We start from the raw sequence: 56,955 nt of genomic DNA, 5'->3' as shown, positions 1-56,955 counted from the left end.
GCCTGCCATGAAACTATAGGAATACCGATCAATATCGACCGGGCCGCCAGCAACGACCCGGCGAGGTTTTATTCTTCAGTAGAACCGCTGGCGGCGTTGCTGGCAACCTCACCCGCTTTCTGTTTTTTGTAGGCCAGCGCAGCAGCCGGAACCGGGGCAGCTTTGCCCGTTTCCAGCCAGTCACGCAGACGATTAGCATCGGCAAAATGAGTATATTTACCAAATGCGTCCAGTACCACCAGCGCGACCGGCCGGTTTTTAATCATGGTGCGCATGACCAGACAGTGTCCCGCTTCATCGGTATAGCCCGTTTTGGTCAGCTGAATGTGCCAGCCATTTTTATAAACTAAATGGTTGGTGTTACGGAACGGCAACGCATAGCTGGGGTGCGTAAAGACGGCGGTTTCTTCTTTGGTGGTACTCAGTTCGCCCATCAGAGGATACTCGCGCGTGGCTTTTAACAGCTTCACCAAATCCTCTGCGCTGGAAACGTTTTGGATCGACAGCCCCGTGGGTTCCACGTAGTGCGTATGGTTCATCCCGAGCGCGCGCGCCTTGGCATTCATCGCCTTAATAAAGGCATTGTATCCGCCGGGATAAGCATGGGCCAGGCTGGCCGCCGCACGGTTTTCTGATGACATCAGCGCCAGCATAAGCATGCTCCGGCGGCTGATCTGGCTGTTCAGCTTCACGCGTGAAAACACCCCGCGCATCTCCGGCGTCTGACTGATATCAACCGTGACCATCTCGTTCATTGGCTGATGCGCATCCAGCACCACCATCGCCGTCATCAGTTTCGTGATCGAGGCAATAGGCCGCACCCGGTCGGGGTGACTGGAGAATAAGGTTTTGCCACTCGTCAGATCGACGATCAGGGCACTGCCTGAGGCGATTTGCGGCTGAGCAATGGGGGCCATTTGCGACAGCGTGGTGGTCGCCTGTGCTGGAAGTGAGAAAACCTGCCCGGAAACGAGCAGCGCCAGCGTTAACAGTGAAAAGCGAATTTTTGCAGGCATCGTGGAAAAAAGACCCGGTTAAGATTGTGCGCTGTGAAAACACAGGCCGCCGACGACTGAGCAGGCAGAGCGCGGGCTGGCCGCAGCATCATACGCTGAAGCCGTGAACTTTTCCTGGTGAGATTGTTTCTGAGCGTTAAAAAGATGTTGCCGCTGGTGAAGCGGCAACAGGGTGCTAAAACAGGTTCGGGCCGTAGCCCCACAGAATCACCGTCAAAGCCAGTAAAACTTCAAACACCAGTACGCCGATGGCCAGCGTGGAACTGGAAAACCGCAGGCTCTCATCCCGGTCGATATTCAGAAACAGCGGAATGCCCACGTACAAGAGATAACCGGTATACAGCAACGCCAGCGCGCCCGCAAATACGCACAGCCATACCAGTGGATAGAGCGCCACCAGGCCGCTTAAAAACAGCGGTGTCGCCACGTAGCCCGCAAACACGGTACAGCGCTGGACGCCGGGACGCTGAGGATAGTCACGCGCCATCCAGTGGATAACCCGCCCCATCACCGCCACTCCGCCCAAAATCAACAGATAAAACAGAATACCTAAGCCCAATGCTGTCAGCATATTCAGCTGTACATACTGCCCCTCACCCAGGTTCCAGCCTGACTGCGTGGTTCCGATCATGGCGCAGATGACCGGAATGGCCGCCATCAACAGAACGTGATGAGTGTAATGGTGCGAAACCGTTTCGTTCTCTTGCTTGATAGTGCGCATTTCCTGATTAGGATGCGCTAACAAACCCCAGACATGGTTCATACGCTTACTCCTCTGATGCAGTTGGGCTACCCCGTTCTGATGCAGGAACCACGTAAGGGCAGCATTGCTTACAGTATAAACGGCAAGGCAATATCTGTGGACTTTGTGCAAAAAAACGGCAAAAAAGATCGCTTATTAACGCGTAAACGGATGACGTAACAAATCAGGTATAAACTGAAAGAAAATGTCTTCACACAGGGAGTGCATCTTGCATTTGGATATCAACGGATTAATTACGCAGTATGGCTATCTGGCACTGTTTATCGGCTGTATTGCCGAAGGAGAAACATTCTTATTGCTGGGCGGCGTGGCCGCTCATGAGGGGTTACTGCATTATTCCGGCGTGGTGCTGGCGGCAATGGCGGGCGGCATTATGGGCGATCAGCTGCTGTACTGGGTTGGCAGACGCTTTGGTACCCGTATTTTACGGCGCTTTAAAAAGCATCAGGACAAAATTGTTAAAGCCAACCGGTTGATCAAGCGCCGCCCCAGCCTGTTCGTGATTGGCGCGCGCTTTATGTACGGCTTTCGCCTGATTGGCCCGATTATTATTGGTGCAAGCCGCCTTAATCCGCTGAAGTTTCTGGTGCTCAACATCATCGGGGCAGCTATCTGGTCACTGCTGTTTGTCACGCTCGGCTATTTTGCAGGCGGCATTATCGCCCCCTGGCTGCACAAGCTCGATCAGCACTTTAAACACCTTTTATGGCTGGCTGCCGCCGTGGTGTTTGCCTTCGTACTGCGCTGGGCGATTCGCCACTGGAATAACCGTCGAGCTGACGATCAGTAACCCTTGAACTGCGGGTTCGCCAGCATAAAGCCACCGTCAATAATAAAGGACTGACCGGTGGTATAGGTGGCCCATTCGGAGCTAAGCCAGGCCACCATACTGGCAATTTCATGGGTATCACCCGGGCGGCCCGCAGGAATCTCAGGCATTTTGACGTTATGAGCATCGGCATCGGTCATTTTATTCATCGGCGTGGCAATCGCGCCCGGTGCCACCGCATTCACCAGAATATTGTGCGGCAGCAAACTCAACGCCATCGACTTGGTTAATCCGCCTGCCGCATGTTTTGCTGCGGTGTAAGCGACGGAACCCGGCAGCGGCGTATGTTCGTGCACGGAGGTGATATTAATGATGCGTCCGCCCTGCCCCTGCTTAATCATGTTGCGTGCCGCCACCTGCCCGCAGATAAAAACGCCATCCACATCCACGCTAAAGGTCTTACGCCAGTCTTCCCAGGTCACGTCCATAAAGTCGGCTTTGAAATTTGCTCCGGCATTGTTGACCAGAACGTCGATGCGGCCCAGCTTATCGATCAACTGCTGCAGCACCTTGCCTCCGGCGGGTGGATCGGCCAGGTCGAGCTGGATCATCTCGGCGCGTTGCCCACTATCTTCCACCCGTTTTGCCGTTCGCAGTGCGCCTTCTTCGTCCGACCGCCAGGTGATGCCAATATCGAATCCCTGCTCTGCTAACATTTCAGCACAACGACTGCCAATGCCTGAATCCGACGCGGTAACGATTGCCACTTTTCGTTGTGGTGTAGTCATGACGGTCTCCTCTGGAAGTGTATGAATAGTATATACCGCAATGAAAATTGTGCCCTTAGCGGGCGGAGCAGCGGGCAGGTTAACGATCTGTGCCAGAACGAAGCGGTATGCAGGCACCCGGCTATAGTTAAGGCTGACACTGACAGGGAGAAACCGATGAGTAAGGTTAAACGTAAGATTGACGATCATGGCGTAATAGGCGATTTACGCACCTGCGCGCTGGTCGCAAACGATGGCACTATTGACTACCTCTGCTGGCCGGAACTGGACAGCCCGTCAGTGTTTTCAGCCTTACTGGACAGCGATGAGGCAGGCCTGTTTTCCCTGGCACCCGACTGGCAAAACGCCCGTCGTCAGCAAATTTATCTTCCTGATACCAACATTTTACAGACCCGCTGGCTGTCTGAAGAAGGCGTGGCTGAAATCACCGATTACATGCCGATCTGCGATCGCGAGGATAAGCTGCCGCGTATCATCCGTCGGGTAAAAATGGTACGCGGCCGGGCGCGCTTTAACATGGTCTGTTCCCCGCGTCATGATTACGCCCGTGCAGACACGCGCGCTGAGGTACAACGTGGCTGTATTGATTTTCACGCCACCGATCAGCCGTCGCTGCGCCTGGCGGCGACGGTGGTGATGACGCTGGAAGGCAATCACGCCACCGCCAGCTTTGAGCTTAAAGCCGGTGAACATGCCGAATTCGAATTTGGCAGCGTACACGATGCCCACATCGAAAAGCTGGCCACCGCTAACTGCTTTGAAGAAACGCTGAGCTACTGGCGTGAATGGAGCAGCCGCAGCACCTATCACGGTCGCTGGCAGGAGATGGTACAACGCTCTGCACTGGTACTTAAACTGTTGACCTCCTGGCAACACGGCTCCATCGCGGCGGCTGCCACCTTTGGTCTGCCCGAGGAACTGGGCGGCGAACGCAACTGGGATTACCGCGCCTCCTGGATACGCGATGCCTCATTCAGCATGTACGCCTTGATGCGGCTGGGTTACGTGGACGAAGCCAGGCACTTTACGGAATGGGTCGGTCGCTGTGTAGAGAACAGCCACCATGATGAAATGCGGCTGCAGGTGATGTACCGCCTGGACAGCAGTACAGATCTTCAGGAGATGTCGCTGCTTAACCTGTCCGGCTATGCCAACTCCAGTCCGGTGCGCATTGGTAACGGTGCCTGGCGGCAAAAACAGTTAGATATTTATGGCGAACTGATGGATGCCATCTATCTTTCAAATAAATACGGCGAAGCCATTTCTCAACGTGGCTGGAACCATGTGTCAGAGATGCTGGACTGGCTGTGCGATAACTGGCATCAGCCGGATGCGGGGATCTGGGAAATGCGCGGTGAGCCCGAGCACTTCCTTCATTCCCGCTTGATGTGCTGGGTTGCCCTGGATCGTGGCCTGCGCCTTGCGATGAAACGTTCACTGCCGATGCCCTATGAGCGCTGGGACAAAACCCGTCGCGAGATTCGTGATGATATCTGGAAAAACTTCTGGAACAGCGAACGCGGGCATTTTGTTTCTACCCGTCACGGTGAACACCTTGATGCCTCAATGCTGTTGATGCCATTAGTCCGCTTTGTCGGTGCGACCGATCCCGACTGGATCGCAACGCTGGATGCCATCCAGGTGAACCTGGTGAGCGATGGCATGGTACGCCGTTATAACATCCATGAAACGCCGGCAGATGGGCTGACGGGCGCAGAGGGCTCTTTCGGTGCCTGCTCGTTCTGGTATGTGGAATGTCTGGCGCGTGCCGGACGCATTCGCGAGGCACATTTTGAGTTCGAGAAATTACTGAGCTACGCTAATCCGCTGGGTTTATATGCTGAAGAGTTTGACAGTCATGGCCAGGCATTAGGCAATACGCCCCAGGCGCTGACGCATCTCGCGTTGATCAGTGCCGCGTTTTTTCTCAACCGTAAGCTGAACGGGGACATTACCTTATGGCAACCATAAGGGCCTGTTTCCGCCCAAAATGGTAAAGAACAAAGGCGGATAACGCAGGTGAGTCAGGTAAAGTATTTCAAAGTGGTTAAAATCCTGATTCACAACATCAGTTTAATGAACATATAATGCGCAGCAGGTCATAGTGACCAGCATGGGTTCGATACATTGACAAGCCTGAAACATGGCGATAAAGACTTGTAAAATATGAAAAAAAGCATTCGCGCGTTCGCTTCACTTGCATTGGCTTTGGCGGCATTCAGTCAGTCAGCCCTTGCTGTTGTTTACCCTTTACCGCCGGCTAACAGCCGTCTGACCGGGCAAAACGTTGAAATTACCATTCCTGAGGACAGTAAATTGCCTCTGGAAGCTTTTGCAGCACAGTTTCAAATGGGCCTCAGCAATATGCTGGAAGCCAATCCGGGCGTTGACGTTTATCTGCCTAAACCTGGCAGCAAACTGATCATCCCACAGCAGTTACTGTTACCTGACGCACCGCGTGAAGGCATTGTGATTAACAGTGCTGAAATGCGGCTTTACTACTATCCGAAAGGCAGCAAAACGGTTGTGGTGTTGCCTATCGGTATCGGTGAACTGGGTAAAGATACGCCGCTGAACTGGACAACGACCGTTCAGCGTAAAAAAGATGGTCCAACCTGGACGCCAACGAAAGCGATGCATGCTGAGTACGCGTCTCGGGGTGAGAACCTGCCTGCTGTCTTCCCGGCTGGCCCGGATAACCCAATGGGGCTGTATGCGCTCTATATTGGTCGTCTTTACGCCATTCACGGCACCAACGCCAACTTCGGTATTGGCCTGCGTGTGAGCCACGGCTGCGTGCGTTTACGTGCCGACGATATCAAGTGGTTGTTTGACCACGTGCCGGTTGGCACGCGCGTGCAGTTTATCAACCAGCCGGTAAAAGCCTCGGTTGAGCCAGACGGTTCACGTTGGATGGAAGTCCATAATCCGCTGTCTACCACGGAAGAGCAGTTTAACTCTCGTGAGCTGGTGCCGATTACGCTGACCCAGGCCGTTGGCAAAGTGCTGGTTGATGGCAGCATCAACCAGTCTCAGGTGGATAAGGCCATTCAGAACCGCTCTGGTATGCCCGTTCAGGTTAACGCACCCGAAAACAACGTCGTGCCCGCGCCCGTTCAGATGACCGAAGGTGAAGATGCCGAGCCGAAGGAAGGGCCAATGACGCCGCTGACGTCACAGCCTGCTAACCCGGCCGCTGTACAGCAGGAACCTGCACCTCAACAGTCGCAGCCTGCAGAGCAACAGCAATCTGCTCCGCAGCAGCCTGTACAGCCGCAGTCACAGCCTGCCCAGCAACAGCCCGTGCAGCCGTCGCAACCGGCTCCAGCGGGTAACGGTAGCCTGTAAGGCTGTCCGTCTTCAGGTTGTTAAAAAGCCAGCGCAGGATAATCCGCGCTGGCTTTTTTTATGACGTCACCCCGGCCCGATCTTACGCGCTCAGGCCGCTACGCCGAGGGTCGTCGAAAGGTCAGCCAGCCTGCCAGCAAGGTAAAAACGAATACGATCAGCACCAGCAGTAAAAAACCGTGCGGATTCGAGGCCAGCGGAATCCCGCCGACGTTCATACCAAAAAACCCCGCCACAATATTAATCGGCAGCGCCAGCACCGTAATGACGGTTAACAGGTAAAGCGTCCGGTTACTCTGCTCCATCAGGCGAGCCGCAATCTCTTCCTGCAGAAGCCGGATGCGCTCCATCAGGCTGGCAAGATCGTTAAGCACCACGCTGAACTCTTCCGTAAACGCACGCAGCTCGCGAAGCGTGTCGCGGTTTAGCCAGGCCGGAGGCCGGTTGAGCAAGCGAAACAGTGCCGCCGGTTCCGGTGCCAGAAGACGCTGAATCCGCAACAGCATACGTCGGTAATGCCCCAGCTCACTGCGGTTAGCTTTAATCGCCGTACTTAATAAGCGCTCTTCTATGCTGTCGACCACCTGACTGATACGCCGCACCACCTGTTCCAGCTGTAACTCCTGCTCGCCAAGAAGATAAAGCAGCAAGGCTTCTGCACTGGGAAAGCTGTGTCGGGTTAACCCCTGCTGCATCTTTTCAATCATCACCGACGGGCGATAACGGGCGCTGACCACCAGATTGCGCCGACACCAGATCCACAGGGTCGCATTTTGCGTACTGCGGTTTTCCTGATTGAGCGTGACATCGTTTAGCACCGCCAGCAACGCGCTACTTTGCTCCGCCAGTCGGGTACGCGGTGAGGCAGAGTGAATTTCGTCGAAGAAGTCATCATCCACCTGGAAGTGACTCTGCACCCAGTTCTGCGCGCGGGCATGATTCAGGTTGATATGCAGCCAGAGAAAGCCGTTGTCAGGCAGCGCCTCCCCGAGTTTGACCGCTTCACGGGCATTCAGGCGGACAGGGAGAGCGTCGGGAGAAAAGAGATAACCATGGATGAGTCCGGCCACATCATCATCAAAATCACGTTTTTGTGGGGGAAGTACAACGTCTGTCGCCATGGCAATCCTGTCAGCATCATCAATAAAGACTCCCAGCCTGCTGCAGTTTTGTTACAGCAAAATGACCTCGCACGGCGTAGATCATTTTTTTGTCACAAAAAGCGGGTATCAAACAGCGTTAACCAGATGTAAATCCGCATCTGCATCCGCTAAGAGGTTTTGCATGAGCGAAAACAGTTTACCCTCTTCAGGTTCGACTCATGGACGCCCTGATTTCAATGGCAAAGGTAGCCGCTTCACAAAAACGATCTTCATTGTTCTGCTGATCGCCGGTCTGGCTTTTGCCGGGTTTAACCTGTTCCACGATGTTGAAAAAACCAATACGCCCGTCACCAGTTATTTGCCGTTCTTTCTGCTAGGCCTTGCGTTGCTGATTGCGCTGGGCTTTGAGTTTGTGAACGGCTTTCACGATACCGCCAATGCGGTCGCCACGGTTATCTATACCCACTCTCTGACGCCCGGTGTTGCCGTGGTCTGGTCAGGGCTGTGTAATTTTCTTGGCGTGATGCTCTCCAGCGGCGTGGTCGCCTTTGGCATTATTTCATTGCTGCCCGTCGAGCTGATATTGCAGGCCAGCAGCGGTAACGGCTTTGCCATGATTTATGCCCTGCTGTTCTCGGCGATTATCTGGAACCTGGGGACCTGGTATCTCGGCCTGCCCTCCTCCTCCTCGCACACCTTAATTGGCTCCATTATTGGGGTCGGCGTCGCGAATGCCATGCTGCACGGTCGCAGTGGCTTGAGTGGCGTTGACTGGGAGCAGGCCCTGAAAGTCGGTTATGCCCTTCTGCTGTCGCCGGTGGTGGGATTTGTCTGCGCCGCCCTGCTGCTGTGGACGATGAAGCTGTTTATTCGTAATCGTCAACTTTATCAGGCTCCGCAGAGCAACGAGCCGCCGCCCGTCTGGATCCGTGGACTGCTGATTCTGACCTGTACCGGTGTTTCGTTTGCCCATGGGTCGAACGACGGACAAAAAGGCATGGGGCTGATCATGCTGATTCTGGTCGGCACCATGCCGATCGCCTATGCCCTGAACCGTTCTCTGCCGTCCGACCAGATACCCCGCGTTGCCGCACTGACCGAAGTCACGGCACAACAGCTGTTGCATATTCAGCCTGCCGCCACGCCCGCGCCTGTTCCACGCGACGTGTTAACCGATTTTGTCAGCAGCGGGAAACCCAATCCCAACGTTCTGCCTGCGCTGGCCATGACACTGCACGACGTGGGCGATCAGATTCGCCGTTACGGTTCCATGGAAAATATTCCGGCGCAATCCGTAACCAATACCCGAAATCAAATGTATCTGGCTTCGGAGTCCATTAAGCATTTGCAAATCGCTAACGTCGCCCTACCGGATCAGACGCAACGTAACCTGAAAGCCGTCAAGACCGAGCTGGACAGCGCCACGCGCTTTATTCCGATGTGGGTGAAGGTGGTCGTTGCTATCGCGCTGGGGCTGGGCACCATGGTTGGCTGGCGACGAATTGTGGTCACCGTGGGCGAGCGTATCGGTAAAACACATCTGACTTATGCCCAGGGTGCCAGCGCCGAAATGGTGGCGATGGTGACCATCGGTGCGGCCGACGCATTCGGTTTGCCGGTGTCCACCACGCACGTTCTCTCGTCCGGCGTAGCAGGAACCATGGCGGCAAACCGTTCAGGCCTGCAAATGTCCACGCTGCGGAATCTGGCTGTGGCCTGGGTATTAACGCTGCCGGTTTCCGTCTTACTTTCGGCCCTGCTCTACGGGCTGTTTATCCACATCTGACCAGGTGAATCGTCATGGCAACACACGATAACAGTTTCAACCGCGACGCGTTTAATCAGCGTTTATTGCAGGAGTTCTACGACAGCTACGATGAAGAACTGGAGCTGGAACTCGACGATCTGCGTTTTGGCGATACCACGCCAGCCGGAACGGATGAAAAGGCCTGGCGTCGTCACTATTTTCGCGAACTGCTGCGCCTGCAGGGTGAACTGGTTAAGCTCCAGGACTGGGTGATGCGCACCGGTCACCGCCTGGTTATCCTGTTCGAAGGCCGCGATGCTGCCGGTAAAGGTGGCGTGATTAAACGCATTACGCAGCGCCTCAACCCACGTACCTGCCGGGTTGCCGCACTGCCAGCGCCTAACGATCGCGAAAAAACGCAATGGTATTTCCAGCGTTACATTGCACATTTACCTGCTGCGGGCGAAATGGTGCTGTTCGACAGGAGCTGGTACAACCGGGCGGGCGTGGAACGCGTAATGGGCTTTTGTAATGAGGCGGAGGTCGAGGAGTTTTATCGCAGCGTGCCGGAGTTTGAAAAAATGCTGACTCGCAGCGGTATTCAAATCGTCAAATACTGGTTTTCCATTACTGACGAGGAGCAGGAGTTGCGCTTTATGAGCCGCATCCACGATCCGCTCAAACAGTGGAAACTCAGCCCGATGGATCTGGAAAGTCGCCGCCGCTGGGAAGACTATACCGAAGCAAAAGAAGAGATGCTGAGCCGCACCAATATCCCGGATGCGCCCTGGTGGGTCGTTCAGGGCGTGGATAAAAAGCGTGCGCGTCTGAACTGCATCAGCCACCTTTTGCAACAGGTGCCTTATGAAGACTCTCCCCATGATGAAATCGTTCTGCCACCGCGCGAACGGTCTGAGGATTACCGTCGTAACGACGTGCCGGACAATATGATTGTGCCTGAAAAGTATTAATGGTCTGCGCGGCAGGACGCTGCGCTACCCGTTGTTGACGCCAAAAAACGCCGCACGATTAATGACAGGTCTGCCCGTGCCATTCGGCATAACGGTCAATCGCGGTGGCAATCTGCTGGGAAGATTTTAACGCGCGAATCTCTCCGAACAGCTCGCCGGCCTCACCGTAGGCTTTGCGCAGATAACCCAACCACTGTTTGATACGTGCCACATGGTACATGCCGGTATCACCCTGCTTTTCCAGCCGGGTGTACTTTTGCAACAGCGCGACCACTTCCGGCCAGGGCAGCGGGGCTTCATTGTATTTGATGACCCGACTCAGGTTAGGCACGTTGAGCGCACCACGACCAATCATCACGGCATCACAGCCGGTCTTCTGCAGGCAATCCTGGGCCGTTTGCCAGTCCCAAATCTCACCATTGGCGATAACCGGAATACGCAGGCGCTGACGGATTTCCCCGATGGCCTGCCAGTTAATCGCCTCGGCGCGGTAGCCATCTTCTTTGGTACGACCATGTACCACCAGCTCGCTGGCACCGGCCTGCTGGACCGCATCGGCAATTTCCATGCTGCGTGCGCTGGAATCCCAGCCAAGACGGACTTTCACCGTGACCGGCAAAGCGTCAGGCACAGCGGCGCGCATGGCTTTCGCCGCGCGGTAGATTAAATCGGGATCTTTTAACAAGGTGGCACCGCCGCCGCTGCCGTTGACCAGCTTTGACGGACAACCGCAGTTGAGATCGACGCCCCAGGAACCCAGCGTGACCGCGCGGGCGGCATTTTCCGCCAGCCAGTCAGGATGCTGTCCGAGCAACTGCAGACGGACCAGCGTGCCCGATGGCGTCCGGCTGGCATGGTGCAGTTCTGGACAGAGACGATAGAAGGATTTTACCGGCAGGAGCTGGTCAACGACACGCAGAAACTCTGTAATGCACAGATCGTAGTCGTTGACCTCCGTCAACAGCTGGCGTACCAGGGAATCCAGTACGCCTTCCATTGGTGCCAGCAAAACCCGCATTGTCAGGCGTTTCCGCTACGCTTAGGCGCAGGGCGACGTGGGCGAGCAGCAGGCTTATCAGACTGGCTCGTTGCCGGTCCCTGACGACGCGGCTGGGAACGTTTATCCCCTTGTGAACGCGCACCACCCGCACCCTGTCCACCCTGGCTACGACCACGGGGTTGCTGCGACTGACGGCCATTCACAATAGGCTCAGCTTTGATGCTCGGATCGGGCTCATAGCCAGGCACGGCCAGACGCGGAATCTCACGCTTAAGCAGACGTTCGATATCACGCAGCAGCTTGTGTTCATCCACGCACACCAGTGACAGCGCGACGCCAGTTGCCGCGGCACGACCGGTACGACCAATACGGTGCACATAGTCTTCAGCCACGTTGGGGAGCTCGTAGTTCACGACGTGTGGCAGCTCTTCAATATCCAGGCCACGGGCCGCAATATCGGTAGCAACCAGTACGCGAATCGAACCGGATTTAAAATCGGCCAGTGCGCGCGTACGTGCTCCCTGGCTTTTGTTACCGTGAATCGCCGCTGCGGTAATGCCGTCTTTACCCAACTGCTCGGCAAGGTGGTTAGCACCATGCTTGGTTCGGGTAAACACCAGTACCTGCTGCCAGTTACCTTCGCCGATCAGCTGCGACAGCAATTCCCGTTTGCGTTTCTTATCAACAAAATGCACCTGCTGAGAAACCTGCTCAGAGGCGGTGTTGCGGCGCGCCACTTCCACCTGCTCTGGGTTATGCAGCAGTTTTTCTGCCAGGGTTTTAATCTCATCTGAGAACGTCGCCGAGAACAGCAGGTTCTGACGTTTGGCAGGCAGTTTTGCCAGCAGGCGACGAATGTCATGGATAAAGCCCATGTCGAGCATGCGATCGGCTTCATCCAGTACCAGCACTTCGACCTGGGAGAGGTCAACCGCGTTCTGATGGACCAGGTCCAACAAACGGCCTGGCGTTGCCACCAGAATATCGACCCCGCCGCGCAGCTTCATCATCTGCGGGTTAATGCTTACCCCACCGAAAACCACCAGTGAACGAAGCGGTAAATACTTACTGTATTCAACTACGTTTTCACCGACCTGGGCGGCCAGTTCACGGGTTGGCGTCAGGATCAGGGCACGCACAGGACGGCGTCCACGCACCGCGCCCGCATTTGCCGACAGCTTCTGTAATAAAGGCAGCGTAAAACCGGCCGTTTTGCCGGTGCCGGTCTGCGCGCTTGCCAGCAGATCGCGACCGGACAGCACCACAGGAATAGCCTGGCGCTGGATAGGAGTGGGTTCGCTGTAGCCTTGCTCAGCAACCGCACGCAAAATATCGGCACTCAGGCCGAGAGAGTCAAAAGACATGACGAGTATTACTCCGGTCCACTCTGACCGTGTTTCACGGTGTAGTTTTCAGAGGGATAGTGACGCCAGCTGACGCTGACGCGTGAAAAGGGTGCAAACTACGATGCATAAGCGGCGGAGTGTAACAGCTTTAACGTCTATGTGCGAGATAGCTCACAATTGATTACATAACCCCTTAAACAAGAAAGCCACCTTGCGGTGGCTTTTCATTGGGCGGCTAACTTAGCTGCGTTTTTTCTCAATACGTCGTGCGGGCTCTTTCACCAGCAGAGAAACCAGCGCCGGGCCCAGCAGCATAACCATGCCAAGGCTGGCTAACAGCAGGTTGTTGTGGAAGATGCGCGAGACCAGGAACAGCATCATCATGGCGGCGCCAAAATAGTAGGTGGTGGTCGCCTCTTCCAGGTAATCACCAAGGGTGCGTAAACGGGCACTACGCTGCGTGATCAGCATGGCGATAAACACCCCTGCATACGTCACCACCAGGGTACTGCACACTTCGACCAGTGCTTTATGTTTCCAGCCCCATACCAGCGCGGCAATCACCAACACGTGCATAGCGATGTGGGCCCAGGTTTGACCGGTAATAATTTGAAAGCGATTAGACAATTTCATATTTTTCTCCTGCAGACCTGGCGAGTTGCTCAAATGCAACCGAATCCGGCCAGGGACGGTTTCCTCAATGTAAAGCAAATTTCAGATAACGCCTTAATTATTCCTCTTCTTCACCCTCCATTTGTGACAAAGACTACACTTTGTCGTTAACGAAGATGAAAAGGAGCGCGTCGCGAGTATGCCACAAATTAAGCAAGGATTTTCAATTAAAGTCCTGACGATCAATACCCACAAAGGTTTTGCCCCGTTTAACCGACGCTTCATCTTGCCTGAATTGCGCGACGCGGTACGTGCAACATCGGCAGATATCGTCTTGTTACAGGAGGTGATGGGAACACATGATATCCACCCACTGCAACATGAAAACTGGCCCAACACCTCACATTATGAGTTTCTGGCTGACACCATGTGGAACGATTTCGCCTATGGCCGCAACGCCGTTTATCCGGAAGGACACCACGGCAACGCCGTGCTGTCGCGCTTTCCCATTGCCGACTATGAGAACCGCGATGTCTCCGTTGCCGGGAGTGAAAACCGTGGCATGTTGCACTGCAAAATCGCGCTTCCCGAGCCTTACGGTACGCTGCACGTCATCTGTGTCCATCTCGGCCTGAAAGCGGCCCACCGTCGCGCCCAAATGGCGATGCTGAACGAGATGGTGAAGGCGCTGCCGCCCGATGCTCCGGTTGTGGTGGCCGGCGATTTCAACGACTGGCAAGGCCGGGCCAATAAAATATTGCAAAAAGGGGCGGGACTGAAAGAGGTGTTTAGCCTCAAAAATGGCCGACCGGCGCGCACTTTTCCGGCACGTTTCCCCCTTCTGCGGCTGGATCGTATTTACGTCCGCAACGCCACGGTGAGTCATCCCTGGGCGCTGCCGCGTAAACCCTGGTCACACCTTTCCGATCACGCGCCGCTGGCGGTGGAGATCCATCTATGAATTTTGAATGGCAAGAAGGCAACAAACTGCGCTTGCTGGAAAATGGCGATACGTTTTTTCCTCGGGTGTTTGGCGCCATTCAGCGCGCCGAACGCAGCGTGCTGCTGGAAACCTTTATCCTGTTTGAAGATGATGTGGGCAATGCCTTGCACCGTGAACTGCTGGCGGCAGCAGAGCGCGGCGTAAAGGTTGAAATGATGGTGGATGGCTACGGGTCTTCCGAGTTGTCAGACGACTTTGTGAACAGCCTCACCCGGGCAGGTGTCCGCTTTATCTATTACGATCCGCGTCCGCTGGTGATGGGCATGCGCACCAATGTCTTCCGCCGCCTGCATCGAAAAACCGTGGTGGTTGATGGGGTTATCGCGTTTGTCGGGGGTATCAATTTCTCTGCCGAGCACAACACGGATTACGGTCCTGAAGCGAAACAAGACTACACCGTGGAGGTGAAAGGCCCGGTGGTGGCCGATATTACCCGCTACCTGCAAGAAGCGATTGGCAGTGAGGCCACCACGCGCCGCTGGTGGGGACAGCGCTCACATCGCCCGGCGAAAAATGCCCTGCCCGGTGACGCGCAGGTGCTGTTCGTTTATCGCGACAACAATGAGCACCGGGACGATATTGAACAGCACTACCTGGACATGCTGCGCAGTGCCAAACAGGATGTGATCATTGCTAATGCTTACTTTTTCCCCGGCTACCGGTTGCTACGGGAAATGCGCAATGCCGCGCAGCGCGGGGTTCGGGTCCGTTTAATTGTGCAGGGCGAACCGGATATGCCGATCGTTAAAGTGGGCGCAGAACTGCTCTATAACTATCTGGTGGATGCGGGCGTTGAAGTCTACGAATATTGCCGTCGGCCCCTGCACGGTAAAGTGGCCGTGAAAGATCAGCAGTGGGCGACAGTGGGTTCCAGTAACCTTGATCCCTTAAGTTTGTCGCTAAATCTTGAAGCCAACCTGATCATTCACGATCGCCACTTTAATGAAACATTACGCGACAATCTTGAGCATTTACTGGCAGAAGATTGTCAGCGTGTTCAGGAGGACAAACTGCCGCCGCGCACCTGGTGGCAACTGACCAAAAGCGTGGTCGTGTTCCACTTCCTGCGGCACTTCCCTGCTATCGCCGGATGGCTACCTGCACATACCCCTAAGCTGGCCCAGATCGATCCGCCTGTTCAGCCTGAAATGGAGACGCAAGACCGCGTCGAAACCAATAACGAAGGAGCGAAATCCTGATGGCAAATACGCATCCGCGCTGGAAGCTGGCGAAAAAGATTCTTACCGGCCTGTTCTTTGTTGCCGTCATTGTGCTGCTGGTCATCTATGCACGTAAGGTGAACTGGGGTGACGTTTATGACGTCATCGTTAACTATAACCGCTACGTGGTGCTGACCGCGGCCGTCCTGGTCATTGTCAGTTACCTTGTCTATGGCTGTTACGACCTGATTGGCCGGGCCTACTGCGGCCATAAACTGGCAAAGCGTCAGGTGATGTTGGTGTCGTTTATTTGCTATGCCTTTAACCTGACGCTCAGTACCTGGGTTGGCGGTGTGGCGATGCGTTACCGGCTCTATTCGCGCCTTGGCCTGGACAGCGGCACTATTACGCGCATTTTCTCACTCAGCATCGCCACCAACTGGCTGGGCTATATCCTGCTGGCGGGCGTGGTATTCAGCGCTGGCATGGTTTCCATTCCCAGCGGCTGGTTTATTGGCGAAACCACGTTGCGACTGATTGGGGTTGTCCTGCTGGTGCTGGTGGCGTTCTATCTCTGGTCCTGTGCCTTTTCCAAACGTCGCCGCTGGACGGTCAAAGGTCAGACACTGCAACTGCCTTCATTGCGCATGGCGCTGTTTCAGTTTGCCGTTTCCTGTGCCAACTGGATGGTGATGGGCACCATTATCTGGCTGCTGCTGGGCCAGGATGTCGGCTATCCTATGGTGCTGGGTGTTCTGTTGATCAGCAGCATTGCGGGGGTGATTATTCATATTCCGGCGGGGATTGGCGTGCTTGAAGCGGTGTTTTTAGCGCTGTTGAGCGGCGAAGATCTCTCTCACGGTACGATTATTGCGGCCCTGCTGGCCTACCGGGTGCTCTATTTTATTTTGCCCCTGCTGCTGGCACTGGTGCTGTATCTGGGACTGGAGAGCCGCGCGAAACATATGCGCCATAAAAACGAGCAGAAACTGCAGAAGTCATAACCGAGGAGCGGCTGCTCTGGCAAACCAGAGCAGCCTGTTTTATTAACGGCGGTTACCGAAAATACGCAGCAGCATCAGGAACAGGTTGATGAAATCAAGATAGAGCGTCAGCGCGCCCATGATCGAGTAGCGACGCAGGTTTTCCGTGTCGCGCGCGTCAATTTGCTCACCAATGTTTTTCAGCTTCTGCGTGTCATACGCCGTCAGACCCACAAACACCACCACGCCGATGTAAGTAATCGCCCACATTAACGCCGGGCTTTTCAGCCAGAAGTTCACCAGTGATGCCAGCAGGATACCAATCAGCGCCATAAACAGCAGGCTGCCCAGGCGACTCAGATCGCGTTTCGTGGTGTAGCCATAAAAACTCATGGCACCAAACATCCCCGCCGTCACAAAGAACGTACTGGCGATAGACGAATAGGTATACACCAGGAAGATACTGGCCATGGTTAACCCGGTCAGCGCCGAGTAAAGCATGAACAACCCGGTCGCCACGGCACCGCTCAGGCGATGCACCATGCCGGAGAGGAAGAACACCAGTGCCAGTTGCACAATGATTAAGCCGAAAAAGGTTATCCGGTTTGCAAAAACCAGCTCCATGACCGCTGGCGTGCGGGCGGCAAACCAGGAAACGAACGCGGTAAGTAATAATCCGCAGGTCATCCAGCCATAAACCTGTGCCATGTAAGCCTGCAACCCGCGAGATGCAGGCTGAACTATTGAATCATTCTGTGGATATCGGTCCATGATGCACCTCTTGTTAAACGAATGGGTTATTCCCCTGACAGGGGAGCCTGGTTAAGTGTGGCACAGCTCTGTTCAACTGCGCCACAACGCCGTGCTTATCGACGTGACATGCACTGCTGATACCGGCTGTCGACGCGCTGTGCGAACCACGCCGTGGTTAAATTGCGGGTGATTTTGGGACTTTCAAGCTTGATTCCCGGCAATATTTCACGCGGCAATCGCCGTCCGGCCATTTTATCCGCCAGCGCAAAGACCTGCTTCCACACGTCGCTGTCGCTGAATTCGGCCTTTTCGCCCAGCTCAAGATCGTTGCGAATTTCACTGTTGCTCATATCGAGGCGCTTCGCCAGGGTACGCACCGCCAGTTCCGTCGATCCCGCGTTGTCGGAGCCATACTGAATCAGATCGCCATCCAGCGCCAGTTTCATGCCTGTGGCGCGGGACACCGCCGCCTGGAAAGCGGCATTGCGGCTGGCGAACCAGCCCGCGTTATAGTCCGCGAAACGGTAAAGCGGCTTGCTGTAATCGGCGGGATAGCCCAGCAGGTGCATCGTGCCGAAGTAAACCCCGCCATGCCGGGTGAACACTTCACGTCGTATCGATCCCTCTACCGGCCACGGATAGCCTTTGGCATGTGCCTCAGCAAAGGCAATACTGACCTGCATCGGCCCGCCGGTGTGCACAGGATTGAGGTTGCCAAACAGCGTTTGCCCCATGGGCACCATCTCAATAAAATCGTCGAAAATATCGCTCAGATCTTTTTCACTTTTCGCTTTATCCAGCCGCGCGGCATAGCTTTCGCCGTTGGTGGACTTAATTAACAGCGCGGTGCGCACTAAAAACGCCGGAACATGGACGTTAGCCGCCCGACGGTCAATCTCATCCCAGGCGATTTTTGACATCCCGGGTACATTCCCACTGGCATCAAAACCTGACTCCTGCCCCGCGACGGCAATAACCGCGCACAAGTTGCTGTCGCTGGCCTCAAGCCCCTGGGTACGGAACGAGGTATAGATATCATCAGCCCAGCCTGATTTGTTGCTGACGTTGGCAGGCAGCAGGCGCTGAATCTGTGCTTTCACATCCTCAGGCTGCGTTGCAGGCGCTTCCGGCGTTTTTTTACTGCTACAGCCCGCCAGGATCAGTATGGCGAGCAGCGTCAGACGTTTTGGTAATGAAGTGAATGACATACCTGTCCTCTGAGGGGGAAAAAACCTAGCTTAACACTGCCCCGCTTCGCAGGGCAGGTTTGATTATCTGAACTAAGGTTATCTCTTTTAGCGAAATTAGCGAAAAAGGGATGCTTTATGTCAAAACTCTGGACAGTTACCCTACTCAGCCTGTTACTGGCCGGTTGCGGCGGTAACACAACGCCCGCGCAGGTCCGTTCGCCTGGCGCCCCAACCTCTCCTGGCCTGAAAGCGCTGGACAGCGGTGCCGCCCTGATGCAATCACGACCGCCGATTGACGCGATCAATGCCTATCTGGATGGTTTTCACTTCTATAACGGTGACAAAAACGGTCAGATGGAAGCACATCACTATGTCACGGTTTTAAATGATGACGTTATGCAGGCGGTGATTTATGACGGCAACACGCGCGATGCGCGCCTGATGGGCGTGGAATATATCATCAGCGAACGGCTGTACCGGACCTTGCCCAACGAGGAAAAGAAGCTGTGGCACAGCCATCAGTACGAGGTGAAATCCGGTTCGCTGGTCGCACCCGGCCTGCCTGCCGCCGCGGAGCATGCGCTGATGACGCGTATCGTCAACACCTACGGTAAAACGTGGCATACCTGGCACACCGACCGTGACAAACAGTTGCCGCTGGGGATTCCGGCGCTGATGATGGGCTTTACCGCCGATGGGCAAATGGACTCGCGCTTACTGGCCGATCGCGATCGCCGTTTTGCTCTCGACAGTCACAAAATTCGTGCTGAACGGGCCGATATTGACGCGCACCCGGTGGTTCCCGGTGCCAACGCCTGGCAGGACGGTGACGTCATTCAGTTGCAACGTGGCAAGGGCGGAGGCGAACACGCACACGGAAAGACCCAGTTTGCCCCCGCAGAACAGCTTTCAACGCCTTAATCCCAGCGCTGAGCGGCCTCGCGGTCGCTGTTGCGCGCATCGACCCAGCGATCGCCCTGTCCGGTGGTTTCACGTTTCCAGAATGGCGCGCGGGTTTTCAGGTAATCCATAATGAACTCCGCGGCGGCAAATGCACTGCCGCGGTGTGCACCGGTGACGCCGACAAACACAATTTCATCGCCGGGGAAGAGTTCACCGATGCGGTGAATCACTGAAACGCGCTGCAGCGGCCAGCGCTGGCGTGCCTCATCGACGATTTCCTTGAGTGCCTTTTCCGTCATGCCGGGATAATGTTCCAGCGTCAGGGCGGCGACATCATCACCCAAATTATGGTTGCGCACTTTGCCGGTAAAGGTCACCACGGCGCCGTCTTCTTTACATGCCGCCAGCCACTGGTACTCCTGGGCCATTTCAAAAGCAGCCGGGCCCACCCGAATTTGCGTTTCCATTTATCCTCCGGTGACCGGTGGGAAAAAGGCCACTTCATCCCCGTCCTGCAAGGGATGACTCATCGCGGTCAGCGTCTGGTTAACGGCGGCGAGTAAACGTTCACTGTCGAGCGCCAGCGCCCAGCGATCGCCCTTCTGCGCCAGTGCCGCGCGCAGCGCCGCCACGTTGGGGTACTCCGCAGCCAGGGTGAGCGAATCGGTTCCCACCAGTTCCCGCACCTGGGCAAAAAACAGCACCTTAATCATGGGCAACCGCCTGAAAATCGCCGCTTTTGCCGCCGCTTTTATGCAGCAAACGCAGTTGATCGATCACGATGTCTTTTTGTACGGCTTTGCACATGTCATAGATTGTCAGTGCCGCTACGGAAGCCGCAGTCAGGGCTTCCATTTCCACGCCGGTTTTCCCGCTGAGCCGACACAGGGACGTAATGCGCACCCGGTTCGATTCCGGTTCCGCCACCAGTGCGATTTCCACTTTGCTCAGCATCAGCGGATGGCAAAGCGGGATCAGCTCCCATGTGCGTTTTGCTGCCTGAATGCCCGCGATGCGCGCCGTCGCGAACACATCCCCTTTGTGGTGACTGCCCTCGATGATCATCTGTAACGTTTCTGGCTTCATCAGCACCAGCACTTCAGCCTGGGCTTCGCGTACGGTGTCATTTTTAGCGGAAACATCCACCATGTGGGCTTCACCGGCGGCGTTAATGTGTGTGAGTTGTGACATGCTTAACGTTTCTTTAAATGGGTGACAAAGTTGCAGGGACGCGTACGGGCATCCAGTTGATCGGCGATGATGCGCTCCCAGGCACTGGTGCAGGCCGACGTCGAGCCGGGAACGGCAAAAATCAACGTCTGGTTTGCCAGGCCGGCGACCGCACGGGACTGTAAGGTCGATCCGCCAATCTCTTCATAGGAAATCATGCGAAACAGCTCGCCAAAGCCTTCGATTTCCCGATCGAACAGGGGAAGCAGCGCGTCGGGTGTGCTGTTTTTCAGGTTAAAACCGGTTCCGCCGTTAACGATCACCACCTGCACGTCTTCACTGGCGATCCAGCGTGACACAATGGCCCGGATACGGTAGAGATTGTCTGGGACGATGGCGTGGTCGATAACGCTGTGTCCGGCTTCGATCGCGGCTTCACGCAGATAATCACCGGATGTATCGTTGCCGGCATCGCGGCTGTCTGAAACCGTTAACGTAGCAAGCTGTAACGGTTGAAACGCGCTGGCTGGTTTACCCATATTTGCTCCTGCAATTAACCGCCAATATAAGAAAGATTCTGTGTAATACCGGTATTCCCCTGTAACAGGAAATGCGTCTGTTTCTTCTGTCCCAGACTGCTGGCAATACGCGCCTGCAGTTCCTGCTGCTGATCGTCTGACGCGAGCAGATCCCGTAACGGAATCCCGCCGTCACCAAACAGGCAGAGGTGCAGATTGCCCTGCGCGGAAACCCGCAGGCGGTTACAGCTGGCGCAAAAATCTTTGGAATACGGCATGATCAGCCCGATTTCACCCACGTAATCGGGGTGATAAAACACCTGGGCCGGGCCATCGCTGCGACCGCTGATGCGGCGCTGCCAGCCCTGCGCGATCAGCTTATCGCGGATCACCTCGCCGGACACATGCTGCTCGCGAAACAGCGCACCGCCGTCACCGGTTTCCATCAGCTCAATAAAACGCAGCTGAATGGGACGGGTACGAATCCAGTCAAGAAAGGTCGTCAGATTATGGCTGTTCACATCGCGCATCAGTACGCTATTGACTTTGACCTGGCTGAAACCGGCCTCAAACGCCGCGTCAATGCCCGCCATGACCTGATGGAATTTATCCTGGCCGGTAATGGCGTGAAACTGGCGTGCGTCAAGGCTGTCTACGCTGACGTTAAGGGCGGTAAGTCCGGCATCGCGCCATTGCTTAACGTCACGCGCCAGCCGGTAACCGTTGGTGGTGACGGCGATATGACGAATCGCCGCGTTTTCCCTGACCGCCGCAATGATGTCGGTAAAGTCGCGGCGCAGGGAAGGTTCGCCACCGGTCAGGCGCACTTTTTCTGTGCCCGCCGCCGCAAAGGCGCGGGTGACCCGACGAATTTCATCCAGCGAGAGAAAGCTTTTATTGCGGATACCATTTGGCTGGTAACCATCCGGCAGGCAATAGGTACAACGGAAGTTGCAGACATCCGTGACCGACAGGCGCAAATAGTAAAATTTGCGCGAAAATGCATCAGTAAATTGTGACACCAGAACACCTTTCCAATTCGGGAGATGCAGTCATTTCTTCCTGCACCCTGGCAGCGCGAAGGCTACGGCCTGAATCCCCTATCCGCAGACGTAGGCATTCAGGCTTGAGTGTACGTTAACCGGCTGGTCAACGCGGTCTACAGATGGTAGCGCGATTAGTGATTATGCGCCATCCACGGCTTTTACTCTCTGTGCTCCAGTAACGTTAACTTTCACCGTATTTCGCCCACAGGATAAGTTAACATGGCCGGTAAGCATTGACGTAAATCACCCTCGTCTGCATCAATAGTGCGCATAAGCGCCGCAGACGCGAAAAAGGAGAAGTATGAATCGAACACTGGCGGACCTTGATCGCGTGGTGGCCTTAGGGGGCGGACACGGATTAGGACGCGTGATGTCTGCCCTGTCTCCCCTGGGTTCACGCCTGACAGGCATTGTCACCACCACCGATAACGGCGGCTCCACAGGCCGCATTCGTCGCGCCGAAGGCGGTATTGCCTGGGGCGACTTGCGTAACTGTATTAACCAGTTGATTACCGAGCCGAGCGTGGCATCCGCCATGTTCGAATACCGCTTTACCGGCAACGGTGAACTGGCCGGACACAACCTGGGCAACCTGATACTCAAAGCGCTGGATCACCTTAGCGTACGCCCGCTGGAAGTGGTTAACATCATCCGAAACCTGCTAAAGGTCGACGCCTTTTTAATTCCTATGTCTGAACAGCCGGTTGATTTAGTGGCAACCGATGTCGAGGGCAATGCCGTTTACGGTGAAACCGCCATCGACGAGATGAAACTTCCGCCTCAGGAACTGATGCTTCACCCTGCCGTACAACCCACCCGGGAAGCGCTCGACGCCGTTGCAGAGGCCGATCTGATCCTGATTGGGCCTGGCAGTTTTTACACCAGCCTGATGCCCATTCTGCTCATGAAAGAGATGGCCCAGGCGTTACGGCGCACTCCCGCCAATATGGTGTTTATCGGCAATCTGGGCCGGGAGTTGAGTCCTGCGGCGGCCACACTTACCGTGGCCGATAAACTGGCGATGATGGAACACTACATTGGCAAGCGGGTGATTGACGCCATCGTGGTTGGCCCGTCCACGGATGTCAGCCGGGTGGAAAACCGTCTGATTATTCGTGAACCGCTGGAGGCGGCCGATATCAGGTATCGTCACGACCGCCAGCTGCTCCGTGCCGCGCTGGAACACGCTATTCAGGGGTTTAACTGAATTACGACACCGCAATAAATAACGTGCGCAATTCTTGCAGTTGATCGCGCAGGCCAGCCGCCTGTTCGAACTCCAGGTTTTGCGCATGTTGCTGCATCTGCCCTTCCAGCTCGTGAATCTTTTTCTGCAATGCCTGCGGCGATAACGCCAGGTAATCGGCGTTGTTTTCGGCCGCACCGCGTTTGCTGGGTTTGGCTTTGCCGCGGGTTTTCACCACGTTATTGCCCAGCTCCAGGATATCGGTGATTTTCTTATTCAGGCCCTGCGGCACAATGCCGTTTTCTTCATTGTGGCGCTGCTGCTTTTCGCGGCGGCGATCGGTTTCTTCAATCGCCCTCGCCATTGAAGGCGTGATTTTATCGCCGTAGAGAATCGCTTTACCGTTGATGTTACGCGCCGCACGACCAATGGTCTGAATCAGCGAGCGTTCCGAACGCAGGAAGCCCTCTTTGTCCGCATCCAGAATCGCCACCAGCGACACTTCGGGCATATCCAGCCCTTCTCGCAACAGGTTAATCCCCACCAATACGTCAAATTTACCCAGACGCAGGTCACGGATGATTTCCATACGTTCCACGGTATCAATATCCGAGTGCAGATAGCGCACTTTTTCGCCGTGCTCTTCCAGGTACTCGGTCAGGTCTTCCGCCATGCGTTTGGTCAGGACGGTAACCAGTACACGTTCATTGACGGTGACGCGTTTGCGGATCTCTGACAGCAGATCGTCAACCTGGGTCGCGACGGGCCGCACTTCGAGGATCGGGTCCAGCAGGCCGGTCGGTCGCACCACCTGGTCAATCACCTCGTCGCCGGATTTTTCCAGCTCGTATTTGCCCGGCGTCGCCGACACATAAATCGTTTGCGGTGCCAGTGCCTCGAACTCTTCAAACTTCATTGGGCGGTTATCCAGCGCCGAGGGCAGACGGAAACCGTATTCCACCAATGTCTCTTTACGCGCCCGGTCGCCACGGTACATGCCGCCAATTTGCGGAATCGTCACGTGGGACTCATCCACCACCAACAGGCCATCCGCCGGAAGATAGTCAAACAGGGTCGGCGGCGCTTCTCCAGGCCCACGGCCCGAAAGGTAACGCGAGTAGTTTTCGATGCCGGAGCAGTAGCCCAGCTCCCCCATCATCTCCAGATCAAACTGGGTACGCTGGGTGATACGCTGCTCTTCCAGCAGTTTGTTATTTTCCAGCAGGTTTTTACGCCGGTCGGCCAGCTCGACTTTGATGTCTTCCATGGCCTGTAAAATGCGCTCACGCGGTGTGACATAGTGCGTCTTGGGATAGATCGTAAAGCGCGGCACCACTGACTCAACCTGGCCGGTGAGCGGGTCAAACAATGACAGGCGCTCCACCTCTTCATCAAATAATTCGATCCGTAGCGCAATGTCGTCAGATTCCGCAGGGAACACATCGATAACCTCGCCGCGCACCCGGAAGGTCCCGCGCTGGAACGCCTGATCGTTGCGGGTGTACTGCAGCTCTGACAGGCGGCGCAGGATGCTGCGTTGATCGATAATCATACCGCGCGTTAAGTGCAGCATCATTTTCAAATAAAGATCGGGATCGCCCAGGCCATAAATCGCCGACACCGATGCGACGACGATAACATCGCGCCGCTCCAGCAAGGCTTTTGTGGCGGAAAGACGCATTTGCTCAATGTGTTCGTTAACCGAGGCATCCTTTTCGATAAAGGTGTCGGAACTCGGCACATAGGCTTCAGGCTGGTAGTAATCGTAGTAGGAGACAAAAAACTCCACGGCGTTGTCCGGAAAGAACTCTTTCATCTCACCATACAGCTGCGCCGCCAGGGTTTTGTTGGGCGCTAATACCATGGTGGGCCGATTGAGATCGGCGATTACGTTAGCGACGGTAAAGGTTTTACCCGATCCGGTGACGCCTAATAACGTCTGGTGCGCCAGTCCATCTTCCAGTCCGGCTTCCAGACGACGAATCGCTTCCGGCTGATCGCCAGAAGGCTTGAAAGCGGAGTTCAGTTTAAAATCTTTACTCATGAATAGGGTTCCTGCAGAAGAAAGACGGCGGGCAGCCCATTATTTTACTCTGCTATGCCGATTTTGCCAGAAAAAAATACTGGATATAATAACAGTAATGATGCACAGTAACGGACATCACTTTCCGCTTGACTCTTTAGCTTTATCCCTTGCTGTCGGCTGTTTTTGTTGCGCAGGGTTATCCCCAAGCCAGGCCCTGATTTAACATTTGTCAAGCATGTGTCATAAAATTGCAGTTTGATGAATCGGCACCAATCCGGCAGGCTTGTTTTTTGATAACCCATTGATTTATAGCCGCTACTTTAAAAAGCCCAGATTCTCATCATCCAGTTACCAGGCCCCGTATTTCCTCGCTTCTAACCTGTTTTCATTATCTAATGCACAAGGTTATCCACAGGAATAGTGGATAACTGATGACAGCCCTTTGCACATCAGCTGTGTATAATTTTTTTCGTCGTCATGGCGGCCCTAAAAAAAATTTTTTTTTCGCTTAATTTCTGACACTAACTGGCAGGATTGAGCTACCGCAGCGGCGCTCGCCTTGATCTGCGACAACCCCTTTTCTTTTTTTTATTTTTTGTGGCCTGGCACCTGCCCCATTAGCGAGCAGACGCACTTCATCACACCTTTCGCCTGCACCGCCGTTGCACCGCGCCTTAAGCCAAGGCTGGCATTGTTCATTTTTCTTTATCTTTAAATGATGGTATTTCCGCAGGTTAAGCCAGCCACAGGGGGCAATCATGACTCTGGCCTGGGAATTGCATAACGTTTTACCAGCGTAGTACAGGCAATAGCGGTGTTGGACATCCCGCTATCTCATTAGAGCGATTTACCAGAGATGAACGGCGAAAGCATTCAGGTTAATTATCTGGAAGGAGCGCGTCAGATGTTAAGTTTACGGTCGGTGAATCAGTTTTACGGTAAAAATCATATTCTCTGGAATGTGGATCTGGACCTGCCTCCCGGCACCTGCACCGGCATATTGGGGCGGCCAGGCATGGGGAAAACCACCCTGGTCAACTGCATTATGGGGAAGCTGCCTATAAACAGCGGGACCATTAGCTGGCAGCAGGATGGTTCGCCGCCTGAAGACCTGTTGTCGCAGCCTGCAGAGCTGCGCGCCCGTCAGGGCATTGGCTATGTTCCGCAGGGGCGACATATTTTTACTCAGATGAGCGTCGAGGATAATTTACTCATTGCTTTACTGGCAGGCGCACAACCGCGTGACGGCTATCGGGCTATCCCGGAAATGATATTCGACCTGCTGCCGGCGCTTTATTCGTTGCGTCAACAGCGTAGCGGCGATTTGCCCGTCTATCAGCAGCAGCAACTGGCGCTGGCCCGTGCGCTGGTCTTACAGCCGCGCCTGCTGATTCTGGATGAGCCTGCCGACGGTATGGCACCCTGGCTGGAAGAAGAGATGGGGAATCTGATTCGTCGCCTGAACCGCGACTATGGTCTGACGATTTTGCTGCTTGAACAGCGGGTATCATTGATTCGCCGCGTGGCTGACAACTTTTTACTGCTGCATCGCGGCCGCAATGTGGCTCAGGGCAACGTCACCCAGTTGGATGACGGTACCCTGGATAAATGGTTAACCGTGGCCTGATTCGCCAGGCAGCGTCAGGTACTGACCACAGTCAGCCTGCTGGTCCTCATCCGTTAACCAGGGAATCACTCCCAGACAAGGTGCCGGAAGGCGCTGTGTTAAGGCCGTGAGGTATTCCTGATAGCGCCGACCGGGCAGCTGTACCGTATTGGCGATCCAGCCCGCCAGTCGCAGACCGCGTGCGCGGACAGCATCGGCCGTCAGCATGGCATGATTAATACATCCCAGCTTAACGCCCACCACCAAAATCACCGGCAGTTGCTCCGCCTCTACCCAGTCTGCATAGGTTTGCGTCTCAGAAAGCGGCGTGTACCAGCCGCCTGCTCCCTCGACCAGAATCCACTCGGCCAGCGGCTCAAGTTCACGCAGCCCCGCCGACAGGGTGGCAAACTCAATCGGTCTGCCCTCATCCGCGCTGACGATATGCGGCGAGGTTGGCTCCATAAACGCCAGCGGATTCACCTGCTCGTAGCGCAGCGCAACGTTGCTGTAACGCTGTAACGCCAGCGCATCGCTGTTACGCACGCCTGACGCAGTTAACTCGCAGCCCGAGGCAACAGGTTTATAGCCTGCACAACGATAACCTGCAGCCGTGGCAGCCTGCAGCAGCGCCGCACTGGCCACCGTTTTACCGACTTCGGTGTCGGTGCCGGTCACAAACCAGCGTTTCATGATTTCGTCACTCCAAACATCACATGGTAACTGAGGCGAAAACCCTGCTCATCCCGGGGCCAGTGGGCTTCGAGTTGAGCAAGACGTTGACGCGTCAACAAACAGGCGGATCGCCCGCTATGCAAATGGGTTGCCCCGATGCCTTTCAGAGAGCGCATCGCGCTGAGGGCATCGGGGAAATGCAAGATAAAGGTTTGTGCATGGCAGTGCAGATGCTGAGCTTCACAGGCGGCGGCAATCTCCTGCGCGGGCAGGAAGCGATTAGCGTGCAGGCTGCCATCCAGGTGCGACCAGGCCTGATGGACTTCGTGCAGAGAGCCCGCGCTCAGGGTGGAAAACAGCAAACAGCCGCCAGGCTTTAGTACCCGGTTAAACTGCGTTAGCGCCCCCTGCAAATCTTCGCTCCATTGCACCACCAGGTTGCTCCATACCAGGTCAACGCACTGGTTTGCCAACGGCAGCGCATCGATATCCCCTGCCAGATAGTGATGCGCGACGCCATTTTGCCGGGCCTGGTGCAACATCTGCGCTGACAGATCCAACGCGGTGACCTGTTTGCCCCGCTCGTGCCATATCCGGCTGTACCAGCCGGTCCCACAACCGGCATCCAGCACCTGCAGGCCAGTGCGCGCGGGTGCCCACGCCAGCAGTGCATCACCGCTCAACCGTTGGAGTTCGGCATGGTGATCATACTGGGAGGCCGCGCGACCAAAGGCTCTGGCAACGGCGCGTTTATCAACCTGCAGCGTCATGCAGCGCCTCCAGTAAGACGTCAATATCGTCTGGCTGATGGGCGGCCGTCAGCGTAATACGTAAACGCGCTGTACCCGGTGGCACCGTTGGCGGACGAATCGCACTGACCCAGCATCCCGCACGGGCTAAGCGCGCAGACAGCGCCAGCGCCTGCCCGTTATCGCCGACGATCAACGGCTGAATCGCGCTGGACGAATCCATGAGCGCCCAGGGCAATGAGGCTGCCCCGCGACGAAAATGGGCGATATTGTGAGCAAGGCGTTGGCGATGTTCATCGCCCACCTGCACCTGTTTAAGCGCGGCTAACAGCGCGCTGGCCTGGGCCGGCGGCATCGCGGTGGAGTAAATCAGATGGCGGGAAAATTGCAGAAAATAATCGGCGGTAGCCTCATCACACAACAACGCGGCGCCACTGACGCCGAAGGCTTTGCCAAAGGTCACCACCAGCAGGTCAGGTTTAATGCCCTGCGCCCAGCAACTGCCCCGACCCTGTTCGCCGGTGATACCAATACCGTGCGCATCATCGACCAGCAAACACGCGCGGGCCTGTTTGGCCTGAGCAGCAATCGCCTGTAAGGGCGCGCTATCACCATCCATACTGAAAATGCCTTCGGTGACCACCAGCGTTTGCCCCTCGCAGGGTGCATCCAGCCGGGCAGCCAGGCTATGTGGATCGTTATGTGCAAAACGGCGCAGCTGCGCCGGGCTGTGGCTGGCGGCCTCCAGCAGCGAAGCATGAGTGAGTTTATCGGCCAGGATGCGGTCATTTTTTTCGGCTAACAGGTGAATGATCGCCTGGTTGGCCGCAAAGCCCGAAATAAACAGCAGTGCGCGCGGATAGCCCAGCCAGTCCGCCAGTTGGGCTTCCAGCTCAGCATGGAGGCGATGATAGCCGGTGACATGGCTTGATGCGCCCGCGCCAGCACCCGCCTGCGCCACGCCCTGTTGCCAGCCCGCGATCACCGCAGGATGCTGGCTCAGTCCAAGATAGTCGTTACTGGAAAAGTGGCGATACATCTGACCGGCATGGCGGATCAGGCGCGTTTGGTTCTCTTCAATCACCCGCCGTTCACGCCAGCCATCTTCAGCCCGGCGCTGCGTCAGCGCCTGCTGCATGCGTTGCTGCCAGCTCATTACAGCGCCGCGTTATAGAATTTTTCTGTATCGGCGTGAAGCAGTTGCTCCGTTAGCTGCTGCTGTTGTGCATTGTCGCCGTTGTCAGTCTGGGTATGTTCAGGATTCAGCCCCAGCTTGCGGAACAACAGCATATCTTTATCTTCTTCCGGGTTCGGCGTGGTCAGCAGTTTGCATCCGTAGAAAATGGAGTTCGCACCTGCCATAAAGCACATCGCCTGGGTCTGCTCGCTCATCTGCTCACGGCCCGCCGACAGGCGAACATGCGAGGTCGGCATCATGATACGGGCGACGGCGATGGTGCGGATAAAGTCGAACGGCTCAACGTCATCATTCTCTGCCAGCGGGGTGCCTTTGACCTTCACCAGCATGTTGATCGGCACGCTTTCCGGCGGCGTAGGCAGGTTCGCCAGTTGCACCAGCAGGCCCGCGCGGTCGTTCACCGTTTCACCCAGGCCCACAATCCCGCCGGAACAGACTTTAATGCCCGCCTGGCGCACTTTACCCAGCGTATCCAGGCGTTCCTGATAGCTACGTGTAGTAATGATATTGCCGTAAAACTCCGGCGAGGTATCCAGGTTGTGGTTGTAGAAATCGAGTCCGGCACTGCCTAAACGCTGGGCCTGGCTGTCGCTCAGCGTGCCAAGCGTCATACAGGTTTCCATGCCCATCGCTTTAACGCCTTCCACCATTTTTTCCAGGTAAGGCATATCGCGGTCGCTGGGGTTTTTCCACGCGGCACCCATGCAGAAGCGGCTCGAGCCGGCAGCTTTGGCCTTTTGCGCGGAACGCAGTACCTCATCCACTTCCATCAGGCGCTCCGATTCCAGACCGGTCTTGTAACGGGCGCTTTGCGGGCAATATTTGCAGTCTTCAGGGCAGGCCCCGGTTTTGATCGACAGCAGCGTGCTGACCTGAACCTGACGGGGATCGAAGTGCTGGCGATGCACCTGCTGTGCCTCAAACATCAGTTCAAGAAAAGGCCGATCGAACAGCGCCTGCGCCTGGGCTATAGTCCAACGTTGTGACATTACATACTCCAAAAAAGGTGTCATCCCGACAGTTAACGTGGTTATACTTGTAAACTAAATCTTTTTATTTTGGTTTACAACTCCAATGTTTACTCCACAGGACGCTGAATTTGATCGCCAGCATATCTGGCATCCCTATACCTCAATGGCGCAGCCACTGCCCTGCTATCCGGTTGTTGCGGCTCGGGATTACCATCTGCAACTGGCAGATGGTCGCGAGCTGGTGGACGGGATGTCGTCATGGTGGGCGGCGATACATGGCTATAACCATCCGCGCCTGAATCGGGCGCTGCAACAGCAGATGGCGCAGATGTCCCATGTGATGTTCGGCGGCATTACCCATCCTGCCGCCGTGGCCCTTTGCCGTCAGTTAGTCACCATGACGCCAGACGCGCTGGAGTGCGTGTTTCTGGCGGATTCCGGCTCCGTTGCCGTCGAAGTGGCGATGAAGATGGCGCTGCAATACTGGCTGGGGCGAGGAGAAACGCGTCAGCAGTTTCTGACGCTCAAACGGGGTTATCACGGCGATACCTTTGCCGCAATGTCGGTATGCGATCCGGATAATTCCATGCACAGCCTGTGGCGCGGCTACCTGCCCGAGCACCATTTCGCTGAAGCACCGCAGTGCGGGTTTGATGATGAGTGGGAGGCGCGCGATGCTGAGGATTTTGTCCGGCTGATCCAGCAACATCAGAGCCAGTTGGCGGCGGTGATTCTGGAACCCGTGGTTCAGGGCGCAGGCGGGATGCGGTTTTATCATCCGCGCTATTTGCAGGTCGTGCGCGAATGCTGTGACCGCTATGGCATCCTGCTGATCGCCGATGAAATCGCCACCGGCTTCGGCCGCACCGGTAAGCTGTTTGCCTGCGAACATGCGGCGATTACGCCGGATATGATGTGTGTCGGAAAAGCCCTGACCGGCGGCACCATGAGCCTGGCCGCCACCCTCACGACGCGGGAGGTGGCCGATACCATCAGCCACAGTCCGGCGGGCTGTTTTATGCACGGCCCCACCTTTATGGCGAACCCGCTGGCCTGCGCTGTCGCAACAGAAAGCCTGGCGATGGTGCAGGAAGGCGACTGGCGTCATCAGGTTGCCGCAATAGAACATCAGCTACGTGACTCGCTGCTGCCCCTGCGCCACGCCCCCGAAGTGGCCGATGTTCGCGTGCTGGGAGCCATTGGCGTTGTGGAAACCCATCGCCCGGTCAACATGGCAGCCTTACAACAATTTTTTGTCAGCCAGGGCGTCTGGATTCGGCCGTTTGGTCGCCTGATTTATCTGATGCCACCTTATATCATCACGCCTGAGGCGCTGAATACGCTGGTCAATGCGATAGGTGCGGCGCTTGAGAAGCCGGCACACTTTCTTTCTTAATGTTTCAACGGCTGGACGTAAACCGGCTTTTGGTTAAGATGAAAAGGCAGTGACCATTAACGCAAGGAGATGTGATGCGAGTTTACAGCCAGGATTTACATGACGGCGACAAAATGCCGGAAAAACACGTTTTTAACGGAATGGGTTATCAGGGCGATAATCTTTCACCCCACCTGGCCTGGGAAGACGCACCAGAGGGCACCAAAAGTTTTGTGATCACCTGCTTCGATCCGGATGCGCCTACAGGCTCAGGCTGGTGGCACTGGGTGGTGGCGAATATTCCGGCCGACACGACATCGCTGCCGCAGGGAGCGGGTTCCGGTAAAGCCGCGTTGCCAGCCGGCGCGCTGCAGACACGCACCGATTTTGGCCAGGCCGGCTACGGCGGCGCGGCACCACCCGCCGGTGAAACCCATCGTTATATCTTCAGCGTTCATGCGCTGGATGTGGATAAAATCGAGGTTGATGAGGGTGCCAGCGGCGCGATGGTTGGATTTAACGTGCACTTTCACGTGTTAGCCAGCGCAGCGTTAACCGTTCATTACGTCTGATCGTCGCCTGACAATGCCGCTTCCGGTTAAACGTCTTACCGGAAGCGGCCATCCTGAACGTTACCCTGCCAGTTGATGAACCACCACCCACATTGGACCCTGTCCAACGGCGTAGCGGCCTACCGGCTTCAGTAATCCCTGTGGCGAGGTAATGTTATACACCTCAATGTGGTGCGACTTCTGCCCTGCCGCCACCAGGTACTGACCCGTATGATCGATATTGAACCCGCGCGGCTGGGTTTCCGTAGGCTGGAACCCTTCCCGCGTCAGAACGGCGCCGTCTTCGCTGATGCTGAACACCGTTAACATGCTGCTGGTGCGATCGCAGGCATACAGGAAACGGCCATCTGGCGTCAGATGAATATCCGCAGCCCAGCGGGTACCGGTAAAATCTGGCGGCATGATATCCAGCGTTTGCACCGACTCGACCTTGCCATGCGCATTGTTCAGCGCCCAGACCTCGACCGTGCTGTTGAGCTCATTGACGCTGTAGGCGTACTGTCCGTTGGCATGAAACGCCATGTGCCGCGGCCCGGCCCCTTCCGCCGTCGTGACCTGCTCTTGTGCATGCGGGGTTAACTGACCGTCAGCGCCAAGATCAAACAGGCAGATGCGATCCTGCTTCAGCGCAGGTACGTACAGCGTGCGATCGGCATTGTCGATATTGGCGGAGTGGCATCCCGCCAGACCGTTAATCACCTGGCTCGGTGCCTGTGGCACGCCGTCCTCGCCTATTGGGCTGATACTGACGCACGCATCGTTATAGGAACCACAAAACAGGAACCGGCCAGCATGGTCGGTGGAGATATGGGTCGGGCTTCCCGGCAGCGGTGCCTGTCCGGCTTCGGTCAGCGTGCCGTCCGGGGCGATGCGAAACGCCAGTACGCGGAAGTCGGGACGCACGCCTACATACAAGAAATCTTTTTTCGGACTCACCACCATAGGCTGAACCTGACCCGCAACGTCCGTAACCTGTAGTAGCGTCAAGGTGCCATCTTCATTCAACTGCCAGACATGGATTTGTTGACTCTCAGGACTGGCGGTGTAGACAACTTGCTTCATGTATTCTCCTTTTTCGCTGACTCATGTTGTTCTGCAGGTCACTGTAGCGCGTTTTTTTCTGTCTCGCTGGAATGATTTGTGCCCTGATTTTTGTTTCCGTACCCTGGTCGGGTGTAGACTTGCTGCTCTGCTAACCCATTCCGATGAGAGGATTAATGAGCTATCGTGTAATCGCCCTCGACCTTGACGGCACGCTGTTGACCCCGACGAAAACCATTCTGCCACAATCCGTGGAAGCGATTACGCAAGCGCGCAAGGCTGGCGTCAAGGTGATTATCGTGACCGGACGTCACCACTGCGCCATTCATCCTTTCTATCAGGCCTTAAATCTGGATACGCCCGCCATCTGCTGTAATGGCACCTATCTGTATGACTATCCGGCCAAAAAAGTGCTGGCTTCTGACCCGCTGGATGCGCAGGTTGCGCTACGCGTGATTGAGATGCTGGACGAACATCAGATTCACGGCCTGCTGTATGTGGACGATGCGATGCTGTATCAAACCCCGACCGGTCATGTGATTCGCACGCTGAAGTGGAGTGAATCGCTCCCGCCGCACCAGCGCCCCGTATTTACGCAGGTGGACAGCCTGGCGCAGGCCGCCAAAGAGGCGCAGTCGATCTGGAAGTTTGCCCTTTCCCACGAGAACACCGCAGAACTGCAGCAGTTTGCCCAGCGCGCAGAAGCCGAACTGGGGCTGGCCTGCGAGTGGTCATGGCACGATCAGGTTGACGTTGCGCGCGGCGGCAACAGCAAAGGGAAGCGCCTGGCGCAGTGGGTTGAGTCTGTGGGGCTGACGATGGATGACGTGATTGCGTTTGGCGATAACTACAACGACCTGAGCATGCTGGAAAACGTCGGGCTGGGCGTGGCAATGGGCAATGCGGACGACGTCATCAAGTCGCGGGCAAAAATGGTGACTGGCACCAACCTTGAAACGGGTATCGCCGACACGCTTTATCAGCACGTCCTGTCATGATGTCTGCCCCGGTGGAACAACATGCCACCGGGCACCTCAGGTCGTGACCGACACGCTTTTAATCTGCGCATACAGCCACTGTTGGGGCCGGATATTAAGCTCGTCGCGCGCCCAGGGCGAGATACGCGCCCACAGCTCACTGATGCCAATACGCAGCTTCACTTCAACCTGATCGCCTACCTCAATAAGCTCGACGACCTGCGCAGGCAGCACATTTCGGATGGAGCTGTTTTGCGCGGGTTGCAGCGTCAGTGAAACATCCGCCGAGGCAATGCGTATCCGCAACGGCGATTTAACCGGCAAATTGACCCGGCTGACCCAGATATGTTGATCGCCCAGAGACAGCGCCGACATGGGATAGTCCGGATGATGCTCCAGTACCTGCACACGCAGCACGCTGGTCAGATCGCTTGCGGGCAGCCATGGCCGCATCGCGCTGCTGCTCCAGACACGTTCTAGGGGACCAAAGGCTTTTACCTTTCCCGCATCCAGCACCAGCACGTTATCCGCCAACTGCAGTATCTCCTCCAGGCTATGGGAAACATACAACACGGGAATATCGACCTGCTTCGCCAGCGTCTGCAGGTAAGGCATCAGCTCACGCTTACGCGGCAAATCCAGTGACGCCAGCGGCTCATCCATGAGCAGGATATCGGGTGCGCTGAGCAAGGCGCGTCCGATGGCAACGCGCTGCTTTTCTCCGCCCGAGAGCGACAGCGGGAAACGGTTCAGTAAGGGGTTAAGGCCTAATAACGCCACCAGCGAATCGAACTGGCTTTTCATACTGACCGAGAGGCCGTAGCGTAAATTGCCCCGCACGCTGTAGTGCGGAAACAGCCGTGCGTCCTGAAAAACATAACCAATGTTGCGCTTTTCCGGCGGCAAGGCGACCTGCTGTTCTGCATCGAACAGTATCCGGTCATTAAGCTGAATGCGTCCACGCTGGGGCCGGGTTAAGCCGCCGATGGCATTAATCAATGAGGTCTTGCCCGCACCGGATACGCCGAATATCGCGGTGATGCCAGTGGCGGGAATCGTCACGTCAATCTCAAGCTGGTGCTCGCCCAGCCGTTGAGCAAAGTTAAGCGTCAGCATCAGGAGCCCATCCGTTTCCGGCCCCACTGCGCCAGCCATTCAGAAATCAGTAACGAGGCCAGCGCCAGAACGATCGCGATCACGCACAGACGTGCGGCGGCGCCTTCGGCACCCGGCGTTTCAATCAGCGTATACATGGCCAGGGGAATCGTGCGGGTTTCGCCAGGAATGTTAGACACAAAGGTGATAGTGGCACCAAACTCGCCAAGGGAACGGGCAAAGGCCAGCACCGTACCGACGATGATACCGGGCAGGGTTAAGGGCAGCGTAATGGTAAAAAAAACCCGCCAGCGCCCGGCACCTAACGTCCGCGCCGCCTGCTCCAGCCGGATATCCACCGCCTCCAGCGCCAGACGAATGGCCCGCACCATGAGTGGAAAGGCAATCACCGCCGAGGCCAGCGCCGCTCCACGCCAACTGAACGCGAAGCTAAAGCCAAACCAGTCATACAGTTTTTCACCGATGATACCGCGTCGGCCCAGACCTATCAGCAACAGATAACCCACCACCACCGGTGGCAGCACCAGGGGTAAGTGGATCACACTGTCGAGGATGGCTTTGCCGGGGAAGCGGCAACGTACCAGCACCCATGCCATCAGGATACCGAATGGCAGACTGCACAGCACGGCTATGCCTGACACCTGCAGACTGAGCATGACCGCCTGCCATTCAACATCGCTGAGTATCATTTTTTAGGCGTGAATCCGTATTGTTTGAACACTGCGGCCGCTTCCGGCCCTTTCAGGTAGTTATAGAAAGCCTTAACGGCCGCGTTGTCGCGATCTTTAACAATCGCCACAGGATATTCGACCGGTTTGTGACTGTCTTCCGGAAAGGTGCCCACCACCTGGACTTTTTTACTGGCCACGGCATCTGAGCCGTAAACAATGCCGTACGGGGTTTCATTACGCTCGACCAGTGCCAGTGCGGCACGCACATTATTGGCGCGCGCCAGTGCCGGGGACAGGGAAGACCAGGCACCCAGTTTCTGCAGCGCCTCTTTGGCATAGATGCCGGCCGGTACATGATCAGGATCGCCCACGGCCAGGCGTTCACCTTTCAGCAGGCTTTTCCAGTTGGTGTTATCGTTAATCGTCACCGGCTTGGCACCGTCGCTGCGCGGTGCAATCAGCACCAAGTCATTACCCAGCAGCGTATAACGGCTGGTGTCGATCATACTTTTTTTGGCAACGGCATCGTCCATCCACTGCTGATCGGCTGAGATAAACAGATCGGCTGGCGCACCCTGCTCAATCTGACGCGCCAGCACAGAAGAAGAAGCAAAAGATGACACCACCTCCGTGCCGTGCGCTTTTTTGTACTGTGCGGCTATCTCTTCCAGCGCGTTGGTTAATGAGGCGGCGGCAAAAACAGTCACTTTTTCGGCGGCCAGCGCCTGGCTGCTCAGGGAAACTGTTAATACTGCCGCCATACTCAAACGATAAAATGCGAAACGCATGATTTCTCTCCAGTGATCGTTATATATCGGATAATACAACGCATTATCTGACACCAGGACCAAATTAGCAAAAGCGGAGAGGAGACGTAATGCGGGGTAAAAACCACAACGTCCGCGCTGAGGCGGACGTTGCAGGAGAATTAATGCTGAGAGCGGGTCTTGTTATCGTCGCGGCGACCCGTTTTAGAGATAAGGTTGAACACTTCACCCAGGCCGTAAATCAGGCCTAACATGATTGCCATAACCACAGGTACCATGATCACCGCCACGGCGAGGCTTTTAATAAGTTCCAGCATGGAAAGTCCCACTTTGCGTATAAAGATGGGATTGTAACGGCTCAGTAAAATTTTGCGCAGTCCTTTTCGTGCTTTTACTTTGAGACGGAAAGCTCGCTATCATCTGCCCGATAACGCGATTCACTCTTTGCCGGAGCCACCATGCAAGCCGAACTCACCCTTCATATCCGCCTGCAGCAAAAACTGTTTGCCGATCCACGCCGCATTGAACTGCTAAAACGCGTGCAGCAAACCGGTTCGATCAGCCAGGGGGCGAAACTGGCGGGCATCAGTTACAAGAGCGCCTGGGATGCCATCAACGAGATGAATCAGCTGGCTGAACAGGAAATCGTGGCGCGCGCAACCGGCGGAAAAGGCGGCGGTGGCGCGCAGTTAACCCGCTATGGCGAGCGCCTGGTACAGCTGTTTGGTTTGATGGAAAAGATTCAGCAACATGCCTTTGATGCTTTGCAGCAGGATAGCCTGCCGCTGGACAGCCTGCTGGCCGCTATTGCCCGCGCCTCGTTGCAAACCAGCGCGCGTAATCAACTGTTTGGCACGGTAACAGACAACGACGCACAGCACGTTGTGCAGCACCTGACCATTCTGCTCTCCGACGGCCTAACCCGGCTCAAGGTCGCCCTCACCGAGCGCAGTGCGGAACGCCTGCAGCTTAAGAGCGGTAAAGAGGTGCTGGTGCTGATCAAAGCCCCCTGGATCAGCCTTCATACTCAACCCACTCAGGCAGAGAATCAGCTTGCCGCCACGATAAGCGCTATCGAGCGTGGCGAGCAGGTCAGTGAAGTCCTGATGCGCCTGCCGGGCGGTGAAACGCTGTGCGCCACGCTGGATAACAGTGAAATCGAACGGCGGCAGTGGCAGCCCGGCAACGCCGTGATCGCCAGCTTCAGCGCCAGCCATGCCATCGTCGCGTCGTTGCGTTGATGTGTTATCCTGGTTTGACTTCATCCGATGCAGTGGCTAAAACAACGGTTAACGCTGCAAAAAATGGAACGAATCATGGCTTCATTGCAAATTTCGCAAGGCATATTTCATCTTAATGATACCCGGGTGCTGTCTCTGGCCGATGTTCATCTGCAACGCGGTGAACGCTGGGCCTTTGTTGGCGCCAACGGCAGCGGCAAATCGTCGCTGGCCCGCGCCCTGTCAGGTGAGCTACTGCCGCTGTCAGGTGAGGTTAGGCGTGATTTCCAGCGTCCCAGCCGCCTCTCTCTGGAGCAACTTCAACAGTTGGTCGCCGATGAATGGCAACGAAATAATACCGATCTGCTGAGTGAGGGTGAGGATGACACCGGCCGTACCACGGCTGAAATCATTCAGGATGAGGTCAAAGACAGGACGCGCTGTGAACACCTGGCGGCGCAGTTTGGTATCACCGGCCTGCTTAACCGCCGTTTTAAATACCTGTCAACGGGTGAAACGCGTAAAACGTTGCTGTGCCAGGCGTTAATGAAGCAGCCTGACCTGCTGATCCTGGATGAGCCTTTTGACGGTCTGGATGTGGATTCACGCGCCAACCTGACAGCCACCCTGAATAACCTGCAGCAGGCAGATTTTACCCTGGTGCTGGTGCTTAACCGCTTTGACGATATTCCGGATTATGTTGACCAGGTTGGCGTGCTGGCCGAATGCAGCCTGACGCACGTCGGGCCGCGTGAGGCGATTCTGGCGCAGGCGCTGGTCGCACAGCTGGCACGCAGTGAGCAGTTGGACGGGATGGCACTGCCAGAGGCCGATGTCGCGGATGCGCTTCCCCAGTTGGCCGATAATGCGCCACGGGTCATCCTGCGTAACGGCGTGGTGTCCTATAACGACCAGCGCATCATTGACGGGCTTAACTGGCAGGTTAATGCTGGTGAGCACTGGCATATTATTGGGCCGAACGGCGCGGGCAAATCGACATTGCTCAGCCTGGTCACCGGCGATCATCCGCAGGGCTACAGCAATGATTTAACCCTGTTCGGCCTTCGCCGCGGCAGTGGGGAAACCATCTGGGATATCAAACAACATATTGGCTATGTCAGCAGCAGCCTGCATCTTGATTACCGGGTGAGCGCCAACGTGCGCACCGTGATTTTATCCGGCTTTTTTGACTCTATTGGGCTTTATCAGGCCGTCTCCGATCGACAAATGGCCCTGGCGCGTCAGTGGCTGGCGCTGCTGGGTATGGATTCAGCGATGGGCGATATGCCCTTCCACGGTTTATCCTGGGGACAACAACGGCTGGTGTTAATCGCCCGGGCGCTGGTTAAACATCCTACCCTGTTAATACTTGATGAACCGTTACAGGGATTGGATCCGCTTAATCGTCAGTTAGTGCGACGTTTTGTCGATATCTTAATTGGTGAAGGACGAACCCAGTTGCTGTTCGTGTCCCACCATGCGGAAGATGCTCCCCAATGTATTACTCACCGGCTGCATTTTGTGGCGCAGCCTGAAGGCGGTTATCGCTACCGGCAGGACAGCGTTTGACCTTATCAACGCCGTCACCCCGGCGTTGTTTCCCCTATAATGTAAGCGTTACCATTTAAACCCACTTTTTATGTGCGCAATGTGCCAATTCGCCTTTAAATAAGAATATTCAGCTTGTGTAAACGATACCACTTATCCAGACTGGATCACGTTTTCAACGCGGCTGATGTGCTACGTTTTATCGATGCCTTTTTTATTTTGACGCTGACCAGGATGCAACATGGAAAAATTTAACCCGGCCGATCATCCCCATCGCCGTTACAATCCCCTGACTGACCAGTGGATTTTGGTTTCTCCTCATCGTGCCAAACGTCCCTGGCAGGGTGCCCAGGAAACGCCTGCGGTGAATACGCTGCCGTCGCACGATGCTGACTGTTTTCTGTGTGCGGGCAACACGCGCGTTACAGGTGATGTGAATCCTGATTATCAAGGCACCTACGTTTTTACCAATGACTTCGCGGCCTTGATGACGGATACGCCAGACGCGCCAGAAAGTGATGACATGTTGATGCGTTGCGAAAGCGCGCGCGGTACCAGCCGTGTCATCTGCTTTTCGCCCGATCACAGTAAAACGCTGCCAGAAATGTCCCTGAGCGCACTGAAAGAAGTCGTCCGCACCTGGCAACAACAAACGGCAGAACTGGGTCAGCACTACCCGTGGGTACAGGTCTTTGAGAACAAGGGCGCCGCCATGGGCTGCTCCAATCCCCATCCACATGGACAAGTCTGGGCCAACAGCTTTCTGCCTAATGAAGCCCAGCGTGAAGACGATCTTCAGCGCCGCTACTTTGCCCAAAAGGGCTCGCCGATGCTGATGGATTACAGCGCGCGTGAACAGCAGGATGGCAGCCGTACCGTGGTAGAAACGGACCACTGGCTGGCCGTGGTGCCGTGGTGGGCAGCCTGGCCGTTTGAAACCCTGCTGTTGCCAAAAACCCATGTTAAGCGCCTGACCGATTTGACCGATGCGCAGCGTGACGATCTGGCTAACGCCATCAAGCGCCTGACCAGCCGTTACGACAATCTTTTTCAGTGCTCCTTCCCCTACTCCATGGGCTGGCACGGCGCGCCGTTCAACGGTGAAGACAATGAACACTGGCAGTTGCACGCCCACTTTTATCCCCCGCTGCTGCGTTCAGCAACGGTGCGCAAATTTATGGTCGGCTACGAGATGCTGGCTGAAACCCAACGCGATTTAACCGCAGAACAGGCAGCAGAACGCCTGCGTTCCGTGAGCGATATTCATTTCCGTGAGGCACAACAATGAGCTTAAAAACCATCACGCAGCAGGTTTTTACTGAAACCTTTGGCTATGCGCCAACCCACGCGATTCAGGCCCCAGGCCGCGTCAATTTGATTGGCGAGCACACCGATTACAACGACGGTTTCGTGCTGCCTTGTGCCATCGATTACCAAACGGTTATCGCCTGTGCGAAGCGTGACGACCGCCAGGTTCGTGTCGTCGCCGTCGATTACGATCAGGCGCAGGACACCTTTGCGCTGGATGCGCCGATTACCAGCGTAAAAGAACCCATGTGGGCGAACTATGTTCGCGGCGTCGTGAAGCATTTACAGCAACGCGCGCCGGATTTTAGCGGTGTCGATATGGTGATCAGTGGCAACGTGCCACAGGGTGCGGGCCTCAGCTCTTCTGCCTCCCTGGAAGTGGCTGTCGGGACGGTTTTCCAGCAGCTGTTTAACCTGGCGCTGGACGGTGCGGCGATTGCGGTGAACGGTCAGGAAGCCGAAAACCAGTTCGTGGGCTGTAACTGCGGCATCATGGATCAGCTGATTTCCGCGCTGGGTCAAAAAGATCATGCCATGCTGCTGGATTGCCGGACGCTCGGCACCCGGCCGGTTTCTATGCCGGACGATATTGCCGTGGTTATCATTAATTCCAACTTCCGCCGGAGTCTGGTGGGCAGCGAATACAATGTCCGCCGTGAGCAGTGTGAAACCGGCGCGCGCTTCTTTAACAAAAAGGCGCTACGGGATGTTGAACTCGCTGAGTTTAACGCCGCGGAATCTCAGTTAGATCCCCAGGTCGCTAAGCGCGTACGTCATGTCATCACCGAAAATGCCCGTACGCTGGAGGCCGCCGAGGCGCTCTCTCGTGGTGATTTAGCGCGCATGGGCGAACTGATGGCCGAATCTCACGCATCAATGCGTGATGACTTTGAAATTACCGTGCCACCGGTCGATACGCTGGTCGAGATTGTTAAAGCCGAGATCGGCGATCGTGGCGGTGTCCGTATGACCGGCGGCGGTTTTGGCGGTTGTATTGTTGCTTTGATGCCGCTTGAGCTGGTGGATCAGGTGCAGGCCGCCGTCGCCAGCCAGTATGAAGCCAAAACGGGCATCAAGGAGACCTTCTACGTTTGTAAAGCATCAGAAGGAGCAGGCCAATGTTAAGCGATGTCAATTCCCATGCGCCGGACGGTCAGCCGTGGCGCATCACCGTGCTGCGCAATGCCAATGGCATGATTGCCACCTTTATGGACTGGGGCGCGACCTGGTTATCGGCGCGGGTGCCGTTGCAGGATGGTCACGTACGTGAAGCATTGCTTGGCTGCGCAACGCCTTCCGATTACCTGCATCAGGATGCTTATCTGGGTGCCACGGTAGGCCGTTATGCTAACCGTATCGCCAGCGCAAAACTGACTAAAACAGGCCGGCAGTTGGCCGCGAATCAGGGCGACCACCAGCTACACGGTGGTCCTGAGGGGTTTGATAAACGCCGCTGGCAAATCGTCAGCCAGTCAGAAAGTGAAGTGCATTATCGACTCGACTCGCCCGATGGCGATCAGGGCTATCCCGGCAATCTTATTGCTGATTTACGCTATGTCCTGGACGACAATAATTGCCTGTCGATTCACTATCAGGCGAAGTGCGATCAGCCCTGCCCGGTCAATCTGACCAATCATGCTTACTTTAATCTTGACGCGCATCATGGCGATGCACGTCAGCATCGATTACAACTGCACGCCGATCGTTACCTGCCCGTGGATAGCGAGGGGATTCCCAACGGACCACTTAAGGCGGTGGACGGCACCAGTTTCGATTTCCGTCAGGCCAAAAGCATTGAGCAGGATTTTCTTGCCGATGACGACCAGAAGGCGGTCAAAGGCTATGACCATGCTTTCCTGCTCAACAGCGCAGGCGATGACAGTCAGCCTGCTGCTGAGTTGTGGTCGCAGGACGGTAAACTGCAGTTAAGCGTCACCACCTCGGCGCCGGCATTGCAGTTCTACAGCGGTAACTATTTGGCCGGTACGCGCGCCCGGGAGCAGGAACGCTATACTGCGTTTCAGGGGATCGCGCTGGAGAGTGAATTTTTACCGGATTCACCTAATCATCCCGAGTGGCCACAGGATGATTGCTGGTTACAGCCGGGAGATCGTTGGGAATCCGTCACGCGCTATCGCTTTACGCCACGCTGAGCAACCGGGTGAAAAACGCGCAGTGCGTCACAGACAGACTTACGCAGTGCGCTGTTTTCCGCTATGGTAGAACGCAATTGGTCAGCCAACGGGCTGGCGACAGCAGGTTTCCATTATCTCAGAAACATCAAGTATTAAGGAGTTAAGCTATGGCTGTAACTAAGCTGGTTCTGGTGCGACACGGCGAAAGCCAGTGGAACAACGAAAACCGCTTCACCGGATGGTATGATGTAGACCTTTCTGACAAGGGCCGTACCGAAGCTAAAGCAGCCGGACAGCTGCTGAAGAAAGAAGGTTTCGTGTTTGATTTCGCGTACACCTCCGTGCTGAAACGCGCCATTCACACCCTGTGGAATGTGCTGGATGAGCTGGATCAGGCCTGGCTGCCCGTTGAAAAATCCTGGCGTCTGAATGAACGTCACTATGGCGCGTTGCAGGGTCTGGATAAAGCAGAAACCGCCGCCAAATACGGCGACGAACAGGTAAAACAGTGGCGCCGTGGCTTCGCGGTAACCCCGCCAGAGCTGGATCGTAGCGATGAGCGTTTCCCTGGACACGACCCGCGTTATGCTTCGCTGAAGCCTGAGCAGCTGCCGACCACCGAAAGTCTGGCCCTGACCATCGAACGCGTCATTCCTTACTGGAACGAATCCATTCTGCCGCGTATCAAAAGCGGTGAGAAAGTGATTGTTGCTGCACACGGCAACTCACTGCGTGCCCTGGTGAAATACCTGGACAACCTGAGCGAAGATGAGATTCTTGAACTCAATATTCCGACCGGCGTACCGCTGGTTTATGAGTTCGATGAAAACTTCAAACCGATCAAACGCTACTACCTGGGTGATGCTGACGAGATCGCAGCTAAAGCCGCAGCCGTGGCGAATCAGGGTAAAGCGAAGTAAGTTTTGCTTCTCTGTAAAAAGGGCCAGACACTGTCTGGCCCTTTTTTATTGCGCCCTGTTAACCGCGACGCTGTTTGACCGCATCGGCCAGTTGACGCAGCACCTTCTCGGTATCGTCCCAGCCAATACAGGCATCCGTCACGCTCTTGCCGTATATCAGCGGTTCGCCGCTTTCCAGGCTCTGATTCCCTTCAACCAGATGGCTTTCAATCATCACGCCGATAATGCCGCGCTCGCCATTGATCATCTGTTGCGCCACATCATCTGCTACCAGCATCTGTTTCTGAAACTGCTTGCTGCTGTTGGCATGGCTGAAGTCGATCATCACCTGCTGCGGTAAACCGGCTTTTTCCAGACCGGCTTTAACTGCACTGACGTGCGCGGCGCTGTAGTTCGGTTCTTTACCACCACGCAGAATAATATGGCAGTCGCCGTTGCCGCGGGTTTCCACGATCGCAGAGTGCCCGTATTTGGTGACTGACAAGAAACAGTGCGGTGAACTGGCGGAGTTAATGGCATCAATCGCCACTTTGATGGTGCCGTCCGTGCCGTTTTTAAACCCGACCGGGCAGGAAAGGCCAGAAGCCAGTTCGCGGTGAACCTGTGATTCAGTGGTGCGTGCGCCGATCGCGCCCCAGCTCATCAGATCGGCAACGTACTGCGGCGTGATCATGTCCAGAAACTCGCCAGCGGCAGGCAGACCAGAATCGTTAATCTCTACCAACAGCTTACGCGCCAGACGCAGGCCGTCGTTCAACTGGAAGGAACCATCCATATAAGGATCGTTGATTAGCCCTTTCCAGCCGACGGTGGTACGCGGTTTTTCGAAGTAAACGCGCATCACGACTTCCAGTTCACCCTTAAGCTGTTCCCGCAGGGTTAACAGACGCGCAGCATAGTCTTGTGCGGCTTCGGTATCATGAATGGAGCAAGGCCCAATCACCACCAGCAGACGATCGTCTTCCCCTTTCAGAATCTGGTGAATCGCCTGGCGAGCCTGCGAAACGGTCTGCGCAGCACGGTCGGTTGCAGGGAATTTTTCCAGTAAGGCTACGGGTGGCAGGAGTTCTTTGATCGCTTTAATGCGTAAATCATCGTTCTGGTAATTCATACTCATTCCATATAATTTCTGGCCCGGCGCCCGCCGGACACAACCCAGCCAATGTAGCCCGAAGCGCACAGGGTGTAAATTCCTGATGAACGTATAATGTATGCGTGAAATTTGCATAAATGGGTTATGCGTCTAGACTTTTAAAGGTAACCACTGAGGAACGGTGACTTACTTTTATTAATACCTGTCTTTAAGCTAACCAGCGAAATTTTATTTCGCTCAGGGCGCTTTTTCTCTGAACCAAACATCGCAGCGGGTTAGAGACAGCAAATATCATTTATTAACGGGAGCATAATGATGAATAAGTTTGCAATAATTTTTCTGACGGCAGCAATGACTCTTGGCAGTGGCGCAGCAATGGCTGCTAACGGAAACTCTAACCAGGCCGCCGCCGCAGGCGCAGTAGCTGGCGGTGCTAACGAGAACCTGCCACCGAACAAAGTCGATAACAGCAAAATTAATAACACAGGCACCGAGAAATCGTCTCCGACCGCTGACAGCACGTCCAGCAGCAAACATATGACGGCTGACGAGATTGATAAGAATACCCAGTGTAAAGACGGCAAATGCCCTGATATGAATAAAAAAGTTCATACCAAAAAAGGTGGCGGTCACGTTAATACCAAAACCGACGGCACCACGCAGTAAGACCGGACGGTTGAGTTGATAAGGAGAGCCTGGCTCTCCTTTATTTTATCCTGCCGTAACTTCCGCTATGCTGAGCCTGTTAAATTAACAGGGAAATGTTCATGGCCTCACTGCTTCTGATAGACGATCATCCACTGGTTGAAGTAGCACTTGAAGCTGCGTTGGCTAAATCACCGATTCCCATGCAACTTTTTTCCGCCAGCAGCGAACAGTCCGCCCGCCCTTTTCTGCAATTGCCACCCGATATTATCGTGCTGGACATCGGCTTACCCGATGGTGACGGGCTGGAGATCTTGCGCCGCCTGAAAATCCATTTACCCGACTGCCCGGTTCTGATTTATTCAGCCCAGCAAACCCGCCACTACGTCAGGCGAGCCCAGGCGCTGGGTGCCGCTGGCTATGTGGTGAAGAGCCAGCGCATGGAGCAGTTGCTGAGTGCGATTCTGGCGGTGCTCGGTGGACATGCCACCTTCCCCGACTGTCCCGACGAGCCGGAACTGCCGTTAACCAGTAAAGAACGTCAGATACTGGCTTTGCTGGCCAGTGGATTATCCAACCTGCAAATTGCCGAGCGACTGCATATCAGTAACAAAACCGTCAGCACCCATAAAAAGAACATCCTGGAAAAGACCGGTGCCCACTCTGTGGTTGAGTTAGCCGATTTGTGGAAAGCACAGCAGTGATACGCTGGCTGCTGCTTCTGCTGCTCTTTACCTCGCTGGCCTACGGCGACGTGCGCCCGGTCAGCAGCATCAACTTGCCCATGATGATGCCGATGAAAGGTGCTGAGCTGATGCAGGGCAAAGTGCTGCGAGTCGGTCTGCTGGAGGAGAATAACGCCCCCTGGACGATGCTGGTCGGTAAAGACCTTTATGGCATCGATGCCGATTACCTGGCGGCGCTGCATCAGTTAACCGGTGCGCAGTTCACGCTCCGTTTATATGCCACTCAGGCAGACTTATTGCGCGCGCTGCACGACGGACAGATTGATTTTGCGTTGGGAATGATAGCCCCGCCTTTAGCCATGAATACGCTGGCCAGTGACAGCTGGTTTAGCAGCCCGTTGCGCATTTATCGTAACCAGCAGAACCAGCGTGCCGTGATGTTCAACAGTCATAATGCCCAACTGGCAATCAGCCAACTCACGCTGGCACAACTGCCACCGGCGCTGGCAGCCCGCCATCAGTGGCGCACCTACGGCAGCGATCTTCAGGCGCTCTATACGTTGCTGAATCAGCAGAACGATTATGTGGTGGCAGATGAAACCAGCGCCGGTTTCTTGCTAAGCCAGTTACAGCAGGGGCAAATTTATCAGATTGCCTCCGGTATCGATGCCGGACAGCTCAACCTGCGCGCCGTCGCACGCGATCCGGCGCTTATCGAATGGCTGAATCAAAGCCTGCGCCAGCTTCCCGCCGAGCTGATGAGCACCCTGCAGGCGCGCTGGAGCAGCAACCTTCCCCGCTATCAGGACACGCAGACCCTGATGCTCAGCGCCAGCGAGCGCGAGTGGATGACGAACCACCCGATCGTTGCTTACGCGGCTGAAGCGGATAACTATCCCTGGAGTTACCGGGACAGTAACGGCACTGCCCGCGGCTACGGGATCGACCTGCTTAACGCCATCGCCCAAAGCACAGGATTACGTTTTACCCCGCGCTGGGTCAGTAACCCTCAGCAGGCTGCCAGCCAGCTGGCTCAGCATCAGGTTATGTTGCAGCTGATGCAGCCGCTTAACGGTGAAACCCAAAGCACCAGCCTGCCCGTCTGGCGCGCGCTGTGGGGCATTTATATCCGCCAGCCAGCTGGCTGGTCGCACTGGAGCGATGTGGCGGGCAAGCGCATAGGTATTCTGCAGGATGACCTGGCGCAACGCCTTATCCCTGAGAATATGCAGGTTCAACGTTATGTTGACCGAAACAGCCTGTACGATGCGCTGGCAGCCGGTCAGATTGACGCCTTAGTCGATAACGTGCTGTCCGCGCGCTGGCGGATTGCCAGTCGTAACGATCCGCAGATTCATCTGGCCTTTGCCGCCAGCGATATTGCCTGGCCCATTGCGGTTGGCATCGCATCCGATCAACCCGTACTGCGTTCACTGCTGGATCGCGCGTTGCAGCAGATCCCCGTCGAGACACAAAATCAGATGCGCGATCGCTGGTCAATGCCACCTCAGCCTGGCAGCGTTACCGCCATGCGCGTCCTGCCGGTAGCCGTTCTGGTGGCGGCCGGTGTTGCCATCGTTATTTTGCTACTGCTGCTTGCCCGACGTTACTGGCAGCAGCGGCGCGATCGCCAACAACGTGAGCAGGCCGAACGCGCCAACGCCATGAAAAGCCAGTTTTTAGCCACGGTCAGTCACGAGCTGCGCACGCCCATGCAGGCGATACTGGGCTTGCTGGAGCTGGAAAAACAGCAGCGATCCAGTGAAAATCTGCAGCTTCTGCACCGTAGCGCGCAGTCACTGATGACGCTGCTTAACGATCTTCAAGATCACGCCCGTATTGAAAATAACAGCTTTACCCTGTCGCCGCGTCCGCTGGCGCTGGCCCCCTGGCTGGCGCAGCAGCGCCATTTTTATCATCCGTTGATGCGCCCGGACGGCCCGCGTCTGCATGTTGAAGCGCTGACGCCACTGCCTGACGCGGTGATGATGGATGCCGATCGCCTGCAGCAGGTGGTGAACAATCTCATCACCAACGCATTTAAATTTACCCGCCAGGGCCTGATTCGTCTGACGCTATCGGCCACGGACATGCTGCAGCTAACCGTCAGCGACAACGGCAGCGGAATCCCGCTGGAGGAGCAGCCTAAACTGTTCGATCCCTGGTATCAGGCACCCTCGGGTAAAACCGTATCGGTCCAGGGCAGCGGTTTAGGGTTGTTTATTTGTCGGGAGATGGTGCAACGCATGGGTGGCGATATTTCCCTGCATTCTGTGCCTGGCAAAGGCACGGAGGTGACCATCACCCTGCCGCTGATCCCCTGCGATCGGCTTCCGGATAGCGATCCAACTGCCCTGCCGGGCTTTCCTGGCCTGCGCGTAGCGGTGGTAGACGATCATCCTACGAACCTGATCGTGATGGAGCAGCAGCTTGCCCGCTTCGCGATTCAGGCGGATTGTTTTGAACAGGGTCGCGACCTGCTGCTGGCCGATGCGCAGCGCCCTTACGACCTGCTGTTTATCGATCAAATGATGCCGCGCCCTGATGGCACGCTCCTGTTGCGCCTGTTGCGTCGTCGTCAGCGTCAGCGCGGCGGCGTGCAGTTACGGGTGCTGTGTTCAGCCGACGCCCAGTTACTTAACGTGCAGTTGGGTGAGCATGAACGCGTGCTGATTAAACCGGTGCAGCTACAGGATATCGGCGAGGTGCTGACGGCCTTTCATGACGATCCACTGGCATCACTGGATGACAACCTGTGGCAGCTGGCGCAGCAAAACGAGAAATTTCTTAACCGCCTGGGCAAAACGTTACGTGATACCCTGGAGAAGGACCTGGCACAACTGCACGCCGCACATCAGGCAGGTGACGCTATGCAGTTAGCCGAGTCAGCACACCGTATGAAAGGAAGCTGGCTTTTGATAGGTATTGAAGAAGGGGCAACGCTTTGTCAGCAGCTGTCGGACAAGGCGAAGCAACATCAGGCTCTCTCCGCTGAGTGGCAATTGCTGATATCATTGACCGACAGGTTATTACTCAAACTGGAAACATATGGCACACACGCACTCTCATAGCGGTCAGGACACCAACCGTAAGCGCCTGATGGCGGCCTTTGCCGTGACGGCCCTCTTTATGGTGGCAGAAGTCATTGGCGGCTGGATTTCTGGCTCGCTGGCCCTTCTGGCCGACGCCGGTCATATGCTGACCGATGCCGCTGCGCTGCTGATGGCCTTACTGGCAGTCCAGTTCGCTAAACGCAAACCCAGCGATCGTCATACTTTTGGTCTGCTGCGGCTCACCACACTGGCAGCCTTTGTTAACGCCATTGCCCTGATCCTGATCACCCTGCTGATCGTCTGGGAGGCCATTGAGCGCTTTTCCCATCCGCAGCCAATTACCGGCGGCCTGATGCTGGGCATCGCCATTGGCGGTTTACTGGCTAATATTCTCTCGTTTTGGCTGCTGCATCACGGCAGTGAAGAGAAGAACCTGAACGTGAGGGCGGCAGCCTTACATGTGATGGGCGACCTGCTGGGTTCGGTTGGTGCCATCATTGCCGCGGTGATCATTCTGCTCACGAACTGGACGCCCGCTGACCCCATTTTATCGATTCTGGTGTCACTGCTGATACTGCGTAACGCCTGGGCATTGCTGCGGGAAAGTTTTCACGAGCTGCTGGAAGGCGCACCTGATTCACTGGACGTGAATCAGCTCAGACGCGATCTGAAGCGTCAAATCGCCGAAGTGCGCGATGTCCATCATGTGCACGTCTGGCAGGTAGGCGAGAAGCCGGTATTAACGCTGCACGTGCAGGTTATCCCGCCACGGGATCATGACGGCCTGCTGCGCCGCATTCACACTTACCTGCACGACCATTACCAGATTGAACACGCGACGGTACAGATGGAGTTTCAGCCCTGTGTCGGACCGGATTGCGCACTGAACACGCCGGTAATTGAGGGTGCTCACCACCATCACGAGCACGGTGAGCACGCGCATCATCACTGAGCAGACAGCGCACGAGAACCCTGTTTTCGTGCGCTGATTATCCACATCCTTGAGCCGTTCAGCGCAATCAACGTCAAAATGGCATATTCCAGCGCCATGGCGTAAACCCCCTGGCGGGCAAAAATCATCACGCTAATCACGTTGATAATCACCCACAGCAGCCAGTTCTCCACGTACTTCCTCGTCATCAGCACCATGGCCACAATCGACAGCACCATCAGGCAGGAATCCCAGAACGGAAACGCATCCGGCTGCAGTGTCGGCATGGCCACGGCAAAGCCCGCCGCGTTCATAATGGCGACCGTAATTCGGGTAAGAAATGCAAATACCGGATCGATATACACCGTCATTAAGGCCACCGCGATGACGCAGCCAACAGCCCAGCCGATGGCTTTTGTCCGCGGCAGCCAGCGTATGGTTAACGCCGCCTGATTGTCAGATGTTTGTCGACTCCAGGCGTACCAGCCATAGACATTGGCCGCGAAGAAGAACAGTTGTAGCAGCAGGCTGGCGTAGAGTTGGATCTGGAAAAAGATCACCGCAAACAGCGTGACGTTGATCAGACCAAAGGCGTAGTTAACAATCTTTTCCAGGCTGGCCAGCCAGATGCACAGCAGGCCAGCGAGCGTTCCGACAGCTTCGATCCATGACAGATCGTACCCCGTGGCGCCAAGAGGGATGTGAACCAAAATATTCTGCGTGCTAAAAAAATCCATATGAGGCACCTGTTAACGACGCGCGTTACGCGTTTCCTTTCACGTTATGTTTAAGATCTGCAGCAAAGGATAGCATACGGTTAAGCGGCACCAGCGCGGCTTCCCGCAGGGCCGCCTCCACCTGAATCTCATGAGCCTGACCACCGGACTCCAGCGCATCGGCGATGGCTTTCAGGCCGTTCATCGCCATCCAGGGGCAGTGCGCACAGCTGCGGCAGGTGGCGCCCTCACCGGCTGTTGGCGCTTCCAGCAATATTTTGTCGGGCACCGCCTGCTGCATCTTATAAAAAATGCCGCGATCGGTGGCGACGATCATCTGGGGATGGGGCAAGGTTTTAGCGGCCTGAATCAGCTGGCTGGTTGAGCCAACCGCATCGGCCAGATCCACGATGGCCTGGGGCGACTCGGGATGAACCAATACCGCTGCATCGGGATACAGCGCTTTCATTCGCTGGAGCGCCTGGGTTTTGAACTCGTCATGGACAATACAGGCACCCTGCCAGCATAAAACATCGGCGCCGCTTTTCTGGGTGACGTAGCGCCCCAGATGCCGATCGGGTGCCCAGATAATTTTTTCCCCCAGGCTATCCAGATGTTCTATCAATTCCACGGCAATGCTGGAGGTGACCACCCAGTCGGCGCGCGCTTTTACCGCCGCCGAGGTATTGGCATACACCACCACCGTACGATCGGGATGGGCATCACAAAAAGCGTTAAATTCGTCAATCGGGCAGCCCAGATCCAGCGAGCACTCGGCTTCCAGCGTGGGCATCAGTACCGTTTTTTCCGGGCTGAGGATTTTGGCCGTTTCCCCCATAAACCGCACCCCGGCCACCAGCAGCGTACTGGCGGTGTGATGGCTGCCAAAACGCGCCATTTCGAGCGAGTCAGAGACACAGCCGCCGGTTTCTTCTGCCAGGGCCTGAATCTCCGGATCGGTGTAGTAATGCGCCACCATCACGGCATTGCGGGCTTTCAGCAACGCTTTGATTTTTTCCCGATAAAAGGTTTTTTGCTCGTCGTTCAGCCGGGCAGGCTTGGGCGGAAAAGGATAAACCGCGTTTTCAGGATCGAAGATTGTACTCATGACACCGCTCTCGTTCTGTAAAATTAACGAAAATCGCCGGTTATGGCTTAACAGGACGTAAATACTGCCATCGTGTTTTATATGCTAAACACGATAGCGGAAAAGCGGCGGAGTGTCGTGTTTTATTTCGCGGTCATGTTGAAGAGAGCCCCACCAAGCCCGGCTGTGGTGCTTCCAGCTGGAGTAAAAACGCTTTGACCGCCAGCCCGCCTGCAAAGCCGGTCAGTTTGCCGTTGGTCCCAATGACACGATGACAGGGCGCGACAATCGACAACGGGTTTCGACCGTTAGCTGCCCCCACCGCGCGCACCGCGGCAGGATGACCAATCTGCTCGGCAATTTGCCGATAGCTGCGCGTTTCACCAAAAGGAATGTTCAGTAATGCCTGCCACACTTTTATCTGGAATGCCGTGCCGGCGAAATCCAGTGGCAACGTAAAGCGCTGGCGCGTCCCCGCAAAATATTCGCGCAACTGGGTTTCCGTTTCCTGAAGCACCGGATGGTTATCGTCCCGCTCTACGGGCGATAAGCGAGGATGCCTGCGTACTTCGTCTTGCCACAAAATAGCCGCCAGGCCACGATCGCTGGCAATCAGCGTCAGCTCTCCCACCGGGGTTGTTACAGGTTTGCAGTAATACATGCGGTTCCTCCCATCACAATTCTGTCTGGCATTATCGCATTTTTTTAGCGCTAAACTGGCTGTTTTCGGTCATTACAATAAACTGATGTGCTGTCCGAAAACAGCCAGTCAACCCTTTCTGCCAGCGCTACGCTGTCGCTATTTGCCGGAGAGAAACCATGTTTGATCCAGATACGGCTTACCAGGCGCTAACGTCGCGGGATACGCGTTTTGACGGCGTATTTTTTGTTGGCGTAACCTCAACCGGCATTTACTGTCGCCCGATATGTCCGGTTAAGCCGCCGATGAAAAAAAACTGTCTGTTCTTCAGCAGCGCGGAAGCCGCGGAGAAAGCCCGTTTTCGCCCCTGCCTGCGCTGTCGTCCTGAGCTGGCACCGGGCAATGCGCCCGTAGACAATGCGCACAGAGTGGCCGATCGCCTGGTGCAGCGCATCGAAGAAGGTTTGCTGGAAGAGCATACAGGGCTGGACGATATCGCCACCGAGTTTGGCATCAGCGCACGTCAACTGCGCCGGATTGTGCACCAGGAGCTGGGCGTTACCCCGCTGGAGCTTAAACAGACACGTCGCATGTTACTGGCTAAACAGCTGCTGACCGAAACCACCCTGTCGGTGACCGATATTGCCTATGCCAGCGGTTTTGGCAGTTTGCGGCGCTTTAATGACGTGTTCCAGGCCCGCTATCGTATGACGCCGGGTGCTTTACGTAAAACGGCTGCGCAGTCCGTTCAGCAGCCTGGCGATACCATGCAGTTACAGCTCAGCTATCGTCCGCCTTACGACTGGCAGGCGATGCTGGATTTTTTGCAGTTACGGTTGATGAAAGAGATCGAGAGCGTTGAGGGGCAAACCTATCGACGGACCGTCGTGCTGGGTCAATATCGTGGCTGGGTCAGCGTGTCGAACCTTCCGGCTAAGCAGGCGCTCAAGGTCGAGTTCACCCCGTCTCTGACGCCCGTGCTGCCAGCGCTACTGCGCCGCCTGCGCGATCTTTTTGACCTGAACGCCCAGCCACAACGCATTGCTGCCCACCTGCAGCAGGACCCGCTGCTGGCACAAAGCCTTCATGACTTTCCCGGCCTGCGCGTGCCCGGTGCGTTCGACAGCGTTGAAATGGGCGTCCGCGCCATTCTGGGCCAGCAGGTCACCGTTAAAGCAGCGACAACCCTCAGCAGCCGGTTTGCCCAGGCGTTTGGTGAGCCTTGCTCGACGCCTTTCGCGGACCTGTCTCGCTACTCTGCCCAACCGCAGCGCATTGCGCAGGCGACGGTCAATGAGATTGCCAGCCTTGGCATTGTCAGCGCACGCGCCAGAGCGATTCTGGCCTTCGCTGACGCCTGTGTGGCGGGCAGCTTACGGTTTAACGCCACGCTCACGCCTGATGACATCATGGCGCGTCTGGTGGCACTTCCGGGCATTGGTCCCTGGACGGCCCATTATATCGCCATGCGCGCTCTGCGCTGGCCGGATGCGTTTCCAAAAGAAGATATCGCCATACGGAATAACCTGGGTGGCCTGACGCCCAAGGCCGCAGAAGCGCGTTCACAGCAATGGCGTCCCTGGCGCAGCTATGCTGTGATGCATATCTGGAAAAGCCTGTGATGATCGCACAGCGATTTTGCGATTACGCATAATCAGAAAAATAACCGCATCCTCACTAAACTCCTGCGCCGGGCAACCGATAACCAATTTGGCTTAACATCGTTGACATGGGCAGGAGGCAGCAGTCATGGCGTTGCGGTTAGAAAATACAAAAATAGCGCATAAACTCAGTTTGGGATTTGGACTCGTTTTATTGTTAGTCGTGGGATCGGGCAGTATTAGCGTATTACGCTTTAAAAACATCCATGACGTTTATGAACAGAGCAACGTGATTTACGACATCAACATCGATGTATTCCAGGCAAAAATAAACCGGCTGAAACTGCTGTATGGGGATGAAAAAGCGGGAAAAGTCATGGCAGATTACATTGCTCATGCCTCTCTGCTCACCCAGGATGCTCAGCAGTACCCGTGGCAGCCGGAACAGCAAACCCAGCTTCAGGATATCGCCAGCCAACTCAGCCACTTTCAGAACAGTATCACCGCGATGACGCAAGCCATGCAGGCGCTGGCGGCAACGGGAAAACAGCTTGATCAACGCAACATGCAAAGCCAGTCAACACTGTATGAAGCGTTGATTAAGACCCAGGTGACTGATGCCAGCGTGCTGTTCCAGCAACTTCTTGCCATCAGCCAGTTACGCGACCAGCTTCAGTTACTCCGTTACGATCCCGCTAATGCTGCCGCGCTAGACGTGCAGCTTCAACAGCAATCCAACGCGATTCAGTCCAGCATCACGGCCTTGTTGCCGCAGTTGCCGCCAGAAGCACAGACGCAGCTGAACGCATTATGGAGCGCGACTCTCGACGTCAAGCAACTCAGTGAGCGTTATGCAGCGGGCTTTCGTGCCCTCAACGTGGCGGAGAGCGCGGTTAAAGCAGACGGCGATAAAAGCAGTGCCATTATCAAAAATATTCTGCAGCAGATGAAATCGCAAAACAGCAGCCTGACCAACGGCGCTATCAACCTGACGCTACTGACGGTGAGCATTGCGGTGCTGCTGGGCATCCTGATCGCCTGGCTGATTAGCCGCCAGATTACACATCCGGTGAGAAGAAACCTGATGCTGGCAGAGCGCATCGCCAGCGGTGATTTAAGTGCCACTATCACGCCTGGCGGTCATGATGAGCTGGGCAAGCTGGCGGGGGCAATGGGGGCAATGAATCACCGTCTGCGGACGATTATTCAGGAAGTGCGCGACAGCGTCTTCACCGTCTCCCAGGCGGCGAGCAGTATCAACAGCGACAATCACAACCTTTCTTCACGGACTGAGCAACAGGCCGCGGCCGTGGTGCAGACCGCTGCCAGTATGGAGCAGTTGACTGTTACCGTTAAGCACAACGCCGACAACGCCCGCCATGCCAGTCAGATAGCGGCTGAAGCCTCTCTGCAGGCTGAACAAGGCGGTGCCGCGGTCAGCGAAGTCGTGCAAACCATGGGTGACATCTCGGCCAGTTCAAAGAAAATTGCCGAAATCACCGCCGTCATTAACAGCATCGCGTTTCAGACCAATATCCTGGCGCTCAATGCGGCAGTTGAAGCGGCGCGTGCCGGTGAACAGGGACGCGGATTTGCGGTGGTGGCCAGTGAGGTACGCAATCTTTCGCAGCGAAGCGCTCAGGCAGCGAAAGACATTGAACGCCTGATCAGTGAGTCAGTCGGTCAGATTACCGAGGGCAACAATCGTGTGGCGCGTGCGGGTGAAAGAATGGGACAGGTGGTGAATGCCATTTCCCGCGTCAATCACATTGTCGGTGAGATCTCTTCTGCTTCTGACGAGCAAAGCCGCGGTATTGAGCAGATTGCCCGTGCAGTATCGGAGCTGGACAGTACCACGCAGCAAAATGCCTCGCTGGTCTCCGCGTCGGCCCTGTCCGCTACGGCGTTGGAAGATCAGGCACTGCGGCTTGAAACGCTGTTAAAACAGTTCAATCTGGAGCCGGGTCAAGCGATACAGCGCTAAGCGACTCGCAGTAACACTACGATTACAGGCGCCCGTTGGGCGCTTTTTTTATGGCATTAACGGTGAGGTCGCCCACTGGTTAAGGCTGACGCATCAGACTGAATCGCTTTGCGATTCAGTCGACCCTGCAGCAGGTTCTCATCCCGCACGTTTGACTGCGTAGCCTACAAACGAAAAGAGCGCCCAGTGGGCTAATGCTGGTCACTTAAGGTGACCAGCCTTTTTTTTATCGGCATATTTCCGGGATCTTATTCGCAGCTCCCGCGGAT

At 55.7% G+C, this 56,955-nt stretch carries 54 protein-coding genes and 1 riboswitch; of the genes, 26 read left to right on the top strand and 28 right to left on the bottom strand.

The features are described from left to right. Nucleotides 1-68: 68 nt before the first annotated feature. Together pbpG and NR177_RS05115 are read right to left on the bottom strand one after the other, a co-directional pair. Nucleotides 69-1,016 carry a D-alanyl-D-alanine endopeptidase gene (pbpG, locus tag NR177_RS05120; protein WP_063878854.1) on the bottom strand — a complete coding sequence of 316 codons (948 nt, stop codon included), beginning with the start codon at nt 1,014-1,016 and terminating at the stop codon, nt 69-71. 175 nt (nt 1,017-1,191) lie between these two features. Continuing rightward, nucleotides 1,192-1,779, bottom strand: a complete 588-nt coding sequence (locus NR177_RS05115) for a Yip1 family protein (protein ID WP_063878853.1) — start codon at nt 1,777-1,779, stop codon at nt 1,192-1,194. A gap of 208 nt (nt 1,780-1,987) precedes the next feature. Between NR177_RS05115 and NR177_RS05110 the strand changes: the two genes are divergently transcribed. Beyond that, on the top strand, nt 1,988-2,569 hold the full coding sequence (locus tag NR177_RS05110; protein WP_063878852.1) for a DedA family protein: 582 nt from the start codon (nt 1,988-1,990) through the stop codon (nt 2,567-2,569). Here NR177_RS05110 and NR177_RS05105 read toward each other — a convergent pair. After that, a complete protein-coding gene (locus NR177_RS05105; protein ID WP_096012162.1) occupies nt 2,563-3,336 on the bottom strand; it encodes an SDR family oxidoreductase in 774 nt (257 codons plus the stop codon). The two genes, NR177_RS05110 and NR177_RS05105, sit on opposite strands and share 7 nt — an antisense overlap. A 156-nt stretch (nt 3,337-3,492) precedes the next feature. On the opposite strand from NR177_RS05105, the gene NR177_RS05100 reads away from it, so the two are divergent. Continuing rightward, entirely contained in the window at nt 3,493-5,307 is a 1,815-nt protein-coding gene (locus tag NR177_RS05100) for a glycoside hydrolase family 15 protein (protein ID WP_063878850.1), read from the top strand. Nucleotides 5,308-5,502: 195 nt separating this feature from the next. Continuing rightward, entirely contained in the window at nt 5,503-6,684 is a 1,182-nt protein-coding gene (locus tag NR177_RS05095) for a L,D-transpeptidase family protein (RefSeq protein ID WP_096012160.1), read from the top strand. A gap of 98 nt (nt 6,685-6,782) precedes the next feature. Here the strand turns inward: NR177_RS05095 and NR177_RS05090 are convergent, their stop codons facing one another. Then, on the bottom strand, nt 6,783-7,805 hold the full coding sequence (locus NR177_RS05090; RefSeq protein WP_256852410.1) for a transporter: 1,023 nt from the start codon (nt 7,803-7,805) through the stop codon (nt 6,783-6,785). 163 nt (nt 7,806-7,968) lie between these two features. Here NR177_RS05090 and NR177_RS05085 point away from each other — a divergent pair, with 163 nt between their 5' ends. After that, nucleotides 7,969-9,573: an inorganic phosphate transporter gene (locus tag NR177_RS05085; protein ID WP_256852409.1), complete on the top strand. Its 1,605-nt coding sequence runs from the start codon at nt 7,969-7,971 to the stop codon at nt 9,571-9,573. A 14-nt stretch (nt 9,574-9,587) separates the two neighbouring features. Next, nucleotides 9,588-10,505 carry a polyphosphate kinase 2 gene (gene ppk2 / locus NR177_RS05080; RefSeq protein ID WP_096012159.1) on the top strand — a complete coding sequence of 306 codons (918 nt, stop codon included), beginning with the start codon at nt 9,588-9,590 and terminating at the stop codon, nt 10,503-10,505. Between the two features lie 58 nt (nt 10,506-10,563). Here the strand turns inward: ppk2 and dusC are convergent, their stop codons facing one another. From dusC to NR177_RS05065, 3 genes are all read right to left on the bottom strand, one after another. Further along, a complete protein-coding gene (gene dusC / locus NR177_RS05075) occupies nt 10,564-11,523 on the bottom strand; it encodes a tRNA dihydrouridine(16) synthase DusC (RefSeq protein WP_256852408.1) in 960 nt (319 codons plus the stop codon). Nucleotides 11,524-11,525: 2 nt separating this feature from the next. Then, nucleotides 11,526-12,869: an ATP-dependent RNA helicase RhlE gene (gene rhlE / locus NR177_RS05070; protein ID WP_063878844.1), complete on the bottom strand. Its 1,344-nt coding sequence runs from the start codon at nt 12,867-12,869 to the stop codon at nt 11,526-11,528. 222 nt (nt 12,870-13,091) lie between these two features. Beyond that, nucleotides 13,092-13,484 (bottom strand): YbhQ family protein, encoded by a 393-nt coding sequence (locus NR177_RS05065; RefSeq protein ID WP_063878843.1) that lies wholly within the window; start codon nt 13,482-13,484, stop codon nt 13,092-13,094. 178 nt (nt 13,485-13,662) lie between these two features. Here NR177_RS05065 and NR177_RS05060 point away from each other — a divergent pair, with 178 nt between their 5' ends. Genes NR177_RS05060 through NR177_RS05050 form a run of 3 tightly spaced genes read left to right on the top strand, consistent with a single transcriptional unit; the run spans nt 13,663 to nt 16,630 of the window. Further along, nucleotides 13,663-14,424, top strand: a complete 762-nt coding sequence (locus NR177_RS05060; protein WP_063878842.1) for an endonuclease/exonuclease/phosphatase family protein — start codon at nt 13,663-13,665, stop codon at nt 14,422-14,424. Further along, on the top strand, nt 14,421-15,665 hold the full coding sequence (gene clsB / locus NR177_RS05055) for a cardiolipin synthase ClsB (RefSeq protein WP_063878841.1): 1,245 nt from the start codon (nt 14,421-14,423) through the stop codon (nt 15,663-15,665). The genes NR177_RS05060 and clsB overlap by 4 nt, the downstream gene beginning before the upstream one ends. Continuing rightward, a complete protein-coding gene (locus tag NR177_RS05050; protein WP_241536866.1) occupies nt 15,665-16,630 on the top strand; it encodes a lysylphosphatidylglycerol synthase domain-containing protein in 966 nt (321 codons plus the stop codon). Before clsB ends, NR177_RS05050 begins: the two co-directional genes overlap by 1 nt. A gap of 42 nt (nt 16,631-16,672) precedes the next feature. Here the strand turns inward: NR177_RS05050 and NR177_RS05045 are convergent, their stop codons facing one another. Both NR177_RS05045 and NR177_RS05040 read right to left on the bottom strand, forming a co-directional pair. Continuing rightward, nucleotides 16,673-17,380: a Bax inhibitor-1/YccA family protein gene (locus NR177_RS05045; RefSeq protein WP_014593230.1), complete on the bottom strand. Its 708-nt coding sequence runs from the start codon at nt 17,378-17,380 to the stop codon at nt 16,673-16,675. A 95-nt stretch (nt 17,381-17,475) separates the two neighbouring features. Beyond that, a complete protein-coding gene (locus NR177_RS05040; protein WP_109717191.1) occupies nt 17,476-18,570 on the bottom strand; it encodes a DUF1615 domain-containing protein in 1,095 nt (364 codons plus the stop codon). A gap of 117 nt (nt 18,571-18,687) precedes the next feature. Between NR177_RS05040 and NR177_RS05035 the strand changes: the two genes are divergently transcribed. Next, nucleotides 18,688-19,473: an OBAP family protein gene (locus NR177_RS05035; RefSeq protein ID WP_256852407.1), complete on the top strand. Its 786-nt coding sequence runs from the start codon at nt 18,688-18,690 to the stop codon at nt 19,471-19,473. On the opposite strand, the gene moaE is transcribed toward NR177_RS05035, so the two are convergent. From moaE to moaA, 5 genes are all read right to left on the bottom strand, one after another. After that, the gene (gene moaE, locus NR177_RS05030; RefSeq protein WP_096012156.1) at nt 19,470-19,922 is read right to left on the bottom strand and encodes a molybdopterin synthase catalytic subunit MoaE; all 453 of its coding nucleotides are present in this window, start codon (nt 19,920-19,922) and stop codon (nt 19,470-19,472) included. The two genes, NR177_RS05035 and moaE, sit on opposite strands and share 4 nt — an antisense overlap. Next, on the bottom strand, nt 19,923-20,168 hold the full coding sequence (gene moaD / locus NR177_RS05025) for a molybdopterin synthase sulfur carrier subunit (RefSeq protein WP_063878836.1): 246 nt from the start codon (nt 20,166-20,168) through the stop codon (nt 19,923-19,925). Next, nucleotides 20,161-20,646 (bottom strand): cyclic pyranopterin monophosphate synthase MoaC, encoded by a 486-nt coding sequence (moaC, locus tag NR177_RS05020; protein ID WP_063878835.1) that lies wholly within the window; start codon nt 20,644-20,646, stop codon nt 20,161-20,163. Before moaC ends, moaD begins: the two co-directional genes overlap by 8 nt. A gap of 2 nt (nt 20,647-20,648) precedes the next feature. Then, nucleotides 20,649-21,164 carry a molybdenum cofactor biosynthesis protein B gene (gene moaB / locus NR177_RS05015; RefSeq protein ID WP_063878834.1) on the bottom strand — a complete coding sequence of 172 codons (516 nt, stop codon included), beginning with the start codon at nt 21,162-21,164 and terminating at the stop codon, nt 20,649-20,651. 14 nt (nt 21,165-21,178) lie between these two features. Beyond that, on the bottom strand, nt 21,179-22,168 hold the full coding sequence (gene moaA, locus NR177_RS05010) for a GTP 3',8-cyclase MoaA (RefSeq protein WP_164484295.1): 990 nt from the start codon (nt 22,166-22,168) through the stop codon (nt 21,179-21,181). Beyond that, nucleotides 22,155-22,288, bottom strand: a riboswitch (molybdenum cofactor riboswitch). Its footprint overlaps the gene before it by 14 nt. A gap of 202 nt (nt 22,289-22,490) precedes the next feature. On the opposite strand from moaA, the gene yvcK reads away from it, so the two are divergent. After that, nucleotides 22,491-23,396 carry a uridine diphosphate-N-acetylglucosamine-binding protein YvcK gene (yvcK, locus tag NR177_RS05005; RefSeq protein ID WP_256852406.1) on the top strand — a complete coding sequence of 302 codons (906 nt, stop codon included), beginning with the start codon at nt 22,491-22,493 and terminating at the stop codon, nt 23,394-23,396. 1 nt (nt 23,397) lies between these two features. On the opposite strand, the gene uvrB is transcribed toward yvcK, so the two are convergent. Continuing rightward, nucleotides 23,398-25,419, bottom strand: coding sequence for an excinuclease ABC subunit UvrB (uvrB, locus tag NR177_RS05000; protein ID WP_109717189.1), 2,022 nt, complete (start codon nt 25,417-25,419; stop codon nt 23,398-23,400). A gap of 886 nt (nt 25,420-26,305) precedes the next feature. Between uvrB and NR177_RS04995 the strand changes: the two genes are divergently transcribed. Then, nucleotides 26,306-27,028 carry an ABC transporter ATP-binding protein gene (locus tag NR177_RS04995; RefSeq protein WP_096012522.1) on the top strand — a complete coding sequence of 241 codons (723 nt, stop codon included), beginning with the start codon at nt 26,306-26,308 and terminating at the stop codon, nt 27,026-27,028. Here NR177_RS04995 and bioD read toward each other — a convergent pair. The 4 genes from bioD to bioB are packed head-to-tail and all read right to left on the bottom strand — an operon-like array spanning nt 27,014 to nt 30,618. Then, on the bottom strand, nt 27,014-27,700 hold the full coding sequence (gene bioD, locus NR177_RS04990) for a dethiobiotin synthase (RefSeq protein WP_256852405.1): 687 nt from the start codon (nt 27,698-27,700) through the stop codon (nt 27,014-27,016). The genes NR177_RS04995 and bioD overlap by 15 nt on opposite strands. Continuing rightward, nucleotides 27,697-28,452, bottom strand: coding sequence for a malonyl-ACP O-methyltransferase BioC (gene bioC, locus NR177_RS04985; protein ID WP_109717188.1), 756 nt, complete (start codon nt 28,450-28,452; stop codon nt 27,697-27,699). The genes bioD and bioC overlap by 4 nt, the downstream gene beginning before the upstream one ends. Beyond that, nucleotides 28,436-29,587 carry an 8-amino-7-oxononanoate synthase gene (bioF, locus tag NR177_RS04980; protein WP_256852404.1) on the bottom strand — a complete coding sequence of 384 codons (1,152 nt, stop codon included), beginning with the start codon at nt 29,585-29,587 and terminating at the stop codon, nt 28,436-28,438. Before bioF ends, bioC begins: the two co-directional genes overlap by 17 nt. Beyond that, nucleotides 29,587-30,618 carry a biotin synthase BioB gene (bioB, locus tag NR177_RS04975; RefSeq protein WP_063878826.1) on the bottom strand — a complete coding sequence of 344 codons (1,032 nt, stop codon included), beginning with the start codon at nt 30,616-30,618 and terminating at the stop codon, nt 29,587-29,589. Before bioB ends, bioF begins: the two co-directional genes overlap by 1 nt. Before the next feature lie 85 nt (nt 30,619-30,703). On the opposite strand from bioB, the gene bioA reads away from it, so the two are divergent. Together bioA and NR177_RS04965 are read left to right on the top strand one after the other, a co-directional pair. Continuing rightward, the gene (gene bioA, locus NR177_RS04970; RefSeq protein ID WP_256852403.1) at nt 30,704-31,996 is read left to right on the top strand and encodes an adenosylmethionine--8-amino-7-oxononanoate transaminase; all 1,293 of its coding nucleotides are present in this window, start codon (nt 30,704-30,706) and stop codon (nt 31,994-31,996) included. A 74-nt stretch (nt 31,997-32,070) separates the two neighbouring features. Then, entirely contained in the window at nt 32,071-32,547 is a 477-nt protein-coding gene (locus NR177_RS04965) for a kinase inhibitor (RefSeq protein ID WP_145395030.1), read from the top strand. Between the two features lie 60 nt (nt 32,548-32,607). Here the strand turns inward: NR177_RS04965 and pgl are convergent, their stop codons facing one another. Further along, a complete protein-coding gene (pgl, locus tag NR177_RS04960) occupies nt 32,608-33,609 on the bottom strand; it encodes a 6-phosphogluconolactonase (RefSeq protein WP_063878823.1) in 1,002 nt (333 codons plus the stop codon). Between the two features lie 155 nt (nt 33,610-33,764). Here pgl and NR177_RS04955 point away from each other — a divergent pair, with 155 nt between their 5' ends. Then, a complete protein-coding gene (locus tag NR177_RS04955) occupies nt 33,765-34,586 on the top strand; it encodes a pyridoxal phosphatase (protein ID WP_063878822.1) in 822 nt (273 codons plus the stop codon). Nucleotides 34,587-34,622: 36 nt separating this feature from the next. Here the strand turns inward: NR177_RS04955 and modC are convergent, their stop codons facing one another. The 4 genes from modC to NR177_RS04935 form a co-directional block, all read right to left on the bottom strand. Further along, nucleotides 34,623-35,681, bottom strand: a complete 1,059-nt coding sequence (gene modC / locus NR177_RS04950; RefSeq protein ID WP_256852402.1) for a molybdenum ABC transporter ATP-binding protein ModC — start codon at nt 35,679-35,681, stop codon at nt 34,623-34,625. Then, nucleotides 35,681-36,370 carry a molybdate ABC transporter permease subunit gene (modB, locus tag NR177_RS04945; RefSeq protein ID WP_063878820.1) on the bottom strand — a complete coding sequence of 230 codons (690 nt, stop codon included), beginning with the start codon at nt 36,368-36,370 and terminating at the stop codon, nt 35,681-35,683. Before modB ends, modC begins: the two co-directional genes overlap by 1 nt. Beyond that, the gene (modA, locus tag NR177_RS04940) at nt 36,367-37,140 is read right to left on the bottom strand and encodes a molybdate ABC transporter substrate-binding protein (protein ID WP_181377131.1); all 774 of its coding nucleotides are present in this window, start codon (nt 37,138-37,140) and stop codon (nt 36,367-36,369) included. The genes modB and modA overlap by 4 nt, the downstream gene beginning before the upstream one ends. Nucleotides 37,141-37,280: 140 nt before the next feature. After that, entirely contained in the window at nt 37,281-37,436 is a 156-nt protein-coding gene (locus NR177_RS04935) for an AcrZ family multidrug efflux pump-associated protein (protein ID WP_074181002.1), read from the bottom strand. A gap of 141 nt (nt 37,437-37,577) precedes the next feature. On the opposite strand from NR177_RS04935, the gene modE reads away from it, so the two are divergent. The 6 genes from modE (at nt 37,578) to gpmA (ending at nt 44,250) form a co-directional block, all read left to right on the top strand. Beyond that, the gene (modE, locus tag NR177_RS04930; RefSeq protein ID WP_096012144.1) at nt 37,578-38,360 is read left to right on the top strand and encodes a molybdenum-dependent transcriptional regulator; all 783 of its coding nucleotides are present in this window, start codon (nt 37,578-37,580) and stop codon (nt 38,358-38,360) included. A gap of 75 nt (nt 38,361-38,435) precedes the next feature. Next, on the top strand, nt 38,436-39,908 hold the full coding sequence (gene modF, locus NR177_RS04925) for a molybdate ABC transporter ATP-binding protein ModF (protein ID WP_256852401.1): 1,473 nt from the start codon (nt 38,436-38,438) through the stop codon (nt 39,906-39,908). 220 nt (nt 39,909-40,128) lie between these two features. Then, a complete protein-coding gene (gene galT, locus NR177_RS04920) occupies nt 40,129-41,175 on the top strand; it encodes a galactose-1-phosphate uridylyltransferase (protein ID WP_145395025.1) in 1,047 nt (348 codons plus the stop codon). Beyond that, a complete protein-coding gene (gene galK / locus NR177_RS04915) occupies nt 41,172-42,320 on the top strand; it encodes a galactokinase (protein ID WP_063878815.1) in 1,149 nt (382 codons plus the stop codon). The genes galT and galK overlap by 4 nt, the downstream gene beginning before the upstream one ends. Then, on the top strand, nt 42,314-43,348 hold the full coding sequence (gene galM / locus NR177_RS04910) for a galactose-1-epimerase (RefSeq protein ID WP_145395024.1): 1,035 nt from the start codon (nt 42,314-42,316) through the stop codon (nt 43,346-43,348). Before galK ends, galM begins: the two co-directional genes overlap by 7 nt. Before the next feature lie 149 nt (nt 43,349-43,497). Then, entirely contained in the window at nt 43,498-44,250 is a 753-nt protein-coding gene (gpmA, locus tag NR177_RS04905; RefSeq protein ID WP_063878813.1) for a 2,3-diphosphoglycerate-dependent phosphoglycerate mutase, read from the top strand. Nucleotides 44,251-44,308: 58 nt separating this feature from the next. Here the strand turns inward: gpmA and aroG are convergent, their stop codons facing one another. Further along, nucleotides 44,309-45,361, bottom strand: a complete 1,053-nt coding sequence (aroG, locus tag NR177_RS04900; RefSeq protein WP_256852400.1) for a 3-deoxy-7-phosphoheptulonate synthase AroG — start codon at nt 45,359-45,361, stop codon at nt 44,309-44,311. 294 nt (nt 45,362-45,655) lie between these two features. Between aroG and NR177_RS04895 the strand changes: the two genes are divergently transcribed. The 4 genes from NR177_RS04895 to zitB all read left to right on the top strand — a co-directional run bounded on the left by NR177_RS04895 (nt 45,656) and on the right by zitB (nt 50,679). Beyond that, entirely contained in the window at nt 45,656-46,009 is a 354-nt protein-coding gene (locus NR177_RS04895; RefSeq protein WP_063878811.1) for a YbgS-like family protein, read from the top strand. 101 nt (nt 46,010-46,110) lie between these two features. Beyond that, the gene (locus NR177_RS04890) at nt 46,111-46,692 is read left to right on the top strand and encodes a response regulator transcription factor (RefSeq protein WP_109717178.1); all 582 of its coding nucleotides are present in this window, start codon (nt 46,111-46,113) and stop codon (nt 46,690-46,692) included. Continuing rightward, nucleotides 46,674-49,745, top strand: a complete 3,072-nt coding sequence (locus NR177_RS04885) for an ATP-binding protein (protein WP_256852399.1) — start codon at nt 46,674-46,676, stop codon at nt 49,743-49,745. The genes NR177_RS04890 and NR177_RS04885 overlap by 19 nt, the downstream gene beginning before the upstream one ends. Beyond that, complete coding sequence (zitB, locus tag NR177_RS04880; protein ID WP_096012135.1) at nt 49,723-50,679, top strand: CDF family zinc transporter ZitB; 957 nt, start codon at nt 49,723-49,725, stop codon at nt 50,677-50,679. Before NR177_RS04885 ends, zitB begins: the two co-directional genes overlap by 23 nt. Here zitB and pnuC read toward each other — a convergent pair. The 3 genes from pnuC to NR177_RS04865 form a co-directional block, all read right to left on the bottom strand. Next, complete coding sequence (gene pnuC, locus NR177_RS04875) at nt 50,673-51,395, bottom strand: nicotinamide riboside transporter PnuC (protein ID WP_063878807.1); 723 nt, start codon at nt 51,393-51,395, stop codon at nt 50,673-50,675. The genes zitB and pnuC overlap by 7 nt on opposite strands. A 25-nt stretch (nt 51,396-51,420) precedes the next feature. Then, nucleotides 51,421-52,482 (bottom strand): quinolinate synthase NadA, encoded by a 1,062-nt coding sequence (nadA, locus tag NR177_RS04870; RefSeq protein ID WP_063878806.1) that lies wholly within the window; start codon nt 52,480-52,482, stop codon nt 51,421-51,423. Between the two features lie 133 nt (nt 52,483-52,615). Further along, entirely contained in the window at nt 52,616-53,122 is a 507-nt protein-coding gene (locus NR177_RS04865) for a methylated-DNA--[protein]-cysteine S-methyltransferase (protein ID WP_096012134.1), read from the bottom strand. Nucleotides 53,123-53,280: 158 nt separating this feature from the next. Here NR177_RS04865 and NR177_RS04860 point away from each other — a divergent pair, with 158 nt between their 5' ends. Both NR177_RS04860 and NR177_RS04855 read left to right on the top strand, forming a co-directional pair. Then, a complete protein-coding gene (locus tag NR177_RS04860) occupies nt 53,281-54,723 on the top strand; it encodes an AlkA N-terminal domain-containing protein (RefSeq protein WP_256852398.1) in 1,443 nt (480 codons plus the stop codon). Nucleotides 54,724-54,850: 127 nt separating this feature from the next. Beyond that, entirely contained in the window at nt 54,851-56,686 is a 1,836-nt protein-coding gene (locus tag NR177_RS04855; RefSeq protein WP_256852397.1) for a methyl-accepting chemotaxis protein, read from the top strand. The last annotated feature ends 269 nt before the right edge of the window (nt 56,687-56,955 follow it).

Source organism: Pantoea sp. Fr+CA_20 (genome assembly GCF_024520835.1).
Taxonomy (GTDB): domain Bacteria; phylum Pseudomonadota; class Gammaproteobacteria; order Enterobacterales; family Enterobacteriaceae; genus Pantoea; species Pantoea allii.
Note: the sequence above shows the minus strand (reverse complement) of the source record. Positions and strands in the feature narration are given on the sequence as shown.

Bases quoted from the DNA above. Each gene is read 5' to 3' on its own strand.
- modC (WP_256852402.1), bottom strand. From the start codon at position 35,681: ATGCTGACGCTTAACTTTGCTCAACGGCTGGGCGAGCACCAGCTTGAG.
- rhlE (WP_063878844.1), bottom strand. From the start codon at position 12,869: ATGTCTTTTGACTCTCTCGGCCTGAGTGCCGATATTTTGCGTGCGGTT.
- zitB (WP_096012135.1), top strand. From the start codon at position 49,723: ATGGCACACACGCACTCTCATAGCGGTCAGGACACCAACCGTAAGCGC.
- NR177_RS05105 (WP_096012162.1), bottom strand. From the start codon at position 3,336: ATGACTACACCACAACGAAAAGTGGCAATCGTTACCGCGTCGGATTCA.
- NR177_RS04995 (WP_096012522.1), top strand. From the start codon at position 26,306: ATGTTAAGTTTACGGTCGGTGAATCAGTTTTACGGTAAAAATCATATT.
- yvcK (WP_256852406.1), top strand. From the start codon at position 22,491: ATGAATCGAACACTGGCGGACCTTGATCGCGTGGTGGCCTTAGGGGGC.
- NR177_RS05050 (WP_241536866.1), top strand. From the start codon at position 15,665: ATGGCAAATACGCATCCGCGCTGGAAGCTGGCGAAAAAGATTCTTACC.
- NR177_RS04890 (WP_109717178.1), top strand. From the start codon at position 46,111: ATGGCCTCACTGCTTCTGATAGACGATCATCCACTGGTTGAAGTAGCA.
- NR177_RS05045 (WP_014593230.1), bottom strand. From the start codon at position 17,380: ATGGACCGATATCCACAGAATGATTCAATAGTTCAGCCTGCATCTCGC.
- NR177_RS05115 (WP_063878853.1), bottom strand. From the start codon at position 1,779: ATGAACCATGTCTGGGGTTTGTTAGCGCATCCTAATCAGGAAATGCGC.
- galK (WP_063878815.1), top strand. From the start codon at position 41,172: ATGAGCTTAAAAACCATCACGCAGCAGGTTTTTACTGAAACCTTTGGC.
- modE (WP_096012144.1), top strand. From the start codon at position 37,578: ATGCAAGCCGAACTCACCCTTCATATCCGCCTGCAGCAAAAACTGTTT.
- NR177_RS05060 (WP_063878842.1), top strand. From the start codon at position 13,663: ATGCCACAAATTAAGCAAGGATTTTCAATTAAAGTCCTGACGATCAAT.
- pgl (WP_063878823.1), bottom strand. From the start codon at position 33,609: ATGAAGCAAGTTGTCTACACCGCCAGTCCTGAGAGTCAACAAATCCAT.
- NR177_RS05090 (WP_256852410.1), bottom strand. From the start codon at position 7,805: ATGGCGACAGACGTTGTACTTCCCCCACAAAAACGTGATTTTGATGAT.
- NR177_RS05065 (WP_063878843.1), bottom strand. From the start codon at position 13,484: ATGAAATTGTCTAATCGCTTTCAAATTATTACCGGTCAAACCTGGGCC.
- moaC (WP_063878835.1), bottom strand. From the start codon at position 20,646: ATGTCACAACTCACACACATTAACGCCGCCGGTGAAGCCCACATGGTG.
- uvrB (WP_109717189.1), bottom strand. From the start codon at position 25,419: ATGAGTAAAGATTTTAAACTGAACTCCGCTTTCAAGCCTTCTGGCGAT.
- galT (WP_145395025.1), top strand. From the start codon at position 40,129: ATGGAAAAATTTAACCCGGCCGATCATCCCCATCGCCGTTACAATCCC.
- moaB (WP_063878834.1), bottom strand. From the start codon at position 21,164: ATGGGTAAACCAGCCAGCGCGTTTCAACCGTTACAGCTTGCTACGTTA.
- NR177_RS05040 (WP_109717191.1), bottom strand. From the start codon at position 18,570: ATGTCATTCACTTCATTACCAAAACGTCTGACGCTGCTCGCCATACTG.
- ppk2 (WP_096012159.1), top strand. From the start codon at position 9,588: ATGGCAACACACGATAACAGTTTCAACCGCGACGCGTTTAATCAGCGT.
- moaE (WP_096012156.1), bottom strand. From the start codon at position 19,922: ATGGAAACGCAAATTCGGGTGGGCCCGGCTGCTTTTGAAATGGCCCAG.
- bioC (WP_109717188.1), bottom strand. From the start codon at position 28,452: ATGACGCTGCAGGTTGATAAACGCGCCGTTGCCAGAGCCTTTGGTCGC.
- NR177_RS04865 (WP_096012134.1), bottom strand. From the start codon at position 53,122: ATGTATTACTGCAAACCTGTAACAACCCCGGTGGGAGAGCTGACGCTG.
- NR177_RS04965 (WP_145395030.1), top strand. From the start codon at position 32,071: ATGCGAGTTTACAGCCAGGATTTACATGACGGCGACAAAATGCCGGAA.
- modB (WP_063878820.1), bottom strand. From the start codon at position 36,370: ATGATACTCAGCGATGTTGAATGGCAGGCGGTCATGCTCAGTCTGCAG.
- NR177_RS04855 (WP_256852397.1), top strand. From the start codon at position 54,851: ATGGCGTTGCGGTTAGAAAATACAAAAATAGCGCATAAACTCAGTTTG.
- dusC (WP_256852408.1), bottom strand. From the start codon at position 11,523: ATGCGGGTTTTGCTGGCACCAATGGAAGGCGTACTGGATTCCCTGGTA.
- pnuC (WP_063878807.1), bottom strand. From the start codon at position 51,395: ATGGATTTTTTTAGCACGCAGAATATTTTGGTTCACATCCCTCTTGGC.
- NR177_RS04935 (WP_074181002.1), bottom strand. From the start codon at position 37,436: ATGCTGGAACTTATTAAAAGCCTCGCCGTGGCGGTGATCATGGTACCT.
- galM (WP_145395024.1), top strand. From the start codon at position 42,314: ATGTTAAGCGATGTCAATTCCCATGCGCCGGACGGTCAGCCGTGGCGC.
- NR177_RS04955 (WP_063878822.1), top strand. From the start codon at position 33,765: ATGAGCTATCGTGTAATCGCCCTCGACCTTGACGGCACGCTGTTGACC.
- moaD (WP_063878836.1), bottom strand. From the start codon at position 20,168: ATGATTAAGGTGCTGTTTTTTGCCCAGGTGCGGGAACTGGTGGGAACC.
- NR177_RS05085 (WP_256852409.1), top strand. From the start codon at position 7,969: ATGAGCGAAAACAGTTTACCCTCTTCAGGTTCGACTCATGGACGCCCT.
- bioD (WP_256852405.1), bottom strand. From the start codon at position 27,700: ATGAAACGCTGGTTTGTGACCGGCACCGACACCGAAGTCGGTAAAACG.
- modA (WP_181377131.1), bottom strand. From the start codon at position 37,140: ATGCGTTTCGCATTTTATCGTTTGAGTATGGCGGCAGTATTAACAGTT.
- NR177_RS05035 (WP_256852407.1), top strand. From the start codon at position 18,688: ATGTCAAAACTCTGGACAGTTACCCTACTCAGCCTGTTACTGGCCGGT.
- modF (WP_256852401.1), top strand. From the start codon at position 38,436: ATGGCTTCATTGCAAATTTCGCAAGGCATATTTCATCTTAATGATACC.
- bioF (WP_256852404.1), bottom strand. From the start codon at position 29,587: ATGAGCTGGCAGCAACGCATGCAGCAGGCGCTGACGCAGCGCCGGGCT.
- NR177_RS05100 (WP_063878850.1), top strand. From the start codon at position 3,493: ATGAGTAAGGTTAAACGTAAGATTGACGATCATGGCGTAATAGGCGAT.
- NR177_RS04860 (WP_256852398.1), top strand. From the start codon at position 53,281: ATGTTTGATCCAGATACGGCTTACCAGGCGCTAACGTCGCGGGATACG.
- aroG (WP_256852400.1), bottom strand. From the start codon at position 45,361: ATGAATTACCAGAACGATGATTTACGCATTAAAGCGATCAAAGAACTC.
- NR177_RS05095 (WP_096012160.1), top strand. From the start codon at position 5,503: ATGAAAAAAAGCATTCGCGCGTTCGCTTCACTTGCATTGGCTTTGGCG.
- gpmA (WP_063878813.1), top strand. From the start codon at position 43,498: ATGGCTGTAACTAAGCTGGTTCTGGTGCGACACGGCGAAAGCCAGTGG.
- NR177_RS04895 (WP_063878811.1), top strand. From the start codon at position 45,656: ATGATGAATAAGTTTGCAATAATTTTTCTGACGGCAGCAATGACTCTT.
- bioB (WP_063878826.1), bottom strand. From the start codon at position 30,618: ATGTCACAACGTTGGACTATAGCCCAGGCGCAGGCGCTGTTCGATCGG.
- nadA (WP_063878806.1), bottom strand. From the start codon at position 52,482: ATGAGTACAATCTTCGATCCTGAAAACGCGGTTTATCCTTTTCCGCCC.
- pbpG (WP_063878854.1), bottom strand. From the start codon at position 1,016: ATGCCTGCAAAAATTCGCTTTTCACTGTTAACGCTGGCGCTGCTCGTT.
- clsB (WP_063878841.1), top strand. From the start codon at position 14,421: ATGAATTTTGAATGGCAAGAAGGCAACAAACTGCGCTTGCTGGAAAAT.
- bioA (WP_256852403.1), top strand. From the start codon at position 30,704: ATGTTTACTCCACAGGACGCTGAATTTGATCGCCAGCATATCTGGCAT.